General features: G+C 72.3%; 46 protein-coding genes and 1 pseudogene. 27 read left to right on the forward strand and 20 right to left on the reverse strand.

The features are described 5' to 3' along the window. Nucleotides 1-155 precede the first annotated feature (155 nt). Nucleotides 156-854, forward strand: coding sequence for a hypothetical protein (locus tag ACPCK6_RS18620; RefSeq protein WP_423481728.1), 699 nt, complete (start codon nt 156-158; stop codon nt 852-854). Between the two features lie 91 nt (nt 855-945). On the opposite strand, the gene ACPCK6_RS18625 is transcribed toward ACPCK6_RS18620, so the two are convergent. The 7 genes from ACPCK6_RS18625 to ACPCK6_RS18655 form a co-directional block, all read right to left on the reverse strand. After that, nucleotides 946-2,205 carry an MFS transporter gene (locus ACPCK6_RS18625; RefSeq protein WP_423481729.1) on the reverse strand — a complete coding sequence of 420 codons (1,260 nt, stop codon included), beginning with the start codon at nt 2,203-2,205 and terminating at the stop codon, nt 946-948. After that, the gene (locus ACPCK6_RS18630) at nt 2,205-3,623 is read right to left on the reverse strand and encodes an FAD-dependent oxidoreductase (protein WP_423481730.1); all 1,419 of its coding nucleotides are present in this window, start codon (nt 3,621-3,623) and stop codon (nt 2,205-2,207) included. Before ACPCK6_RS18630 ends, ACPCK6_RS18625 begins: the two co-directional genes overlap by 1 nt. Nucleotides 3,624-3,698: 75 nt before the next feature. Beyond that, nucleotides 3,699-4,193, reverse strand: coding sequence for a GNAT family N-acetyltransferase (locus ACPCK6_RS18635; RefSeq protein WP_423481731.1), 495 nt, complete (start codon nt 4,191-4,193; stop codon nt 3,699-3,701). Further along, nucleotides 4,193-4,519: an ArsR/SmtB family transcription factor gene (locus tag ACPCK6_RS18640; protein ID WP_423481732.1), complete on the reverse strand. Its 327-nt coding sequence runs from the start codon at nt 4,517-4,519 to the stop codon at nt 4,193-4,195. Before ACPCK6_RS18640 ends, ACPCK6_RS18635 begins: the two co-directional genes overlap by 1 nt. An 11-nt stretch (nt 4,520-4,530) precedes the next feature. Further along, complete coding sequence (locus tag ACPCK6_RS18645) at nt 4,531-5,775, reverse strand: M28 family metallopeptidase (RefSeq protein WP_423481733.1); 1,245 nt, start codon at nt 5,773-5,775, stop codon at nt 4,531-4,533. Next, entirely contained in the window at nt 5,772-6,020 is a 249-nt protein-coding gene (locus tag ACPCK6_RS18650) for a hypothetical protein (RefSeq protein ID WP_423481734.1), read from the reverse strand. The genes ACPCK6_RS18645 and ACPCK6_RS18650 overlap by 4 nt, the downstream gene beginning before the upstream one ends. Before the next feature lie 14 nt (nt 6,021-6,034). Next, nucleotides 6,035-6,184 (reverse strand): hypothetical protein, encoded by a 150-nt coding sequence (locus ACPCK6_RS18655; protein ID WP_423481735.1) that lies wholly within the window; start codon nt 6,182-6,184, stop codon nt 6,035-6,037. Nucleotides 6,185-6,273: 89 nt separating this feature from the next. On the opposite strand from ACPCK6_RS18655, the gene ACPCK6_RS18660 reads away from it, so the two are divergent. Further along, entirely contained in the window at nt 6,274-6,657 is a 384-nt protein-coding gene (locus ACPCK6_RS18660; protein ID WP_423481736.1) for an ArsR/SmtB family transcription factor, read from the forward strand. A gap of 46 nt (nt 6,658-6,703) precedes the next feature. On the opposite strand, the gene ACPCK6_RS18665 is transcribed toward ACPCK6_RS18660, so the two are convergent. Further along, on the reverse strand, nt 6,704-7,828 hold the full coding sequence (locus ACPCK6_RS18665) for a flavin-containing monooxygenase (protein ID WP_423481737.1): 1,125 nt from the start codon (nt 7,826-7,828) through the stop codon (nt 6,704-6,706). Between the two features lie 62 nt (nt 7,829-7,890). Between ACPCK6_RS18665 and ACPCK6_RS18670 the strand changes: the two genes are divergently transcribed. The 9 genes from ACPCK6_RS18670 to ACPCK6_RS18710 all read left to right on the forward strand — a co-directional run bounded on the left by ACPCK6_RS18670 (nt 7,891) and on the right by ACPCK6_RS18710 (nt 14,545). Next, complete coding sequence (locus ACPCK6_RS18670) at nt 7,891-8,241, forward strand: ArsR/SmtB family transcription factor (RefSeq protein WP_423481738.1); 351 nt, start codon at nt 7,891-7,893, stop codon at nt 8,239-8,241. 134 nt (nt 8,242-8,375) lie between these two features. Then, complete coding sequence (locus ACPCK6_RS18675; protein WP_423481739.1) at nt 8,376-9,086, forward strand: TSUP family transporter; 711 nt, start codon at nt 8,376-8,378, stop codon at nt 9,084-9,086. Between the two features lie 155 nt (nt 9,087-9,241). Then, nucleotides 9,242-9,928: an arsenate reductase/protein-tyrosine-phosphatase family protein gene (locus ACPCK6_RS18680; RefSeq protein WP_423481740.1), complete on the forward strand. Its 687-nt coding sequence runs from the start codon at nt 9,242-9,244 to the stop codon at nt 9,926-9,928. Next, nucleotides 9,925-10,587 (forward strand): arsenate reductase ArsC, encoded by a 663-nt coding sequence (locus tag ACPCK6_RS18685; protein WP_423481741.1) that lies wholly within the window; start codon nt 9,925-9,927, stop codon nt 10,585-10,587. The genes ACPCK6_RS18680 and ACPCK6_RS18685 overlap by 4 nt, the downstream gene beginning before the upstream one ends. Before the next feature lie 53 nt (nt 10,588-10,640). Beyond that, a complete protein-coding gene (locus ACPCK6_RS18690; protein WP_423481742.1) occupies nt 10,641-11,387 on the forward strand; it encodes an aquaporin in 747 nt (248 codons plus the stop codon). Next, a complete protein-coding gene (locus ACPCK6_RS18695) occupies nt 11,384-11,575 on the forward strand; it encodes a hypothetical protein (protein WP_423481743.1) in 192 nt (63 codons plus the stop codon). Before ACPCK6_RS18690 ends, ACPCK6_RS18695 begins: the two co-directional genes overlap by 4 nt. After that, complete coding sequence (locus ACPCK6_RS18700; protein WP_423481769.1) at nt 11,572-11,979, forward strand: arsenate reductase ArsC; 408 nt, start codon at nt 11,572-11,574, stop codon at nt 11,977-11,979. The genes ACPCK6_RS18695 and ACPCK6_RS18700 overlap by 4 nt, the downstream gene beginning before the upstream one ends. 65 nt (nt 11,980-12,044) lie before the next feature. Next, nucleotides 12,045-12,977, forward strand: a complete 933-nt coding sequence (gene trxB / locus ACPCK6_RS18705; RefSeq protein WP_423481744.1) for a thioredoxin-disulfide reductase — start codon at nt 12,045-12,047, stop codon at nt 12,975-12,977. A 170-nt stretch (nt 12,978-13,147) separates the two neighbouring features. Further along, the gene (locus tag ACPCK6_RS18710; RefSeq protein WP_423481745.1) at nt 13,148-14,545 is read left to right on the forward strand and encodes an FAD-dependent oxidoreductase; all 1,398 of its coding nucleotides are present in this window, start codon (nt 13,148-13,150) and stop codon (nt 14,543-14,545) included. A gap of 116 nt (nt 14,546-14,661) precedes the next feature. Here ACPCK6_RS18710 and ACPCK6_RS18715 read toward each other — a convergent pair whose 3' ends face one another. The 3 genes from ACPCK6_RS18715 to ACPCK6_RS18725 all read right to left on the reverse strand — a co-directional run bounded on the left by ACPCK6_RS18715 (nt 14,662) and on the right by ACPCK6_RS18725 (nt 17,738). After that, nucleotides 14,662-15,705 carry an ArsO family NAD(P)H-dependent flavin-containing monooxygenase gene (locus ACPCK6_RS18715; RefSeq protein WP_423481746.1) on the reverse strand — a complete coding sequence of 348 codons (1,044 nt, stop codon included), beginning with the start codon at nt 15,703-15,705 and terminating at the stop codon, nt 14,662-14,664. A gap of 952 nt (nt 15,706-16,657) precedes the next feature. Further along, nucleotides 16,658-17,086 (reverse strand): hypothetical protein, encoded by a 429-nt coding sequence (locus ACPCK6_RS18720; protein ID WP_423481747.1) that lies wholly within the window; start codon nt 17,084-17,086, stop codon nt 16,658-16,660. A 115-nt stretch (nt 17,087-17,201) separates the two neighbouring features. Then, nucleotides 17,202-17,738 (reverse strand): hypothetical protein, encoded by a 537-nt coding sequence (locus tag ACPCK6_RS18725; RefSeq protein ID WP_423481748.1) that lies wholly within the window; start codon nt 17,736-17,738, stop codon nt 17,202-17,204. Nucleotides 17,739-18,241: 503 nt separating this feature from the next. On the opposite strand from ACPCK6_RS18725, the gene ACPCK6_RS18730 reads away from it, so the two are divergent. From ACPCK6_RS18730 to ACPCK6_RS18750, 5 genes are all read left to right on the forward strand, one after another. Then, a complete protein-coding gene (locus tag ACPCK6_RS18730; protein WP_423481749.1) occupies nt 18,242-19,858 on the forward strand; it encodes a TnsB C-terminal domain-containing protein in 1,617 nt (538 codons plus the stop codon). After that, complete coding sequence (locus ACPCK6_RS18735; protein ID WP_423481750.1) at nt 19,837-20,631, forward strand: AAA family ATPase; 795 nt, start codon at nt 19,837-19,839, stop codon at nt 20,629-20,631. Before ACPCK6_RS18730 ends, ACPCK6_RS18735 begins: the two co-directional genes overlap by 22 nt. Continuing rightward, entirely contained in the window at nt 20,612-21,925 is a 1,314-nt protein-coding gene (locus ACPCK6_RS18740; RefSeq protein WP_423481751.1) for a P-loop NTPase family protein, read from the forward strand. The genes ACPCK6_RS18735 and ACPCK6_RS18740 overlap by 20 nt, the downstream gene beginning before the upstream one ends. Nucleotides 21,926-22,035: 110 nt before the next feature. Then, nucleotides 22,036-22,710: a hypothetical protein gene (locus ACPCK6_RS18745; protein ID WP_423481752.1), complete on the forward strand. Its 675-nt coding sequence runs from the start codon at nt 22,036-22,038 to the stop codon at nt 22,708-22,710. A 291-nt stretch (nt 22,711-23,001) separates the two neighbouring features. After that, entirely contained in the window at nt 23,002-23,562 is a 561-nt protein-coding gene (locus ACPCK6_RS18750) for a hypothetical protein (protein ID WP_423481753.1), read from the forward strand. Here the strand turns inward: ACPCK6_RS18750 and ACPCK6_RS18755 are convergent. Continuing rightward, on the reverse strand, nt 23,559-24,416 hold the full coding sequence (locus ACPCK6_RS18755; RefSeq protein ID WP_423481754.1) for an MBL fold metallo-hydrolase: 858 nt from the start codon (nt 24,414-24,416) through the stop codon (nt 23,559-23,561). The genes ACPCK6_RS18750 and ACPCK6_RS18755 overlap by 4 nt on opposite strands. Nucleotides 24,417-24,460: 44 nt before the next feature. Continuing rightward, nucleotides 24,461-25,414, reverse strand: coding sequence for a TerC family protein (locus ACPCK6_RS18760; protein ID WP_396882984.1), 954 nt, complete (start codon nt 25,412-25,414; stop codon nt 24,461-24,463). Between the two features lie 223 nt (nt 25,415-25,637). Here ACPCK6_RS18760 and ACPCK6_RS18765 point away from each other — a divergent pair, with 223 nt between their 5' ends. Both ACPCK6_RS18765 and ACPCK6_RS18770 read left to right on the forward strand, forming a co-directional pair. Beyond that, complete coding sequence (locus ACPCK6_RS18765) at nt 25,638-26,414, forward strand: class I SAM-dependent methyltransferase (protein WP_423481755.1); 777 nt, start codon at nt 25,638-25,640, stop codon at nt 26,412-26,414. Beyond that, on the forward strand, nt 26,411-26,977 hold the full coding sequence (locus ACPCK6_RS18770; protein ID WP_423481756.1) for a maleylpyruvate isomerase N-terminal domain-containing protein: 567 nt from the start codon (nt 26,411-26,413) through the stop codon (nt 26,975-26,977). Before ACPCK6_RS18765 ends, ACPCK6_RS18770 begins: the two co-directional genes overlap by 4 nt. Before the next feature lie 7 nt (nt 26,978-26,984). On the opposite strand, the gene ACPCK6_RS18775 is transcribed toward ACPCK6_RS18770, so the two are convergent. Further along, nucleotides 26,985-27,455 (reverse strand): DnaJ family domain-containing protein, encoded by a 471-nt coding sequence (locus ACPCK6_RS18775; RefSeq protein ID WP_423481757.1) that lies wholly within the window; start codon nt 27,453-27,455, stop codon nt 26,985-26,987. 134 nt (nt 27,456-27,589) lie between these two features. On the opposite strand from ACPCK6_RS18775, the gene ACPCK6_RS18780 reads away from it, so the two are divergent. Next, nucleotides 27,590-27,976, forward strand: a complete 387-nt coding sequence (locus ACPCK6_RS18780; RefSeq protein WP_318336359.1) for a YkvA family protein — start codon at nt 27,590-27,592, stop codon at nt 27,974-27,976. A 13-nt stretch (nt 27,977-27,989) separates the two neighbouring features. Here the strand turns inward: ACPCK6_RS18780 and ACPCK6_RS18785 are convergent, their stop codons facing one another. Next, the gene (locus tag ACPCK6_RS18785) at nt 27,990-28,526 is read right to left on the reverse strand and encodes a GNAT family N-acetyltransferase (protein WP_423481758.1); all 537 of its coding nucleotides are present in this window, start codon (nt 28,524-28,526) and stop codon (nt 27,990-27,992) included. A 187-nt stretch (nt 28,527-28,713) separates the two neighbouring features. On the opposite strand from ACPCK6_RS18785, the gene ACPCK6_RS18790 reads away from it, so the two are divergent. After that, nucleotides 28,714-29,364, forward strand: a complete 651-nt coding sequence (locus ACPCK6_RS18790; RefSeq protein WP_396882989.1) for a LysE family translocator — start codon at nt 28,714-28,716, stop codon at nt 29,362-29,364. Between the two features lie 49 nt (nt 29,365-29,413). Here the strand turns inward: ACPCK6_RS18790 and ACPCK6_RS18795 are convergent, their stop codons facing one another. Next, entirely contained in the window at nt 29,414-31,414 is a 2,001-nt protein-coding gene (locus ACPCK6_RS18795) for a beta-galactosidase (RefSeq protein WP_423481759.1), read from the reverse strand. Nucleotides 31,415-31,529: 115 nt separating this feature from the next. Here ACPCK6_RS18795 and ACPCK6_RS18800 point away from each other — a divergent pair, with 115 nt between their 5' ends. The 5 genes from ACPCK6_RS18800 to ACPCK6_RS18820 all read left to right on the forward strand — a co-directional run bounded on the left by ACPCK6_RS18800 (nt 31,530) and on the right by ACPCK6_RS18820 (nt 40,969). After that, nucleotides 31,530-33,893, forward strand: coding sequence for a TIM-barrel domain-containing protein (locus ACPCK6_RS18800; RefSeq protein ID WP_423481760.1), 2,364 nt, complete (start codon nt 31,530-31,532; stop codon nt 33,891-33,893). A 47-nt stretch (nt 33,894-33,940) separates the two neighbouring features. Next, nucleotides 33,941-35,137, forward strand: a complete 1,197-nt coding sequence (locus ACPCK6_RS18805) for an ROK family transcriptional regulator (protein ID WP_423481761.1) — start codon at nt 33,941-33,943, stop codon at nt 35,135-35,137. A 236-nt stretch (nt 35,138-35,373) separates the two neighbouring features. Then, the gene (locus ACPCK6_RS18810) at nt 35,374-37,779 is read left to right on the forward strand and encodes a beta-glucosidase family protein (protein ID WP_423481762.1); all 2,406 of its coding nucleotides are present in this window, start codon (nt 35,374-35,376) and stop codon (nt 37,777-37,779) included. Further along, a complete protein-coding gene (locus ACPCK6_RS18815; protein ID WP_423481763.1) occupies nt 37,776-38,795 on the forward strand; it encodes a LacI family DNA-binding transcriptional regulator in 1,020 nt (339 codons plus the stop codon). Before ACPCK6_RS18810 ends, ACPCK6_RS18815 begins: the two co-directional genes overlap by 4 nt. After that, on the forward strand, nt 38,792-40,969 hold the full coding sequence (locus ACPCK6_RS18820) for a glycoside hydrolase family 95 protein (protein WP_423481764.1): 2,178 nt from the start codon (nt 38,792-38,794) through the stop codon (nt 40,967-40,969). Before ACPCK6_RS18815 ends, ACPCK6_RS18820 begins: the two co-directional genes overlap by 4 nt. Here the strand turns inward: ACPCK6_RS18820 and ACPCK6_RS18825 are convergent. The 4 genes from ACPCK6_RS18825 to ACPCK6_RS18840 are packed head-to-tail and all read right to left on the reverse strand — an operon-like array spanning nt 40,966 to nt 44,382. Continuing rightward, nucleotides 40,966-41,475, reverse strand: coding sequence for an NUDIX hydrolase (locus ACPCK6_RS18825; RefSeq protein WP_423481765.1), 510 nt, complete (start codon nt 41,473-41,475; stop codon nt 40,966-40,968). The genes ACPCK6_RS18820 and ACPCK6_RS18825 overlap by 4 nt on opposite strands. Nucleotides 41,476-41,485: 10 nt before the next feature. Further along, nucleotides 41,486-42,361 (reverse strand): SDR family NAD(P)-dependent oxidoreductase, encoded by an 876-nt coding sequence (locus tag ACPCK6_RS18830; RefSeq protein WP_423481766.1) that lies wholly within the window; start codon nt 42,359-42,361, stop codon nt 41,486-41,488. Continuing rightward, the gene (locus ACPCK6_RS18835) at nt 42,358-43,665 is read right to left on the reverse strand and encodes a flavin-containing monooxygenase (RefSeq protein WP_423481767.1); all 1,308 of its coding nucleotides are present in this window, start codon (nt 43,663-43,665) and stop codon (nt 42,358-42,360) included. The genes ACPCK6_RS18830 and ACPCK6_RS18835 overlap by 4 nt, the downstream gene beginning before the upstream one ends. 54 nt (nt 43,666-43,719) lie before the next feature. Continuing rightward, on the reverse strand, nt 43,720-44,382 hold the full coding sequence (locus tag ACPCK6_RS18840) for a TetR/AcrR family transcriptional regulator (RefSeq protein WP_396883001.1): 663 nt from the start codon (nt 44,380-44,382) through the stop codon (nt 43,720-43,722). Nucleotides 44,383-44,456: 74 nt separating this feature from the next. On the opposite strand from ACPCK6_RS18840, the gene ACPCK6_RS18845 reads away from it, so the two are divergent. Both ACPCK6_RS18845 and ACPCK6_RS18850 read left to right on the forward strand, forming a co-directional pair. Then, nucleotides 44,457-45,809 (forward strand): MFS transporter, encoded by a 1,353-nt coding sequence (locus tag ACPCK6_RS18845; RefSeq protein ID WP_423481768.1) that lies wholly within the window; start codon nt 44,457-44,459, stop codon nt 45,807-45,809. A 12-nt stretch (nt 45,810-45,821) separates the two neighbouring features. Continuing rightward, a pseudogene (locus ACPCK6_RS18850) lies at nt 45,822-46,241 on the forward strand (hypothetical protein); the annotation flags it as partial.

The following is a 46,241-nucleotide window of genomic DNA, read 5'->3' on the forward strand; positions in this document are numbered from 1 at the left end:
AAGAAGGGTGTGACTCCCGGGGGCGCCGACCCCCGGCGCAGACCCGCGACCTGGCTTTCGGCATCGGCATCGCGATGCGAAGCCACTCCCCCATCGCGCCGTCCGAGGCTATGCGCCCGGGCCGTCCTGCGCCGTGGGGCGGGCATACTGCTGGGATGCGTGACGGCCTGGATGGACCGAACGTCATTAGCGCTGGGGAAGCCGTGCTGCTTCTCGTGGCGGTCAGCAACGGTGAGGCGGTGCACCTCGCGCGCCGGCACGAGCCGTCGGAGCCAGGCCGTGGTGCCGTACCTGACCACTACCTCACGGGCGGAGGCCGTGAGCGTGAGGCAGTCCAGCGGCGGTATGACGTCGAGGCGCTGCAGGAGCCGATCTGGGAGCCCACGACGATGTGCGGCCGGGAGTGGGCGCTGATGGTCGGCGGTCACGGCGGGACGCTGAGCATGTACCGGGAGCCGGCGTTCGCGCCGACGTGCCGACGTTGTCTGACGCTGATGGACCGCCTGTTCCCCGCGCCAGCGGTCGACCGCAGAGCCCCGGTCGTCGCGCAGGTGGTCGCCGACGTGGTGCGTGAGCACGGCTACGCGGAGGTCCGGGAGGTGCCCGGTGACCAGCTCGCCGCCCTCCGGAAAGAGATCCGGTCGCTGATCAGGCAGCAGACGGGCCACCCCGCCCAGACACTCGTTCACGACGATCTCCTGCTGGTGGTGTGCGATCCGCTGCGCGATACGGAGGCGGAGATGCGGGCAGCAGCCGAGGCGGTAGGTGCAGTGCTGTTCGGGGATCAGCCGCTTCCGGCCACGCAACCCGAGCGGCCATGGGTCGTCACGTGGACCGCGTGGGACCTGGGATAGGTGCCAGGTCGCACTCTGCGCGCTCGCCATTTGGCGGGTGCTTGAGTTGGATCTGCTCCTGAATCGCCTGTAGCGCGGCTCCTGGACACGGTTAGGCGGGGCTGGTTGCGGCGAGCCGCTGTCTGTCCTGCCCCTCCCCCACGGCCCGCATGCCGACGGCGGCGAGAAGGCATGCGGTGGTGACGGCGGCCAGCAAGAGGTGGTAGCCGCCGTGCGGTAACAGCGTGGCGGCGAGCAGGGGCGCGGCGGCTTTGGCCGTGGTTACAGGTGCGGTGAGTCGTCCGGCAATGGTGGCGTAGGCGGTGGTGCCGTAGCGGGCGGCGAGGAGTGCTGGGGTGGCGAGGCTGGCGATGCCGAAGCCGAGTCCGAATCCGGTAACGGTGATGACTGCTCCCACCCGGCTACCCGCGGCGAGGGGCATGGCGAGGACGGCGGCGGCCTGGATGGCGAAGACCGTGGCGACGATGGTGGTGACCGGGAGCCGGCGTCGGGCGCCGGTGAGGACGAGTCGTCCGGTGACGGACAGGACGCCGAGGAGGCCGGCGGCGGTGGCGGCGAAGGTTGCCGGGTGGCCGCGGCTGATGAGGTAGCCGACCAGGTGGACGCCTATGGTGCTGGTGGCGGCGCCGTGGGCGATCAGGGCGGCGGCGAGGATCCAGAACCGAGGGTCGTGCGTCGCAGCGCGGGCCGCCGCCCGCCGCCGGGTGTGGTCCGGTCGCGCGGTGGGGGCGGGTGCCGTGGCGTGCGGGGCTTTGCGGATGGTGAGAGTGTGCAGCGGCACGGTCACTACGCCGTGGATGGCCGCCAGTGTGAGCAGCGCGCCGCGCCAGCCGAGGTGGGCGACCAGGAGGCCGGTGAGGGGCATGAAGATGGTGCTGGCGAACCCGGCGACGACGGTGACCGCGAGCAGGGCGGTGGGGCGTCGGTCGGGGGTGAACCAGGAGACGATGACGGCGAAAGCGGGTTCGTAGAGGACCATGGCGCCGGTGATGCCGATGCCGATCATGACGGCGTAGAGCTGTCCGACGGTCTGGACCTGGGACCAGGAGATCAGCAGGCAGGTGGCGGTGATCGAGCCAGCGCTCATGAGGGCTCGTCCGCCGTGCCGGTCGAGCCACCTGCCGACCGGGATGGCCATGAGAGCGCCGGCGAGGACGCTGGCGGTCAGCGCGCCGGTGACGGCGGTGGTGGAGGCGTCGAGGCTGGCGGCCATTGGGCTTAGCAGGACGGAGTAGGCGTAGTAGAGGGTGCCGTAGCCCACGGTCGAGGTGATGGCGAGGGCGGCGACGATGCGCCACCCGTGGCGCCCGCCGACCGTGGGGTCGGCGGGCGCCATCGTGGAGGTTGTCATCAGCTGCCGCAGCAGCCGCCGGTCTGGCCGCCAGCAAGAGCGGCGTCGAGGCTGATGAGGTTCAGGGGCGCGGACAGCAGGCCGCCGGAGATGCCGGTGGCCAGGCCCTTGCCGGCCATCTCCGCGGCTGGGGCCGGTCCGCAGCAACTGTCGGTGCCGGTGGAGTCGGCGGGGTTGCTGTTGCAGACGCCGGTTTCGGGCAGGTCGAGCTGGACGTCGCGGGCGGCGTCCCAGTCGCCGGCGAGGGCGGCGACGACGGAGCGGACCTGCTCGTAGCCGGTGGCCATGAGGAACGTCGGCGCGCGGCCGTAGCTCTTCATGCCGACGGCGTAGTAGCCGACTTCGGGGTGTGCGAGCTCGTCGACGCCGTGCGGCGGCACGGTGCCGCAGGAGTGCTCGTTCGGGTCGATCAGCGGGGCGAGGGCGCGGGTAGCGCCCATGACCGGGTCGAGGTCCAGGCGCAGCTCGGCAGCGATGGAGTGGTCGGGGCGGAAGCCGGTGGCGGCCACGATCCGGTCAACGGTGACGGACTCGTCGGTGCCGTCGGCGTGGCGGACGACCACGGCGACCCGGCCGTCGGCCGGGGTGAGCGCGTGCACGGAGAAGCCGGTGAGCAGCCGGATCCGGCCGGCTTCCACGTGCTCGCGCAGCCGGGAGCCGAGCGCGCCGCGGGCGGGCAGCGCGTCGGCGTCGCCACCGCCGTAGGTGCGGGCCGGGGAGGCGGAGCGGATCGCCCAGGTCACCTCCGTGCCGGGCTCGGCGGCGGCCAGCTCAGCCAGGGAGAGCAGCGTGTTCGCCGCCGAGTGGCCGGCGCCGACGACGAGGGTGTGCCGGCCGGCGAAGCGGTCCCGGTCCGCGCCGAGCACGTCCGGCAGCGCATGCTCCAGGAACGCGGCGGCGTTCTTCTCGCCCCGGGCGGGCAGGCCCGAAGCGCCGAGCACGTTGGGAGTGCCCCAGGTGCCGGAGGCGTCGACGACCGCGCGGGCCAGCAGCTCGTCCCCGTCGGCGAGGCGGATCAGGAACGGCGTCTGCTCGCGGCCGGCGGTGCGCAGCCGGTCCAGGCCGAGGCGGCTCATCGCCTCCACCCGCGCCCCGTAGCGCAGGTGCGGCTTGACCTGCGGCAGCTCCGCGAGAGGCTGCAGGTAGTCGGCGACCAGCTCCGCGCCGGTGGGCAGCGCGTCCTCGGCCGGGGCGACCCAGCCGGCGTCGTCGAGCAGCCGGCGGGCAGCCGGGTCGACGTTGTACCGCCACGGCGAGAACACCCGCACGTGCCCCCACTGCCGCACCGCCGCGCCGGCGGTGTCACCGGCCTCCAGAACAAGGAAGGGCAGGCCACGCTCCTGCAGGTGGGCGGCGGCGGCCAGACCCACCGGGCCCGCGCCGATCACCACGACGGGCAGCTCGTCAAGGACACTCATCGGAAAACTCCTCTGTGTTGAAAACTGTCGAATCAAGAAGGTGCAGTTGTGCTGGGGCGTGCGGAGCCGAAGGGTTCAGATGGCGGGGCTGCGGCGCTCGAGCAGGATCACGTCGCGCCACCGGCCGTGGTGCCGGCCGACCCGCTCGCGAGTGCCGATGACGCGGAACCCGGCGCGCTCATGCAGGGCGAGACTGGCGGTGTTCTCGGGGAAGACGCCGGACTGGATGGTCCAGATGCCGACGGCCTCGGTGGAGGCGATCAGCGCGTCCAGCAGCAGCCGGGCCACGCCCCGCCCTTGGGCGGCGGGGTCGACGTAGACGGAGTGCTCCACCACGCCGGCGTAGACCGCCCGGGTCGACGTCGGCGACACCGCCACCCATCCGACCACGGTGTCGTCCGCGTCGACGGCCACGAGACGGTGGTCAGGCAGCTTGGTCGCATCTAATGCTGCCCAGGTCGGTGCGGTGGTCTCGAAGCTGGCGTTGCCGCCGTCGAGGCCAGCCTGGTAGATGGCGAGAACACGGTCGGCGTCGTCCGAGGTCATCGGGCGGACGGTGATGTCGGCCATCAGCAGGCTCCTTTCACGGTGGGGGCGGGTCGGCCCATGACGACGTCGGCGGCGGACGGGAAGCAGCCGACGCACGCGTCGTTGATGCGGTAGTGCCGGGCGGTGCCGACCGGTTCGACGAGCACGAACCGCACCTCGGTGAGGATCTTCAGGTGTTGGGAGACGGTGGACTGGGCGAGCCCGACGGCGGCGACGATCTCGCCGACGCTCATCGGCCGGTTGTGCCGGGCCAGGTACTCGACGATCTGCACCCGGGTCGGGTCCGCCAGGGCCCGGAACCACGAGGCGTAGGTCTGCGCGGTCGCCCGGTCGAGCAGGTCGCCCACCACCACTCCCTCTATCGTTTATCGCCGATCGACGATGAAAGCCTATCAGGTGCCGCCCCGGCGAGGTGGGCGGTCGCGACAACGAGCCGGGCGATCGCGGCCAGGGTGGCCGGGTCGACCTTGTCAGGGGTGTCGGCGGGGCTGTGGTAGCCGCCCATCCCGGCACCGATACCGACCGCGGCGAAACCGGCACCGCCGTAGCGGCGGTTGTCCGACGCCACCGGACCCGCCGCGAGGGGGACGCCGGTGTGCCGGCCGGCCTGGTCGAGCAGGGCAAGGAGGCGGTGGGCGGGGCCACCGGCCTCCACCGCCGCCGCTCCGTCGAGGCGACCGGCGCCGTCGACGTTGATGACCAGCGGCGCGGCCCCTTCGGCGCGGAGTTGGGTGGCGTGGTGGGCGGAACCGAGCGCGCCCACCTCCTCCCCGTCGAGCAGGGCGACAGACAGTCCCACCCCGGCGGGCAGTGCGGCAGTGAGGATGCGGGCGGCTTCGAGGACCACGGCGACGCCGGTGCCGTTGTCCGAGGCGCCGGGCAGGCGCAGCCCCGGATGGTCGCCGACACCGTCGTAGTGCGCGGTGAGCAGCAGGTCCGTGCCGCCGGGCGCAGGTTCGCGAAGCCGGGCGTGGATGTTGGTGCCGGTGACGTCGTCGCGGCGCAGCGGCGTGGCACCGGCCAGCCAGCCGTCGCCCGCGACCGCGGCGGCGAGGACGGCGTGGTGGGTGTCGGGGTCGAGGGTCAGCACCGGCAGCGGTCCCGGATCGGGGCCGGCGAGCATCGTGAACTGCCAGCCTTCGGCGTCAACCGGACGGCGGACCAGCAGCCCTGCGGCGCCGCGGGTGTCGCGGTAGGCGTCGAACAGGCTCATCTCGGCCGGCACGACGAGCCACCGCCCCGCCGGGTCATCGCTGCCCGCGATACCGAGGGCGCCACGCCGGGTGTCGGCGGTGTCGGCGGAGGCGGGGTGGATCGCGACCTGCCGGCCGAACACCAGCGGAGCGGAGCCGTTGTGGTCGCCCCAGGTAACCGTCGGCGCCTCGTACACCTGCGGCACGGCGCGGACCGCGAAGTCCTCGGTACGAACCTCCGCGCCGAGGGCGGTGAGCTGGTCGACGAGCCAGGCCCGGGCGGCAGCGCCGCCGGCCGAGCCGACGCGCCGTCCGGCTAGAGGATCGGAGGCGAGGGTGGCGATGGTGGCCGTCATCCGGTCGGCGCTTACGTCGCCGAGCAGATCTGGGAGTTCGTTCGGGGTGGTCACGAGCAGCACCCCTGTCCGGCGGTGACGGCGTCGGCCTTGGCCTGGGTGCCGCAGCACGAGTCGGCGGCCTGGGCGGCCTGCCGGGTGCCGCAGCACGAGTCGCCGCTCGTGGCCTCGCCGGCGGGCGGGAGGATCCCGCCGACGGCCTGGGCGGGGCTGCCGCAGCAGGCGCCGGAGCCGGTGACCTGCAGTGCGGCGACGGGGTCGCCGGAGAAACCGCCGGCCGTGGGGGTGTTCTCGCTCATCTCTGATCCTCTTCTCAGCGGGGGCTGGTCAGCGTGTAGACGGTGGTGCGGGCGCGGTCGAGACGGCGCTCGGCGCGCTGGGCGGCGGTGGACACCTGGGCGCAGGAGTCGCAGAACCGGACACCAGGCAGCGGTGTGCGAGGGCGGCGGGTGAAGCCGAACATGACGGAGCCTCTTTTCCTTCGGACGCCTGTCTTGACGCCCGTCGAATCAGAGAGTTGCACGTTGATTAGAGAGATGTCAACCTAGAGGCATGTCGAAGCAACAGGCGCCGCTCCCCCTCATCGACCTCAATGCCGATGCGCCGTGCTGTCCCCCGCTGGCGCAGAGCCAGGTTCCCGCCGAGACGGCCGCGGTGCTCGCGCCCGCGTTCAAGGCCCTCGGCGACCCGGTGCGGCTGCAGCTGATGTCGATGATCGCCTCCGCTGAGGGCGGGGAGGCGTGTGTGTGCGACATGACGCCGGCGTTCAACCTGAGCGGGCCGACCATCTCCCACCACCTCAAGACGCTGCGCGAGGCAGGCCTGGTCGACGCCGAGCGGCGCGGCACCTGGGTCTACTACCGGGCCCGCCCACAGATTCTGCGGCAGCTCGCCGCGCTGCTGTCGGTCGAGCCGGCCCCCTCGTCGCAGGCGTAAGCCGCCGGGCCGCCCCGGACTTACCAGCGCCCATCGCAGATCGCGATCAGCGTTGAGCGCCGGATCCCGTGTGCGAGGCGTCGTCCGCTTTCGGCTGCCGGCCTTGGTGAGGCCGTCCGGACACGTGAGCGGCGAGGGCAGTCACGACGTGCGCGGCGTCGCGGCCGACGCCGCGCAGGGTGTTCGAGGCGAAGGATCGCTGGAACTCCAACCCGAGATAGCCCAGCCCCGGATGAGTGGTGGAGATCCCGCCCACCTGCCGGGGCGCGCCATGGTCGAGGGCGCCCAGGGGCTTGAGATAGGCAAGGTCCGGGCGGTAGCCGGTGGCGAAGATGACCGCGTCGACCGGCTCCGACGTGCCGTCGGCCCAGATGACGCCCTCAGGCGTGAAGCCGGTGAGCATCTCCCGTCGCTGAAGCAGCCCGGCGGCGAGGGCGTTGCGGTAGACGCCGGTGTCGAGCACGGTCGCGTGTCGGACAAGACGGGTGAGGACGCGGCGTGGCAGGCGGTCCGCGCCGGTGACCCGCAGCCAATGGTGCAGGTCCCGCCCGCCGAGGCGTTGAGGCAGGAAACGCACGGATTCCCGGGTGGCGAGCGTGACCCGGGCGCGAGCCGCGATCTCGTAGGCAACCTGGACAGCGGAATTGCCGGCACCCACGACAACCACCCGCTTGCCCGCGTACACCTCCGGCCGCCGGTAGTGGGCGACGTGCCGGAGATCGCCGGCGTAGTCGTCCTGGCCAGGCAGCGTCGGCAGGTACGGGTTGCCGAAGGATCCGCTGGCGGCGACAACTCCCACCGCGGCCAACTCGTCCCCCGTGTCGGTGCGGACGAGGTATCCCCCGTCTTGGCGAGGGTGCACGGCCGTGACGCGGGTGCCGGCGCGGATGTCGACGTCCACGGTCTGCGCGTAGCGGCGCAGGTACGCCGTGACCTCGTCGCGGCGGGGGTAGCGGTCCGGGTCGCCGTCGAAGGGCATGCCGGGCAGGGCGCTGTAGCGGGCGGGCGAGAAGAGGGTGAGGCTGTCGTAGTAGTCGGGCCAGGAGCCAACGGGCTCACTGCCCGCCTGCAGGACGACGGGCCGCAGGCCCGCGGTCAGGGCGGCCCTTGCGGCGGCAAGGCCTGACTGGCCGCCGCCGATGATGATCACTGGCTCGGTTGGGGTGGTCATGGGACGATCATATCGTCGTTTTGTTGAATGACAATATGATGATGGTGAGGGAAGGTAGGGCCATGAGCGACGCCACAGCCGGACAGCCCACGGGGGCACCCTCGCCCCCGCGCGCCGCCGGAGTCTCGGAGGCCCTGGCGCCGCAGACGCAGGAGTTCCTCAAGGCCCTGGGCAGCCCCACCAGGCAGCGGATCATGATGCTGTTCGCGCAGGGCGCCGAGCTGTCGGTGGGCGAGGTGGCCGAGCGGACGGGCATCAGCCAGGCCACGGCGTCGCAGCAGTTGACCCTGCTGCGACGCGGACGGGTGGTCACCTCCCGTCGCGACGGGAAGACCGTGTACTACCGGGCGGATCGCGACGGCGCGCTCGCCGCCCTCGCCGAGCTGCAGTCCTACCTGGCGACCTGCTGCTGACCAGACCCTGTCGGCAACCCAACCGCACCCAGCACCAGTCCCGCACCCCAGACCAAAGGGCGTGGGGTTCTTAGCGAACAGGGCATGTCTGCCTGCATGTCGGCCGGCCGCTGCCGGCCCGTAGGGTCCGAGCCGTGCAGACACCCCCGGCCGCACGCCGTCCTGCCGTTCGTTCCTCGCTGCTGCTGGCGTTCACGGCCGGCGCGGCGGTCGGGGTGCTCGGCGGCATGATCGGCCTCGGGGGCGCCGAGTTCCGGCTCCCGCTACTGATCATGCTGTTCGGGTTCGCCGCCCTGCAGGCCGTTATCCTCAACAAGGCGCTCAGTCTGGTCGTGGTCCTCACCGCCCTGCCCGCCCGCCTCGCCGCCGTGCCCCTCTCGGCCCTGGCGCCGCACTGGACCGTGGTGGTCAACCTGCTGCTCGGCAGCATGGCCGGCGCCTGGGTCGGGGCGTCCTGGGCCACACGGATGCGCTCGTCCACCCTCTACCGGATCCTCGCCGCGCTCCTGGTGCTCATCGCTGTGGCGCTGATCGGCAACCACGCCGGCACCCTCGGTCACCTCACCCTGGCCCCGACAGCAGTCATCGCGGCCGGCGTCATCGCCGGATTCTTCATCGGCGTCGTCTCAGCGGTCATGGGCGTCGCCGGTGGAGAGCTGCTGATCCCCACGATCGTGCTGCGCCACGCCCGCCTCGCCACCGTCCTCGCCTTCGGCTCGATCGCCGGCACCGTGCTCGGCGGACTGCTGCTCGGCGTGGTTCCGGACGCCATCCTCGTACCCGGCCTGGCTGCGCTCCTGGCGCTCTCCTCAATCAAGGTGTGGCGTCACGCCAACGCGGAGTGAGCATCCCACGGAGTGGCCCGAAATCCGCCTCGATCAGATCAAGTGAGAGATCAGATCCAGTGAGAAGCGGATCAGCTCCAGGGAGAACCAGCACGAAGGCTGAGGCAGTCGCCACCGGCTTGACTTCACGGAATTACTCAGTGATAGTTGAGTCAATGGACGTTGAGCTTGCTTCCCTGGCCGGGCGCGCACGGATCCACGCCGCACTCGGCGACCCCGCGCGCCTGGCGATCGTGGACGCGCTCACCCTGGGCGACGCCTCCCCCGGGGAGATCGCCCACACCCTCGACATGCCGACCAATCTCGTCGCCCACCACGTCAAGGTGCTCACCGAAGCCGGCCTCGTCCTGCGCGGCCGGTCTGAGGGCGACCGGCGGCGCATCTACCTGCGACTCCAGCCGGCCGCCCTGGCGGCCCTCACCCCTCCCCCGCTGGCCGAGGTGGGACGGGTGGTCTTTGTCTGCACCCACAACTCCGCCCGTTCCCAGCTGGCCGCGGCGCTGTGGAAGCGACGCACCCATGGGGAAGCCGCCTCGGCCGGCACCAAGCCTGCGGCCCGAGTGCATCCCCGCGCGCTTGCCGTGGCCCACCGCCACTCCCTCGACCTCGACGCAACCGGCACCGCACACGTCAAGGACGTCGTCCGCGACGACGACCTGGTCATCGCCGTCTGCGACAACGCCCACGAAGAGCTCACCGGACCGGTCCGCCCCCGCTTGCACTGGTCCGTGCCGGACCCGGTCCGCGTCGACACCGACGAAGCGTTCGAGGCGGCCTACGCCGACCTCGCCGACCGCGTCGACCGCCTCGCCCCCACCACCATGTTGAGAGGCACCCGATGACCGACATCAGCGCCCGCATTCAACAGGAGATCACGCTCGACCAGCAGCTGGCCCTGCACACCGCCGCGACCCGGCTGGCCGAGGAGTTCGACGGCATCTACGGCACCGAGACCATCGAGCGGTTCCTGCACAGCAGCTACGACCAGTTCGCCACCGCCGCCAGCATCCCGAACTACCTGCCCCTGCTCGCCGAGCGGTTCGCCCGCCAGCGGTTGCGGGCCCTGGCACGGGTCGAGGGACACCACCGCGACGGCCGTCCTGTCGTGCTGTTCCTGTGCACCCACAACGCCGGCCGCTCCCAGATGGCCCTCGGCTTCTTCACCCACCTGGCGGGCGAGCACGCGATCGCCTGGTCCGGCGGCAGCGAACCCGGCATCGAGATCAACCCCTACGCGATCGCGGCGATGGCGGAGCGCGGCATCGACATCTCCGAGGAATTCCCCAAGCCGTGGACCGACGAGGTGGTTCGTGCCGCCGACGTGGTCGTCACGATGGGGTGCGGCGACGCGTGCCCGGTCTTCCCCGGTACCCGTTACGAGAACTGGGACATCGACGACCCAGGGGGCCTCAGCGTCGCCGATGTGCGGCCGATCCGGGACGAGATCGAGCGCCGAATCCGCCGGCTCCTCGACGACCTCGACGTTCCCGCCACCCGATAACCCGCTGTGCCCCGATGGTCGGGGGCAGTCAGATCATGGGAGAGAAAACACTGATGACCATCGCACTCCGGCGGCGCCTGCTGGCCGAGTTCATCGGCACTGCCCTGCTCGTCACCGCCGTCGTGGGCTCCGGCATCATGGCCGCCACGCTCTCTCCCGGCGACGTCGGGCTCCAACTGCTGGAGAACTCGGTCGCCACCGCTCTCGCGCTGGGCGCACTGATCCTGGTCTTCGGCCCGGTCTCCGGCGCCCACTTCAACCCCGTCGTCTCCGCCGCCGACTGGTTCCTCGGCCGTCGCGCCGGAACCGGACTGACCCTGCGCGAACTCGGCGGGTATGTCATCGCCCAGGTCCTCGGCGCGATCGGCGGGTCGATCCTGGCGAACCTGATGTTCGACCTGTCCGCCGTGGCCTGGTCCAGCAAGGACCGGGCCGCCGGGCACCTCTGGCTCGGTGAGGTCGTCGCCACCACCGGCCTGATCCTGCTGATCTTCGCCCTCGCCCGCTCCGGCCGCGCCCCGGTCGCCCCCGCCGCGGTCGGCGCCTACATCGGGGCGGCGTACTGGTTCACCTCGTCGACCTCGTTCGCCAATCCCGCGGTGACGATCGGCCGTGCGTTCACCGACACGTTCGCCGGTATCGCCCCCGCTTCCGTTCCCGGGTTCGTCGTCGCCCAGCTGGTCGGTCTGGCGGTCGGCGTCGGTTTGCTCGCCGCGCTCTACCCCGACGCCGGGCAGGCCGCCGACCAGGTCGTCGTCCCTGCCGAGGAACGCGACCCGGCACTGGACCACCGCCGATGACCAACCACGACCCGGAGCACGGTGAGGCAGAGGTGCGTTACCGTCGCCTGCTCAACCCGCCGCGTCCCGCCGGCCGCTACCGCCTGCTCGACCGCAACAGCGCCCCAGACCGGTCCCTGCCTGAACCCCGCGCCGAGACGCCCGTGAATCGGCCCTATGACCACGTGTACTCCAAGGAAGGCATCTGATGTCCAAGCCCAGCGTCCTGTTCGTCTGCGTGCACAACGCCGGCCGTTCCCAGATGGCCGCCGGCTGGCTGCGCCACCTCGGCGGCGACGCCGTCGAGGTCCGCTCCGCCGGCTCAGAGCCCGCCGACCAGATCAACCCGGTGGCCGTCGAGGCGATGCGGGAAGTCGGCATCGACATCACCGCCAACAAGCCGAAGATCCTTGACTACGCCACCGCCGAAGCCTCCGACGTGCTCATCACGATGGGCTGCGGCGACGTCTGCCCGGTCTTCCCCGGCAAGCGGTACGAGGACTGGAAGCTCGAGGATCCGGCCGGCCAGGGCCTGGACATGGTCCGTCGCGTCCGTGACGAGATCCGCACCCGGGTGGAGGACCTCCTCGCCGACCTCACCCCCACCGCCTGACGAGCCCACCCCACCGCCCGCCGCCCCTAGACCGGGTGGCGGGCGGACCGAATGAGGAGCCCCTCGTGCCCGACCCCCACCGTCTGATCATCATCGGTTCCGGACCCGCCGGATACACCGCCGCCCTCTACGCCGCCCGCGCCAACCTCGCACCCCTCGTCATCGAGGGCGTCCAGTCCGGCGGCGCGCTGATGACCACCACCGAGGTGGAGAACTTCCCCGGCTTCCCTGGCGGCATCATGGGCCCGGAGCTGATGGACAATCTCCGCAAGCAGGCCGACCGCTTCGGCGCCCAGTTCATCACCGACGACGTCACCGGAGTCGACCTCACCGGCCCCGGCCTGAAGACCGTGTACGTGGGCGAGCAGGCCTACCAGGCCGACGCTGTCATCCTCGCCACCGGCTCGGCATGGCGCCCCCTCGGCGTCCCCGGCGAACAGGAACTCCTCGGGCACGGCGTCTCCTCCTGCGCCACCTGCGACGGGTTCTTCTTCCGCGACCAGGACATCGCGGTCATCGGCGGCGGCGACTCGGCCATGGAAGAAGCCACCTTCCTCACCCGCTTCGCCCGCAGCGTCACCATCGTGCACCGCCGCGACACCTTCCGCGCCAGCAGCATCATGGCCGACCGCGCCCTCACCAACGACAAGGTCCGAATCGTGTGGAACAGCGTCGTCGAGGAGATCATCGGCAGCGACGGCGTCGTGGTCGGGGCGCGCCTGCGCAACGTCCACACCGGCGAGATCACGGTCCTCGACGTCACCGGCGTGTTCGTGGCCATCGGCCACGACCCGCGCAGCGAACTGTTCCGCGGCCAGGTCGACCTCGACAATGAGGGATACGTCCGCGTGCAGTCCCCAAGCACCCGCACCAACATCCCCGGCGTCTTCGCCGCCGGGGACCTCGTCGACCACACCTACCGGCAAGCCATCACCGCCGCCGGCACCGGCTGCGCCGCCGCCCTCGACGCCGAGCGGTACCTCGCCGCCAAGTCCTGAATCTCGGTCAGTCCTGCCGGTCGGATGTCCGCAGGACTGACACGGCAGAGTCAAGCCCCAGCGCCCCGGGGGCAGCGCACCCGACCCGCTGGCCGCTCTTGGGCAGGGAGTCATGCGCGCAACCTACGCTGCGAAAATGCCCGTCCACGGCCGCCGATGGGAGAAGCATCATGACCCACATCCTGATCATCGGTGGCAGCGACGCCGGCATCAGCGCCGGGCTACGCGCCCAGCAGGTCGACCCGTCCGTCGAGACCACCGTGGTCGCCGCCGACGCCTTCCCCAACTACTCGATCTGCGGCATCCCATACCACATCTCCGGCGACGTGCCCGACTGGCGGAACCTGGCCCACCGCACACGCGACGACCTCGAACGAGCCGGGTTGCGGCTGCTCCTGGACACCCGCGCCCGGCACATCGATCCCACGTCCCGCATGGTCACGGTCAGCGGACCAAGCGGGCGGGACGAAGAGCTGCGCTACGACCGGCTCGTCATCGGAACCGGCGCCGTCCCGGTCCGCCCGCCGATCGCCGGCCTGCACGAGCTCACACCTGCCGACGGGGTCCATCTGCTGCACACCATGGACGACACCCTCTCCCTCGCCGAGACGCTGCGGAGGGGACCGGAATCCGCGCTGATCGTGGGAGCGGGCTACATCGGGCTGGAGATGGCCGAAGCCCTGCACGCCCGAGGCCTGCAGGTCACCGTGGTCGAGCAGATCCCGCAGGTGCTGGGCACCGTCGACCCGCAACTCGCGACGCTGGTCGCCGACGAACTGACACAGCACGGCGTACGCGTCGTCACCAACACCACCGTCACCGAGGTGGCACGCGAGGGCGGCCGGCTGAAGGTCACCGGGCATTCCACCGACCAGTCCGACGACACAGGCAGCTTCAGCCAGGTCACAGACCTGGTGCTCGTCGTCGTCGGTGTCCGTCCCGACACCGCGCTCGCGCAGACCGCCGGGGTCCGGCTGGGAGTGCGCGGGGCGATCGCCGTGGACCGGCACATGCGCACCAGCGTGCCGGACGTCTACGCCGCCGGGGACTGCGTGCACACCTACCACCGGCTCCTGGACACCAACACCTACCTGCCCCTCGGCAGCACCTCGCACAAACAGGGCCGCGTGGCGGGAGAAAACGCCGCCGGAGGCGACCGGCAGTTCGCCGGCTCGCTGGGCACCCAGGTGGTCAAAGTCTTCGACCTCGTAGCCGCCCGCACCGGCCTGCGCGACGTCGACGCCCGGGAGCACGGATTCGATCCCGCCACGCACGTGGCCCGCGTCGACGACCACAAGGCCTACTACCCAGGCGCCAAGCCGATCACGATCGCGATCACCGGCGACCAGCGCAGCGGACAGCTGCTCGGCGCCCAGCTCATCGGCCACCGCGACACCGCGGTCGCCACCCGCGTGGACATCTACGCCGGCGCCCTGCACCACCGCATGACTGTCGACGCCGTCACTGACCTCGACCTGTCCTACACCCCGCCGCTGGGCAGCCCCTGGGACGCCGTACAGATGGCCGCGCAGCTCTGGGTCAGCGCCCACAGCGCCGACCTTCCCTGACGGTCAGAATTTCGGCTGCTCCCCGTGGACCCTGTTCGTCGCGCCGCCTCATTGCTCCCTTCGGTACCGCTGCGGTGGCACCAGGGCGACGCTTCGTCAGACCCGACCGCAAGCGTTCAGGCGCGCAGCAGCTCGCTGATCTCCGCGACCGTGGCCTTGGCGGTGCGGCCCGCGCCGACCAGCGTCGCCGACGCGGGGCCGGTCCAGTCGCCGTAGCCAAGTAGGTAAAGGCGGGGCTCGTCGACCGACCGGGTGCCCACGGTCGGCACCCGGTCGTCGGCGACGGACAGGCTGAGAGGTGCCAGGTGCGTGAGGTTCGGTTGGAAGCCGGTGCACCAGATGACGGCATCGCAGTCCTGCTCCGTGCCGTCGGCCCAGGCGACGCCGCGGGGGGTCAGCCGCTGGAACATCGGCTGCGCGATGAGGACGCCGCGGTCACGAGCGGCGCGGACGCTGGGAACCATGACGATGTCACCGACGTCGGACACGCCCTGCGGGGATCCCTGCTGGGCGTGGCGTGTGGCCACGCCGAACAGGACCCGCCCGTCGACGTCGTCGGGCATGAAACGCGGCGGGCGCAGCGCCACCCAGGTGGTGTCGGCGACCTGTGACACCTCGGCGAGGATCTGGGCCGCCGAGTTGCCCCCACCGACGACTACCACCCGCTGCCCCCGGAACGGCTCCGATGAGTCGTAGTTGACGGTGTGCAGCTGGCGGCCCGTGAACTGGTCGCGCCCCGGCAAGTCGGGGAGGTAGGGGCGTTCCCAGGTGCCGGTCGCGGAGATCACGTATCGGGCCCGCCAGGTGCCAACCGATGTCTCGACCTGCAGCTCGTCGCCGACAGAGCGGACGGCGTGCGCTCGCACGGGCCGGTGCACCCTCAGGTCGTAACGGTGCTCGTAGGCGCGCAGGTAGTTCACGACATGCTCGGCGGTCGGGAACTCCTCACCCTCCTGCCGGGGCATCCCCCATCCGGGCAGCGGACTGTACTCGGCCGGGGAGAACAGTCGCAGCGACGCCCAACCGTGCCGCCAGGCCCCGCCCGATTGGGACTGGGCGTCGAGGATGCTGTAATCCAGCCCGGCGCGGCGAAGGTAGTAGCCCGCCGCCAGTCCCGCTTGCCCTCCGCCGATGACCAGCACCTCGCGCGCCTCAGACATGCCCGGCATCCCTCCTCGTCAGAACTGATCATGCCGAGGGGGCGCTGCGGCTGTGTCGGGGGCCCACAGCCGGCTAGTTCGCGCGGTGTGCAGGGGCGTCTGCGGTAGTGCTGAGCGTCTGCGCCGCCTGGGCGCGGCAGGCGGGGCAGGACGGGCTTATCCGCGCTGGACCGGGAAGCCCAACAGGCAGGGCGGTATCCGTCGGGGTCGCCGTAGGAGCGTCAGCACGTCCTGCGGCCGGGTTCACAGCGAGGGCCCGGGTTCAACGGCCAGAGCTAGCGCAGGTCATGCCTTAATTCGATACAGGGGAATGCGTCCGCCACGAGCTTGATCCGTTAGCTGAGCGGCGACACTCCATCGCAGGACTTTGGCAACTGTCTCGTCGGCGATGTCGACGCCCAGCTTGTCGCTGGCTGCGTCGGCAAGCTTTGCTATATCGCCCGCGAAACGGCCTTCTGAGTCGGCCGCCGCCAGGACGGCCCGCCACACAGCCCGCCAGGTGCGGCGTCTTTGTGGGCTCCATGCAATGGCTCGGCTGTCAAAGGCTCGGAGCCGTTGATCTCGCGCGGGCCCCTGGGTTCGGGCCGCTGGTTTGGGCTTGGGAATGCGGAGCTGGTAGGTGTTGGCTTGCTGCCCCTTTCCGGCGTCGATGGTCTTCAGCAGTCCAGCCTCCCGAAGCCAACTCAGTGCGTGCTGGATGTTTGCCCTGCTCGCTGGACGTCGCCCGGATGCGATAGCGATGGCTGCTGCGATCTGCGTCGCTGAGAGTGTCGCATGCATGGTCTCGTCGGCGGCGTCGACGAGTGCCCGCCAGACCTCGCGACGAAGACTCGCCTTACGGCCGGCGACGGTTTGTGCACTGATCCATGGAGCGGGTGGGTGGCGGTCGTCGAAGAGACGGTAGGCCGCTGCTCGCTCCCCCGTCTGATCGGCCTCTCGATGGCCAGGTGAGCTAGCGGCCCGAATTTCGGTCACGGCCGTGCGGCCTGGTCGTCTTTGTGGCGTCCGGTTTCTTCAGGGGGCGGCAGCGTGCGAGCGCTTGACGGGAACATGCCCCCATATTCAGGGCAGTATCCTGCACTGACAAGAGGTCGAGCGGCGGCTTGCCTGAACTCTTGTGATCGAGCCGCCGCCCCCCGTGGACCTCCCGGCGCTCGGCCATGCGATAGCGAGGGCCAGACAAGCAGCCAATCTCACCCTCGACGGTCTTGCCGAACGCAGCGGCGTCTCGCGCCGGATGCTGATCGAGGTCGAACAAGGCCGCATCAACTGCACTATTGGCGTCCTCCATGCCATTGCGCATGCCGTCGATGTCCCGCTGGGTGCCCTTGCGCAGGCTGCTTGCACGGACCGCCGCACCGGCTGACCACGTCGCGGCCATTCACCGAGGCGGCCTTCGGCGAGGCCGACCGAGCGAGCGATCAGCCAGGCGAAGGTCTTGGACCTGGGCCCTGTCTGGAGGCGTAGGGAATCCGCATGACCTCAAGCACGCCCACCTAACCCGCGTTTTCGCCGGGCCGCTCGCTCCAGCGTGCGTCTGGACCGTGCCTTGCGTTCCTTGGTCTCGTGTGAAGGTTCGGACAACCCGAAAGCCAGTCGATCAGTTCAGGTATGACGGGCAAGCCAGCATTGCGCAAGCGCGCCTCGATCTCCGCCTGCTTCACCAACTGCTCTTCCGCGAACTCCGCCGATCGCCGGTCGAGCTCGCGCCTGTGCTCATTGCGCCGCTCGACCGCAGCGGGGTCGTCGGAATTGAGCCAGCGGAACCGCTCCTCAATCCGCCGCTTCAGCGCTTGCTGCTCCGGGCTGGGCTGCCAGGCGATGACCTTCTCCAGCGGCGGGTTGACTATCCGAAGATATTGGCGGCGCATACCAGGAGGCAGGCTGTCCCAGATCGCCCGCGGCGCTTCCGATCTCGCTTCATCCGCATCCAGGCGCTCCGCGTGCTCCAACGCCGCGACTGTGTCAGCCACGAATCGCTGCGGATCACGCAACCTGCCCACCCGGTCTGCGAAGCCTGCTGGGAGCTCCATGTCAGCATCGTACTCGAACATGAGTACGAAGGGGTGTGGATGCCGTCTCTGAAGTTTCGCTTGGCAGCCCCGTGACCGGCGCGCCCGCGCGCCGGGACAAGGCGGCCGCCGGCGAGGTACCGCATGGTCGTCTTGACGGGTGCCGAAGGGATCCGGGGCGGAGGGATGAAAGCTGTCTTCGGCCTTGGCCCGCTCCGACGCTTGTCGCATTCGGCCCGTACAGCGACGTGCCGGTCGCTAACGGCGAGCCGGGCCCGCAGTTTGGCGTGTGACGCAGAATCGGGTCGAGCAGGTCGCGTCATTAGTGGGTAGCACGCGTGTCGCCGGGTTCGCGAACCCCGTACGAGACGGTCGAGGCAGTCGATGCTGTCACGGTCGGCAGCAGGAGGGTTCCTCTGCGGACGCGGTGCTGCGAGGAGGGTGCCACCGCCGCGAACGGTAGTAGCCTCAAATTCCAAGTGGGCGCCTACGGAGCCTGCCTGAACAGCGGTGGAGGTTCCGCTGTGCCACGACCGACAACCGACGAGTGGGCCGCCGCGCTCGCCCAGCTCGGCCATCAGCAGCCGACCGTCGCGATGGTCCGCACGGTCGCGGCTGGGCTAGCTGTCTCGGAGCGCAGCGTGTGGCGACGCCTGCGCGATGGCCCACCGAGCAAGCGACCGGTGTTCGAGCTGTCCGAGACAGACATCGCCGCGTTTGCCGACTTCCGCGGAAACATCGCTGCGGTGCACCGCGCACGGTGCGCCGCCATCGCAGGCAGGACCATCGTCGCCGGCGTCCCCATCTCCCCCGACCTGTTGAGCGGGTGGACTGGAGCCAGACCCGTGACCGTACGAACCCTTTACCGGGCCTTCGAGGCGCAGATGACACCGGCGGCGCAAGCGGCCGCTCGGCACGGCGAGCGGGCCCGGCGCGCCAAACAGGTGTATCTGCGCCGTCCCGGCACCCGGCGCAACCAGGTTTGGGAAGGAGATCATAAGAACCTCCCCCTCCTCGTCCTGCCACCGCGCGGCCGGGCGATCAAGCCGTGGATCACGATGTTCATCGACGACAGCACCAGAGTGATCACCGGTTGGGCTCTCTCGCCAACGCCGCACACCGGCACAGTGCTGACCGCGCTGCGAATGGGCATGCTTGCCGACCCCTGCGGCCCCGCCATCGGTGTGCCCGAAGCGCTGCGTCTAGACCAGGGCCTGGAGTTCGCTGCGGGCGCTGTCACAGCAGCCGCGCAGATGCTCGCGATCGACGTACGGCGGTTGCCTGGCTACCAGCCGCATCTCAAAGGCAAGATCGAACGGTCGTTCCGCACCCTCGAGCAGATGCTGCTCACCGCCCTACCCGGTTTCACCGACGGTCCCCGCAAGATCGACGGCACTCTCGAGGGACCGCTGCGCGACGACCCGTCCGCGTGCATCGCCTACGGCGAGGAAACAACGCGCCGCGATAGGGCGCTGCCACTTTCCTGGGAGGTGTTCACCGAGCACATCAGGCAGTTCGTCACGTGGTACAACACCGAGCACATCCACTCGCAGCTGCGGCGCAGCCCCGCAGCCGCCTGGCACGATGATCCGACTCCCCTCCGGACGGTCGACGAGACCGAGCTGCGGCATCTCATGCTCGCCGGTGAGCGGCGCACCATCGGGGGGACCGGCATCCGGTTCAGGAATTTCACTTACGCCGACCCGGCGGGTTCTTTGCGTGAAATGAAGGGGAAGCGGGTCGACATCCGTTACATGCCCCACGACGACACGTTCATCCACGTGTACAGCGATGGGAAATACCTCGCCACCTGCTACCCCGACGATGCGCTGGCCGACGAGCAGGTCCAGCAGTATTACGCCGAGGTCCGTGAGCAGGGCCGCCGGGCAGCAGCCGCCAAACGCGCCGCCGGCCGCCGGGCCCGCAAGCAGCTGAGTGTGCTGTCGACAGCCCAGCAGACCGTGAGCGACATCCGACTGGTTAGCCCAGCCGAAGCGGCGGCGGTCACGCGGGCATCACGGGCGGGTGACCTACGGCGAATCGCACGCACGAGCTTGCTGGACCTGCAGCCCGTCGCCCCGCTGGTCGAGCCCATCGACCTCGAAGCCGAGGAGGAACGGTGGCGAAACCGTCCGTTATGAACCCGCAGGACGGGCCGCCCGGAGCCCGCCCGATCCTCACCGCGCAACTGCAGATCGCTCAGCACGTTGTCAAAGACACCGCAACTTATCGATCCGTCGGAGTCATTCACGGCCCTGCCGGCCTGGGCAAGACCTTCGCCATGCGCGTTGCCACCAAGCGCCTCGACATCGAGGGGAGCAGGAAGTCGATGCCGGTCTGCCGCATCTCATTCCCGTCCGGGCCCACCATGCGGCTGGTCGCCGAACTTCTCCTGCACGCATTGACCGGCAACGCCCCCATCACCTCCACCAACCGCTTCTGGATCACCGCCGAACTGGTCCGCGAACTGACACGCCTACCCCGCCTCGTCGTGGTCGACGAAGCTCAACGGCTCTCCGGGGACTGCATCGAACTGCTGCGCTACCTGCACGACCACGACGACACGTCCTTCGGGCTGCTCTACGTCGGCGGCGACGGCTGCTGGGAAGTCCTGTCCCGAGAACCCATGCTCCGCTCACGGGTCTGGCGGCGGCTCACCTTCACGGCACTTGCTCGCAACGAAGTGCCGAAGATCATGCGCGGCTACCATCCGCTGTACGCCGAGGTGGAAGACGACCTGCTGTACTACGTCGACGACCGGTTCGCACGCGGCATCTGGCGCAACTGGGCGCTGTTCTCCGCCACGGCGGAACTACTTGCCCGCCGGGCCGGCCGCAGCCGGCTCGATGAAGAACTCGTCGCCAACGTGTTTGCGCTGCACGGCGGTGGGATCGATGGCCCGGCAGAGCCTTAAGTCATCCGCGTCCCCGCCGCCGGTAGCCATCGTCCGCGACCCCGAGGACGGCATCGCAACCCGAACCGTGCTCAGATTCATCGACCAGCTCGACGCCGGCGTTCTCGTCGTGAGGCCACAACCCTTCGTCCAGAATCCCGGCCAGCTCGCGATCGCCATCCTTGAGGCCCTTGGCAAACACAACACCGCAAAACTGCCCACCAACCAGCACACCCGCCGCTTGGCGGCCGCGTGGATCATTGGTCACCGGCCCCGCCACATCGTCGTCGACCGCGCCCACACCCTCGGTCAGCCCGCTGTGGAGGAACTGGTCGCCACCTCCCGTGCCAGCCAGGCACGACTGTGGCTGCTCGACGCTTCCCCAACCGGAGCGCTTCAAGCCCGGCTCGCCCCTTTGCACGTCAGCAGCGCTTCAGTCGACACGCTCGCCTCCCTTCCCCAACCACCACCGCCCCCGACCCAGGCCGAACCTCGACTTCCCGAAGAACTTCCTGAGGCAGGTTTCCTCACCTTCCTGGCGGTGTGCGCCCGTCGACTGCCTCCTGACGACTTCGCAGCCGTCCGCGCGGTCTACAAACGCAGCTTCTCCGAGGTCCTCTCCTACGGCTTTCCGCGCGACAGACGCGTGCGCCCTCTCTACGAGGTAGACAATTTCGCCGAAATATTGACCCTGAAGCTCGCATCCCTCTTCTACTCCAGCGACAGCGAGGCCACTCGACTCGTTCAGCTTCGCGCAGTACAAGCCGCCCTCCTGCGCTCCGGACTTCTTCTTGACCACAAAATCGGCATGGCGCAACTAGGATGCGCGGTAGGGCTGGGTTGCCGCCTCACGCCCGCGGCCGCGGACGCCCTCCGCGCCCAAACCGCCACCGCCCGGGCCGCAGCTGTGCTGCTCAACGTCCTCATGCCCCCGTTCAACCGGCCGGGTCTGAGCTGGACAATCGCCTCGGTGTCAGATGACGCGAGCGCTCTGCGAACCGGCGTCGCTTCCATTCCCGTTCCCACCCACGGACAACCGATCCTGCGCGCACACATCGCTTGGCGGCGCATGACCGGCGCCAACGACCACGACCCGCTGATCGTCCGCACAAGCAGCAAGGCCGAGGATGAGATCGCCGCTCTCGAACGACGACTCCCCATGTCCAGCACCAGGTACGGTCCGTACCTCAACAGCCAATCTACGTTTTCCGGATACGCCACCAGGTGGATGCGTCAACGCCTACTCACGGTCGAACACGTCACCGCCTTCACCCCGTCGCGTTGGACGGACGTCAGCCTGCTGGTCGAATCGTGATGGGCCACCACAACGGCCCGCCGGATAGACCGGCCGCGTTCGGTCACGACCTCATCCGGCGAGCACGCGCACACGGAATCACCTCAACGGATCTAGCGAACCTCCTCGGCGTGACCATCGACCGCATCGAGAAGTTCACCTCGGCTACCGACCTCTACGACCTGCCGGTACGCACCATCCAGAAACTCGCCACGCTGCTGCAACTGCCATGGCCTCGATGGCTGATGAGAACCACCAACGCTGAGATCCTTGAGGCAAGGAAGCCGCCGTCAACGAACGGCCGGGACGTCATGCAGCTGCAGGCAGTCCTCGCTCTGACCATCGGCCAACCTGTCAGCACCGACGACCTGGCCGAAGTCCTCGGGTGGCCACTGCCACACGTCCACGACACCATTGACGCACTGACCGCGATGCTTCAGCGCCGGGGCAGCCCTCTACGCCTGAGCCGTAACACCACCCACGTCAAGCTCAGCGTCCGGCCCGGCGTGCTCGACGGCACTGCCGAACACCGGCTCGCCCAGCTTCACCACATCCGCCAGCCCGACCCGATGGTCTTCCATTTGGTCTACCGCGTCCTCCGCGGCGACAACCAACGCGCGCACGACCTCAGCAGGGTTGCCCCCGGCGTACTCAGAGAGGCAATGGAGGCGGGCATCCTGATTGCACGACCACCGCTCCAGCCGGCAGGCAACCGGGAGGATGACCCTCCAGAGCGCTACTTCCCGTTCGGCCTCGCGCCAGACGTGGCTTACAGCTTGGGCTTCGTCGACGACCTGCACGACTGACACTTCGGGTCAGTTGCTCACTGACACTCCATGTCAAGTTCGCTGACGTCCAGTGTCAGAACCCGGGACGCCGAGATGTCACTCAACATCTCGGATGCGTCCACCTCACCGTAGTCGGCAAGACCGGCCGAGGCGCTCCCGCGGCGGCTGCGCGCACATAACTGTCATTATGGTGTGGTGGTGATTCGTCCTATTTGACCACATGGATTAACGGATTGTTGTTACCGGTAATCCATCAACCATGTCCCCGAGCGGGCTTGCCTCGGTGGCGACGTTTGGCAGGATCGAGGCATGCGGGCGGCGAACCGGAGATGGGGGCACGTCGCCCTGACCACCTGCCTGCTGCTGGCGGCGGCCGGGTGCACGAGCGAGGATGCGGAGCGACCTGAGCCGGCCGCGTCGCTGCCACCACTGCCCGAGGGCGGGCAGCGCCTGCGGTGCGCCGATTCGGTTGCCACGACACCGGCTCCGGGTGAGGGATACCGCGTCGTGGCCGACGCCGTGGCGGTGTCGTCGACTGTGGTGCAACCGAACGAGTCATCCGGTGAACCAGGGCCGACACGTCTGTTCGCCAAATGGGGCCTGCTAGTACGGGTCGGCGCGGCCGTGGAGGTGCGGGTGGCGCCCGGCTGGGAGGAACGCGCCCGCATCGGGTGGGGCCCGGGCGTCGTCCCGGCGATCACGGTGCAGGTCGAGGCGTGCCCGGCCGCGAGCGCGTCGACCGCATGGTCGGTCTACACCGGTGGCACCTGGGTGGCGGGCCCGGCGTGCGTACCGCTGGTGATCCAGTCCCACGGACGGCAGGTCGAGGTGCGCCTCGCGATCGGCGCCGCGTGCGACGAGAGCACCTAACGCACGAACGGCCTGACGACCTCGAAGGGCTCCGGGAACCGTACGGCGATGCCGCTCTCCCGGCTCTTTCGGTCGAGGAACGCCCTGGCCCCGGCGAACCTGTCGAAGAGCCTCGGCAGCGGGCGCAGCCCGCGGTCCAGGGAGATGAAGAAGTCGTCCCAGTGGATCGGCACGATCAGGCCGGGCCGGGTCGCGTCCACCACGTGCCGCCAGTAGTCGCTCTGGAACTGCTGCGACTGCACCCCCAGGGCGCCGATCGCGAGGTAGAGGACGTCGACGTCGAGCCCGTCGAACCGGTGCGGCACGTAGTTGGCGCTCGGGTGGATCAGCAGCGAACCGCCGGGGTGGGTGATGAGGAACGAGAAGCACCCGCCGTCGCGGTACCTGCTCGCCCTGACCGGCGGGACGAGCGGTTCCTCGATCACGCCGGGGAACCTGTTGCCCGGGCTGTGGTCGCCGGTGAGCACACGCACGGTGAGCGCACCGATCGTCCACTCGTCGCCGTCCGCGATGCGCGTCATCGACTCCTCGGCGAGCCCCGCACCGCGCCCCACGTTCAGAGTGGACTCGGAGCCGAACAGCCGTCCGCCGAGAAGCTTGACGACCTCGGGGGCGTCCATGGCGTGGTCGTAGTGGGAGTGGGCGACGAAGAGCGCGTCGATGCGGGTCAGGCCGACGCGCGCGAGAGCACCGGTGATCCGGGCGAGGTCGGGGGCGATGCGACCGAACGCGACGCGGAGCAGCGAGGGCCTGCTCAGGAAGCCGTCGATGAGGATGCCGGACGTCCCGTCGGACAGGTAGACGGTCGTGGTGCCGAAGAAGACGGCTTCGACGGACGCCCCGCTGGAGCCCATGCGCAGATGGTAGTGGGCATGGGCTCCAGCGGCGGCGGTGCGGATCAGCGCGTCGAGGAGTCGGCCGCGGCGTCGAGCGTCTCGGCGGCGCGGGTGCTGCGCAGGCTCCACACGATCGACACCGCGATCGTCACCACGATCACGCCGAGGGTGACCGGGATGGGCAGCTTGCCGACCGGCGTCTCCGACAGGATCAACTTCACGCCGGCGAAGGCGAGCAGGACGGCCAGGCCGTAGTGCAGGTGCACGAAGCGGCGCAGCAGCCCGGCAAGGCAGAAGTAGAGGCTGCGCAGGCCGAGGATGGCGAAGGCGTTGGCGGTCCAGACGATGAACGTGCTGGTGGTGATCGCCAGGATCGCGGCGACGCTGTCGACGGCGAAGATCAGATCGGTGGCCTCCACCGCGATCAGGACCACGAACAGCAGAGTCGCGACCCGCTTGCCGTCGATCCGGGTGAAGAACCTGTCACCGTGGAAGGCCGGGTCGGTCGGAACGATCCGCCGGACCAGCCGGACGACCGGGTTGCGCTCCGGCGGAGTCTGCTCGCCGTGGCGGAACGCCATCTTGTAGCCGGTCCAGACGAGGAACGCGCCGAACACGTACGCGGTCCAGAAGAAGGTCTCGAGCAGCTCGGCACCGACGAAGATGAACACCAGCCGGAACACCAGTGCGCCGATGACACCCCAGAACAGCACCTTGTGCTGGAACGCGGCGGGCACGGCGAAGGACGTGAAGATCAGCGCGAAGACGAAGACGTTGTCGATCGACAGCGCCTTCTCGATCAGATAGCCGGCGTAGTAGGTGCCTGCCACGTCGCCGCCCTGCCAGACCCACAGGACGACGCCGAAGAGCAGGCCGGCCGCGATCCAGACGCCGGACCAGACCGCCGCCTCGCGGAAGCCGATGACGTGGTTGTCGCGGTGCAGGAACAGGTCGACGGCGAGCATCGCCGCGATCGCCAGCATGAGGACGGCCCAGATCCACCAGGACACGGACATACCGAAGGAGACCTCTCGCCCGGGCCGGCGGGTGCCGGCGCTGCTGGACGAAGGTCTCCCCGGGCCACCCGTGACGGTGGCTGCACCGCCGGGATCCGGATGGGCCGGGCCCGTACTGACGGCGATGCGTGGAACGTCGGGTACTCCCCCTCGAACTACGACCCATTATTCACGAAGCGCTGTTCGTACGTCAAGGCGTCCGGGCCGTCGCTAGGGTGACCGGATGGACGAAGACGCACGACGCCGGCACTCGTCGTCGTTCGGCGCGGCGGCCACCGCGTACGCCGAACACCGCCCGGACTACGCGCGGGCCGCCCTGCGGTGGGCGCTCGAACCCGCGCCCGGTGCGCGGGTGCTCGACCTCGGCGCGGGCACCGGCAAGCTCACCGCCACGCTGGCCGAGGTGCGCGACGACGTCACGGCCGTCGAGCCGGACCCGGCGATGCTCGCCGAACTCCGCCGCACCCTGCCTGGCGTACGCGCACTGTCCGGCAGCGCCGAGGCGATCCCGCTGCCGGACGCCTCCGTCGATGCCGTGGTCGCCGGCAACGCGATACACTGGTTCGACATGGCGGTGGCCGGGCCGGAGATCGCCCGCGTCCTCTCCCCCGGCGGTGTCCTGGCCGGGCTGTGGAACGTCGTGGACGACCGGGTCGACTGGGTCGCCGGGCTCGCGGCGGTCAGCGGAAGCGCCGCCATCGGCCCCCGGGACACGCCCGCGAGCTGGCGCGCCGCGACGGCGGCCATGCACCTGCCGAAGACCGGCGAGGCTCGGTTCGGCTCGCCCGAGCAGGCGGAGTTCCCGCACGGGCAGCGCCGCAGCGCCGACTCGCTCGTGGCGACGCTCGCCACCCGGGCCGGGATGCTCGTCATGCCGGACCAGGAGCGCACGGAAGTGCTCGACCGCATCCGCGCGTACCTGGCGAGCCGGCCGGAGACCGCCGACGGGGAGTTCACGCTGCCGATGCTGACCTGCGTGCTGCGGGTACGGCGCAGGTGAACGGTGGCGACGTCCGGTCCGCCGCCGACGCGATGACCGCCGTGCTGCGGCCCGCCGCCGGGCGCGACTGGACGGTACGCGCGGGAGAGCTGGACTGGTCCTGCTGGACCACAGCCGCGCACATCGCGCACGACCTGGTCGCGTACGCCGGTCAGGTGTCCGGCCGGCCCGACAGCGGCTATCTCCCGTTCGACCTGCGGGTACGCGCCGACGCCACGCCGGCCGAGGTGCTCACCGTCGCGGCGGCCGCGGCCGGGATGCTCGCCGCCACCATCGACGCGGCGAGCCCGGACGACCGGGCGTGGCACTTCGGACCGTGCGATCCGGGCGGGTTCGCCGCGATGGGCGTCGCCGAGATCCTGCTGCACACACACGACCTGACCCGAGGGCTCGACCTGGACTGGTCGCCACCAGCCGGGCTGTGTGCAGGGGTGGTTTGCCGGTTGTTCCCCGACGCCCCGGACGGCGACCCGGCGCCGGTGCTGCTGTGGCTGACCGGCCGCGCGCCGCTCGGCGGCAGGCCGCGGCGGACCGCGTGGACCTGGCAGGCTGCGCGTCGCTGACGCGGTCTCAGCGGCGCCACCAGCGCCACCGACGGCGCGGGCGGGTCGAGGTGGCGTGCGGCGGCTGCGGTGCCGTGACGACCGGCGCGGCGCGTTCCCGATCAGTGCGCCAGCGGTGTACCGCCGCCTCGACGTTCACCGGGCGGACCACCACGCGTGGCCCGGTCGGGGTACGCAGCCAGGCCACCACCTCGGTGTTGAGCGCCGCCACGTACGACCGGACGGCCTCCTCGGTCGGCAGGTCACGCAGCTCGGCCGGAAGCTGTTCGATGCGGCGGCGCAACTGCAGCGGCGTGGGCAGCAGCAGGTCGGACGGGATCTGCTCGCGCTCCATGAAGCTGCGGATCCACCAGCCCTCGTCGTAGGGCATGTCGCGCCCCGGGATGGGCTTGCCGGCACCCGGCAGGTTGTCGAACTCGCCACGCTCCTGGGCCGAGCGGATCTGCGCCTCGACCGCGGCCTCCCAGCCTGTCGTCACCGCCGTCACCTCCCGTACCCACGGTAACCGCCGCCGTCCGACAAGGGTCAGCGTCGCGCGGGGCCGGGCTGTTCCCGGGCGCCGGGCGTGGTCGCCGCGTAGCGTGCCCCGGGACATTGGAGAGGGGTGATGGCGTGCGCGACTGGCTCATCGGACTCGCGGTGGCGGCGGCCTGCCTGGTCGGGAGCTGGGCGGTGCTGGTGCTGCTGGCCCGGCGCCTGCCGGCGGGGATCCTGCGTGATCTGGCCGCGTTCGTGCCCGACTGCGTGACAGCGGTACGACGGCTGCGCCGCGACCCGCGGGTGCCCCGCCGCGCCCGCGTCGCGATCGTGGTCGCCGGAATCTGGGTGGCCAGCCCGATCGACCTGATCCCGGAGTTCCTGCCGGTGATCGGCCCGCTCGACGACATCGTGGTGGTGGCGCTCGCGTTGCGCTACGCCGCCCGGCAGATGCCCCGGCAGGTGCTGCTCGACGCGTGGCCGGGCGAGCCACGGCTGCTGCTGCGCCTGCTCGGCCGCTGAGACCGGGCCGACGTCAGGGCAGGCGGCGGACGTGGCGGTGGCCGTCCCGGGGGAACGGCGCGCGGGCCGGCAGCACCTCGGTGAAGACGTACCCGCTCTTCTCCGCCACCCGGCACGACGCCGGGTTGTCGACCTGGTGCAGCAACTCCATCCGGGTCAGGCCGGCGGCGGCGAACCGGGCGTGCGCCCACGCGGTGACCGCTTCCACCGCGCGTGGCGCGACGCCCCGGCCGCGTGCCGGCGCGGCCGTCCAGTAGCCGATCTCGGCGGCCGGACGTCCCGGCCGGACGTCCTTGAGCACCACGCAGGCCACCACCTGCTCCCCCTCCAGCACCGCGAACATGAACCGGTGCCCGGCGGCCCAGCCCTGGTGGCTGCGGCGCAGGAACACCTGCGCCTGCGCCGGGCCGGTCACCGGATGTCTGGTCCAGGCGCGCAGCACCGGATCCCGGTACGCCTCGATCAGCGCGTCGGCGTCACCGTCGCGCCACGGGCGCAGCAGCAGGGCGGGAGCGGTCGGGGTGGCCGGCGCGGACAGCACGATCGACATGCGGCAAGTATCACCGCCGCAGCACCGGCACCACCGCCCCCTGCCCCGGCGATCATGAGGTTGACGGCGACAAATCGGGCACGGACGGCAGTCAACTTCATGATCGACGCAGTGAGGGCGGGAGGGGACAGTGCGGGGCGGCGGGTGGGCGTAGGGTCCGGTTCACGGTCGGCAACGGGGAGGCGACGTGGTCACTGTCGGCGCGGTCATGGGAATCGGTCTGGTGGCGCTCGGTCTGGTGCTCACACCCGGGCCGAACATGGTCTACCTGGTGTCCCGGTCGGTGACGCAGGGGCGGCGGGCCGGGCTGGTGTCGCTGCTCGGCGTGGCGGTCGGCTTCCTGGTCTACCTGGCCGCCGCAGTGGCCGGCATCGCCACCGTGTTCGTGCTGGTCCCGCCGCTGTACACGGCGGTGAAGCTGGCCGGCGCGGCGTACCTGCTGTGGCTGGCCTGGCGGACGTTGCGCCCCGGTGGCGCGTCGGCGTTCACCCCGGCGCCGCTGCCGCCGGACCGGCCCCGGCGCCTGTTCACCATGGGCCTGGTCACCAACCTGCTCAACCCGAAGATCGCCATCCTGTACGTGTCGCTGCTGCCGCAGTTCGTCGACCCGGCGCGCGGGCACGTGGCGGTGCAGAGCCTGCTGCTCGGCCTGACCCAGATCGTCGTGGCGCTGACCGTGAACGCGCTCATCGTGCTGAGCGCCGGTTCGGTGTCGGCGTTCCTGACCCGCCGTCCGGGCTGGGCGCGCGTGCAGCGGTGGGTGATGGGCACGGTGCTTGCCGCGCTCGCGGTGCGGATCGCCGCCGACCGCTCCCGCGCCGCCGTCGCCACCCCCTGACCGGGGTACGCGTCTCAGCGCCCGCCGCCGTCCCACCACCAGTGTCTCGTCACGGGGTCTCCTCGCGTACCACCGCCACGCCGCCCGGCGCCACCGTCCACTCGCCGTCGACAGTCGCGCCGGTGAGCAGCTCGAACCCGGCGGCCGGCACCCGCTGCGGCCGGTCGGTGTGGTTGAGCAGGTAGAGCAGGCCGTCGTGGCGGCGTACCGCCTCGACCCCCTCGGGCGCGCCGGGACAGGCCGGGGTCACGCCGGCGAGCCCTGCTGCCTCGGTGAGCAGCCGCCGGTAGGTGTCGTCGTCGGGGCGGGTGGAGACGTACCAGGCGTACGCGTCGCCGACCCGGTTCCGGGTGATCGCAGGACAGCCGGCCGGCACTCCCCCGGCGTACGCGCTGACCGTCTCCGCGCCGGCCGGGTGCACCGTCTCGGACCAGATCCGGCCGGTCCCGCCGCCGGTCAGCGGCACGTGTTCGTCGTCGGCGAGGGGGTGGAACTCCTCCACCCGCACCCCGAGCAGATCCCGGTACGCGCCCGGGTAGCCGCCGAGGCGTATCCGGGCGTGTTCGTCGGCGACGCCGCTGAGCCAGGTCACCAGCAGGTGCCCGCCGCCGTGGACGTGCCGGCGGACCCAGTCGACTGTGGCGTCGGAGGCCAGGTACAAAGCGGGGAGCACGAGGAGCCGGCAACCGTCGAGCGGGGCGCCGGGTGGCACCACGTCGGCGGTGACGCCCGCGTGCCACAGGGCCCGGTGCGCGGCGGCCGCCTCGCCGGGGTGGTCGAGTGCGTCGCGGGGCATCCCCGGGTGCCGCAGCGCCCAGCCGCTCGCCGCGTCGTACGCGATGGCCACCGCCGCCTGGACGCGGCCCGGCGCGGTCCCGGCGAGCCGGCCCAGCGCGGCGCCCAGGTCGCTGGCCTCGCGGAACACGCGGGTGCCGGCGCCGGCGTGCGACACCACAGCGGAGTGGAAGCGTTCGGCGCCGCCGGCCGGGGCGCGCCACTGGAAGAACATCACGCCGGCGGAGCCGCGCGCGACGTGGGCGAGGCTGTGCCGGGTCATCCGGCCGGGTTCCTTGGTGTGCATGCGCCCGGCGGTGTGGATCTGGTTGGGGGCGCTCTCCATCAGCAGCCACGGCACCGGGCGGCCGGCGCCGTGGCGGGCCCAGCCGCGGGCCAGGTCGGCGGCGAACGCGGACTCCTCCTCGGCGCCCATGCCGGTCGCGGACGGGTAGTGGTCGATCGCGACCAGGTCGACCTCGCGCGCCCAGCGGGCGTGGTCGACCGGCACCCAGTCGCCGAGCACGTAGTTGGTGGTGACCGGCACCGCCGGGTTCGCCGCGCGCAGCAGGTCACGCTGCTCGGTGTACGCGGACAGCAGCGTGTCGGACCAGAAGCGGCGGAAGTCGAGCAGCTGGCCGGGGTTGGCGAGATACTGCGTGGCGCGGGGCGTGCCGACCTGCGCCCAGTCGGAGTAGTGCTGGCTCCAGAAGCTGGTGACCCAGGCGTCGTTCAGCGCGTCGAGGCCGCTGTAGCGGGTGGTGAGCCAGCGGCGGAACGCCGCCTCGGTGTGCGGGCAGTGGCAGGTGGTGCCGTACTCGTTGTGCACGTGCCACAGCGCGAGCGCCGGGTGGTGTGCGTACCGGGCGGCGAGCACCTCGGCGATGCTCCGGGCGGCGTCCCGGTACGCGGGCGCGGCGGCGCAGTAGGTGTCCCGGCTGCCGTGGCTCAGGCGGACGCCGTCGGCGGTGACCGGCAGCGCGTCCGGGTGGCGCAGCGAGAACCACGGCGGCGGCGACGCGGTGGGGGTGGCCAGGGCGGCCCGGATGCCGGCGGTGTGCAGCAGGTCCAGGACGTCGTCGAGCCAGTCGAGCGTGTAGCGGCCGGGTGCGGGTTCCAGCCGGGACCAGGCGAACACGCCGACGGTGACCAGGCCGACCCCGGCGGCGCGCATCAGGGCGACGTCCTCGCGCCACACGTCGGGCGGCCACTGCTCCGGGTTCCAGTCCCCGCCGTAGCAGAGCCGGCCGTCGTCCCACAGCGCTTTAGTTGGCATCCCGGCCAAAATAGGAACAGGTGAGACGGAAAGTCAATGCCGTCGATCATTGACAGTTAGTTGGGCTTCCAAAGAAACTGGCGGGACCGCCCGTGGACGCCGCGAGGAGACGCCCATGCCGTACCGCCCGCCGCTGGTCCCGTACGAGACGTTCGTGGCCGACCCGCCCGACCTGCCGGTCCGCGCCCCCGGCGAGGAGGGCGCCGACGACGTGCTGCGGGCCGCTGTGGCCGCGACCGACGCGCACGGCGTCACGCTCACCGCGACCTGCGCGTCCGGTCGCACGCTGGCCGCGCGCGTCGAGGCGGCCGGGGACGGGATCGTCCGGGTACGCCTCGCCGACGACCTCTCCGTCCGCAGCCGGTCCGCTGCCGCGCTGACGCTGGTCCACCCGCAGCCCCACCCGGCCACCGTGACCGTGGCCGACGGGCACGTCCGGGTGGACGCCGGCGGCGTGGTCGCCGAGGTGCGCCTGGACCCGTGGGGCCTGCGCTTCCTCACCCCCGACGGGCGGCTGCTGCTTGCGTCCGACAGCGGTACGCGGGACATCAGCGGCCGGCGCCGCACGCTGCCGCTCGGCCGCTCCACAGTCGACGGCGAGCCGGCCGCCTGGCACGAGAGCTTCGTGGCGCCAGGCGACGAACGGTTCGTCGGCTTCGGCGAGAAGTTCACGCCGCTGGACAAGCGCGGCCAGCGACCGCTGATGTGGAACTTCGACGCGTTCGGCGGCGAGTCCGACCGCTCACACAAGAACGTGCCGTTCTACCTGTCCGACCGCGGCTACGGCGTCCTCGTCGACAGCGGGCTGCCGGTGCAGTTCGACGTGTGCGCGAGCACCCACAGCAGCGTGCAGATCCTCGTCCCGGACGACCTGCTCGACTACTACGTACTGGCCGGACCCACACCGGAGCGGGTGCTCGACCGGCTCGACGCGCTGACCGGCCGGCCGTACCTGCCGCCGAGGTGGGCGTTCGGCGCCTGGATCTCCTCCGGCTTCTTCCCGGACAGCCAGCAGCGCGTGCGGGAACGGGCCCGGCGCCTGCGTGAGCGGGACATCCCCTGCGACGTGCTGCACCTGGACTGCTACTGGCAGGTCGCCGGGCACTGGTCGGACCTGCGCTGGGACGCCGACGCGTTCCCCGACCCGGACGGGATGCTCAAGGAACTCACCGAGCAGGGCTTCCGGGTGTGCCTGTGGATGAACCCGTACCTGATGACCGGCAGCCCGCTCTACGCCGACGCGGAGGCCGCCGGGTACTTCCTGCGCCGCCCGGACGGCGGCACGTACGTCGCCGACACCTGGCACGGCAGCTACCCGGAATGCGCCATCGTGGACCTCACCAACCCCGCAGCGGTGCGCTGGTTCCAGGGCCTGCTGCGGCCGCTGCTGGCGCAGGGCGTCGCGGCCTTCAAGACCGACTTCGCCGAGGGCGTACCGGCGGACGCGGTCGCGCACAACGGCATGACCGGCGTGGAACTGCACAACGTGTACGCGCTGCTGTTCAACGACGCGGTCGCCGACGTCACCGAGGAGGTCGCCGGGCACCGTACGGTGTGGGCGCGCTCGTCGTACCTGGGCGGGCAGCGGCACAGCGCCCAGTGGAGCGGCGACGTCAACGCCACCTGGCCCGGCATGGCCAGCACGCTGCGCGGCGGCCTGTCGCACGGGCTGTCCGGGGTGCCGTTCTGGAGCCACGACACCGGCGGCTTCCACGGCACCCCCGAACCGGACCTGTACGTACGCTGGACCCAGTTCGGCGCGCTCTCCCCGCTGGTACGGCTGCACGGCACCACCAGCCGGCTGCCGTGGGAGTTCCCGGCCGAGGCGGAACGGCACGCGGTGGACGCGCTGCGGCTGCGCTACCGGCTGCTGCCGTACCTCTGGTCGGCGGCGGTGGCGAGCGCCCGCACCGGCGGCCCGATGATGCGGGCGCTGCTCGTCGACACCCCGGACGACCCGGCCGCCTGGACCGCCGACCTCCAGTACCGCCTCGGCCCCGACCTGCTGGTGGCGCCGGTGCTCGACCCGTCCGGCGAACGCGCCGTCTACCTGCCGGCGGGCGACGACTGGCTCGACGCGTACACCGGGCAGCGGCACCCCGGCGGCCGGCACCTGCGGGTGCGCGTGCCGCTGGACCGGCTGCCGCTGTACGTGCGGCACGGCGCGCTGATCCCCACGGTGGCGCCCGCGCCGACGGCCGGGACCGGCCCGTTCCGGGACGTCACGCTGGTGGCCTGGGGCGGCGTCGACGCCGTGAGCGTGGTGCGGGACCCCGACGGCGACACCACGATCACCGCCGTCCGCGACGGCGACACGCTACGCGTACGCGTGGACGGCCCGCTCGACGTCCGGCGGGTCAGCGTGGTCGGGGAGGATCCGCCGCGCCGGGTGGTGCTCGACGGCGAGCCGGTCCCGGTGACACCGTTCGCGCCGTGGTTCGGCGGCCCGGCCCGGCCGGCCGGAATCTCGCCCATTTAGTTTAAGCTGTAGCCGAACTCGGGCCGGGCGCAGGAGGCGGGCAGTACGTGATCAGCATCGACCGGCCGACGGCCGACCTCGGCGACGTGCGGGTGACCAACCGCGCCGCCGTACTCCGGCACGTCCGCCGCCACGCCCCCTGCTCCCGGGCCGACGTCGCCGCGCGCACCGGGCTGAACAAGGCCACCGTCTCCAGCCTGGTCGCCGAACTGATCGAGCACGGCCTGCTGCGCGAGACCGGGCTGACCGAGAACCGGGTGGGCCGCCCGGCCACCATGCTCGTGCTCGACGGCTCCCGCTACGCCGGGCTCGGCCTGCGCGTCGGCGCGGACGAACTGGTGGCGGTCGCCGCCGGGCTGGGCGGCGACCCGGTGCTCACCTGGCGGCGCGCGTTCCCCGCCGCCACCGCCGGTCCCGACGAGACGGTGAAGGCGCTCGCCGCGCTGGTCCGGCGGGCCGTCACCCGCATCGGCGCCGAGCGCACCGTGCTCGGCCTGACCGTCGCCGTGCCGGGGCTGGTCGACCCGGACGGCGACGTGCCGGCCGCCCCGGCGCTCGGCTGGCGCGGCGTGCCGCTTGCCGCGTCGATGCGCCGCGCGCTACGCGACAGGGGTTTCCCCGTCACCGTCGACACCGAGGCCAACCTCGCCGTGCTGGCCGAGCGGCGGCACGGCCCGTACGCCGCCACCACCGACCTGGTGCACCTCACCGGCGGCCCGGCGATCGGCGCGGGCCTGATCAGCGGCGGCCGGCTGCTGCGCGGCGGCCGCGGCTTCGCCGGCGACGTCGGGCACCTGCCGCTGGCCGCTGACGGCCCGCCCTGCGACTGCGGGCGGCGCGGCTGCCTCACCGCGCTCCTCGGCGTGGACGCGGTGATCGGCCGGCTGCTGCCGGACGCCGGGCCGGTCACCGACCACCTGCCGGAGATCGAACGGATCCAGGCCCTGGCCCGCGCCGGGGACGAGCCGGTACGGACCGGGCTCACCGAGATCGGCCGGCTGCTCGGGCAGGCGGCGTCGGTGCTGTCCGGGCTGCTCGACCCGGAGGTGGTGGTGGTCGGTGGCCACCTGGCGGCGCTCGCGCCGTGGATGCTGCCGGCCGCCCACGCCGAACTGGCCGCCCGCACACCCGTCCCGCCCGGCGTACGGCTGGAGGCCAGCACGCTCGGGTCCGCGGCCGGCGCGCTGGGCGGGGCCACCGCCGCACTGGCCACAGTGGAGGCGGGACGCCTGCCCGCCGGATGACCCCTTGACCGCACCGGCCGGAAGGTGTCAACCTCGGTAGCGCCGCGTTCCGGGACCGGGCAACCTGCGAAGCGGCGTGTTTCTCGGCGGTTGTCGAAGCGCTTCACCACCGCTCCGGGCCGACATCGCCGCCCCCACCACCACCCCTTTTCGCGTACGCGCCGCATCACCGGCCCGTTCGTCGAAGCGCTTCGACGAACGGGTGGCGGCCCGGACGCCGACCGGAGGCGCCCACCATGACCGACCCCGTCCCCCACCGTCTCGACGACCTGCTGGCCCGGCTCACCCTGCCGGAGAAGCTCGGCCTGCTGCACCAGTGGCAGGCGCCGGTGCCCCGGCTCGGCCTGCGCGCGTTCCGCACCGGCACCGAGGCGCTGCACGGCGTCGCGTGGCTCGGCACCGCCACCGTCTTCCCGCAGGCGATCGGCCTGGCCGCGAGCTGGAACCCGGACCTGATCCGGGCGGTCGGGGCCGCCGTCGGCGACGAGGTACGCGTCAAGCACCGGGCCGACCCGGACCGCGTCGGCCTCAACGTGTGGGCGCCGGTGGTCAACCCGCTGCGCGACCCCCGATGGGGGCGCAACGAGGAGGGCTGGTCCGAGGATCCGTGGCTGACCGGCCGGCTCGCCACCGCGTACGCGCTGGGGCTGCGCGGTGACCACCCGATCCGGCTGCGGACCGCGCCGACGCTCAAGCACTTCCTCGGCTACAACAACGAGACCGACCGGGCCACCACCTCCAGCGACCTGCCGCCGCGCGTGCTGCACGAGTACGAGCTGCCGGCGTTCCGTGCTCCCCTGGCGGCAGGCGCGGCGGTGGCGGTGATGGCGTCGTACAACCTGGTCGACGGCGTACCGGCGCACCTGAGCCCACTGATCGAGGGTGAGCTGCGCGGCTACGCCGACGACGAGATCATGGTGGTCGGTGACGCCGGGGCGGTCGGCAACATCGCCGGCGTGCAGGAGTACCTGCCCGACCACGTGGCCGGCTTCGCCGCCGCGCTGCGCGCCGGGATCGACAGCTTCACCGAGGACGACGAGGACAGCAGCCCCACAGTGGAACGTCTCACCGAGGCGCTGGCGCGCGGGCTGATCGAGCCCTCCCACGTGGACCGGGCGGTGCGGCGGATCCTGTCCGTGCGGTCGCGGCTGGGCGACCTGGCCCCGGACCCCCACGACGACGTGCCGCCGGACACGCTCGACAGCCTCGCCCACCGGGAACTCGCCCGGGAGGCCGCCCGCCAGTCGGTGGTGCTGCTGCGCAACGACGGTCTGCTGCCGCTGCGCCCCGGCACCCGGGTCGCGGTGCTCGGCCCGCTCGCCGACACCGTGCTCACCGACTGGTACAGCGGCACCCCGCCGTACGCGATCAGCCCGTACGCCGGGGTGCTCGGACGGCTGCCCGCGGTGACCACCCACCCCGGCACCGACCGGATCACCCTGCACGTCGGTGACCGGGCGGTACGCCTCGACGACGGCCCGCTGGCGCTCGGCGGCACGGCGGCCGAGTTCGACGTGGTCGACTGGGGGCAGGACGTGGTGGCGCTGCGCGCCGTGGACACCGGCCGGTACGTCGGCGCCGACGACACCGGGGCGCTCGTCGCCGACCGCGACGGACCGGGCGGCTGGGTGGTACGCGAGACGTTCCGCCTGCACCACCGGCCCGACGGCACCGCGCTGCTGCACCACCTCGCCACCGGCCGGCACGTCGGCGTCACATCTGACGGACGGCTGAGCGTCGCCACCGGCGACCCGGCCGTGTTCACCGTGACGCTGCTCGTCGACGGTGCCGCCGCTGCCGCCGCGCTCGCGGCCGCCGCCGACGTGGCGGTGGTGGTGCTCGGCAACCACCCGATGGTCAACGGCCGGGAGACCGAGGACCGCGCCGACCTGGCGCTGCCCACCGGCCAGGCGGAACTGCTGCGGGCCGTGCACGCCGCGAACCCGCGTACCGTGCTGGCGCTGACCAGCAGCTACCCGTACGCGGTGGGCTGGGCGCAGGAGCACGTGCCGGCCGTGCTGTGGAGCGCCCACGGTGGACAGGAGCACGGCAACGGGCTGGCGGACGTGCTGCTCGGCGCCGCCGACCCGGGCGGGCGGCTCACCCAGACCTGGTACGCCGACGCCGCCGAACTGCCCGACCTGCTCGACTACGACGTCATCGGCGCCGACGCCACCTACCTGTACCACCGGGGTGAGCCGCTGTACCCGTTCGGGCACGGGCTCAGCTACGCCACGTTCGACTACGCTGACCTCCGGTTGAGCACCACCACGGCGCACGCCGGCGAGGAGGTGGAGGTGAGCGTCGAGGTCACCAACACGGGCCGCCGCCCGGGCACCGAGGTCGTGCAGCTCTACACCCGGCAGCGGCGCTCCCGGGTCAAGCAGCCGCTGCGGCAGTTGCGCGACTTCGCCCGCGTCACGCTCGACCCCGGCTGCGCCACCCGCGTGACGCTGCGCCTGCGTACCGCCGATCTGGCCTGGTGGGACGAGACCCGCGCCGCGATGGTGGTGGAGGACGCCGTCCACTCCGTGCTCGTCGGCCGGTCCGCGCGCGACATCCGGCTCGCCGGCACGCTGACCGTGACCGGCGGCGACGCCACCGCCGAGCCGGCGGACTCCCGCATCGGAGCGGCCCGGTGAGCGGGCGCACCCCGGGTGAGCAGGTCACCATCGCCGACGTGGCCCGCCACGCCGGGGTGGCCGCCAGCACCGTGTCGTACGTGCTCAGCGGCAAACGCACCATCTCGGCCACCACCCGCGGACGGGTGCTCGCCAGCGTCCGCGCGCTGGGCTACCACCCGCACGCCGGGGCCCGCGCGCTGGCCAGCCGCAAGGCGAACGTGATCGCGCTGGTGCTGCCGCTGCGTACCGGCATGCAGGTACCCGTGGTGATGCGCTTCGCCACCGCAGTGGTCACCACCGCCCGCCGCCACGACCACGACGTGCTGCTGGTCACCGCCGACGAGGGACCGGCCGGGCTGCACCGCATCGCCGGCAGCGCGCTCGTCGACGGCGTGCTGCTGATGGACGTGGAGCTGGAGGACTCCCGGGTGCCGCTACTGCGGGAGCTGGCGCTGCCGGGTGTCCTGATCGGGCACCCCGCCGACAGCACCGGGCTGGCCTGCGTGGACCTCGACTTCCGGCGCGCCGGTGAGCTGTGCGTGGAACACCTGGCCGCCGCCGGGCACCGGCGGATCGCGCTGCTCGGCGCCCCGGCGGCGGTCTACGACCGGGGCACCGGGTTCGCCCACCGCACCCGCTCCGGGGTACGCGCCGCCGCCGAGCGGCTCGGCGTCGACGCGGTGACCCGCCCCTGCGAGGAGGGACCGGCCGCGGTACGCCGCGATCTGGAGGCGCTGCTCGCCGACCACCCGGACGTCACCGGGCTGGTGGTGCAGAACGAATCGGCCGTCGGGCCGGTGCTCGCCACGCTGCCGCTGCTGGGCCGCCGGGTGCCGCGCGACGTGTCGGTGGTCGCGATCTGCCCGGACGAGCTGGCCGAACAATCAGGGCTCACCTGCGTACCGGTGCCCGCCGAGGAGGTCGGCCGGCAGGCGGTGGCGTTGCTGATGCGGCGGTTGAGCGGCGAGGGAGTGCCGGAGGTGACGTTGCTGGAACCGCACCTGACCGTGCGGGACACCAGCGCCCCCCGGTGACGGCGCACCGCATCCACGACACCGCACCGGCCGGCGACTGGACGGACGCGTTCCTCACCGGCAACGGCGAGCTGGGACTGATGGTCCACGGGCGGCCGCACGCGGAACGGATCGTGGTGAACCACCACCGGCTCGTCCTGCCGAACGGCACCCGGGACGCCCGCGCGCCCGAGCTGGCCGGCCGGATGCCGCACATCCGCGCGCTGGTGCTCGCCGGACGCCGGGCCGAGGCCGCCCGGCTGCTCACCGGCGGCCGGGAACTGGAGTGGACCCAGTCGTTCCACCCCGGGTACGCGCTCACCGTCGACGCCGCGCCCGGACCGGTACGCGACTACCGGCGCGATACCGACTTCACCACCGGGGAGGTGACCGTCGAATGGTCGGGCGGGCGGCGGCGCTGCTTCGCGTCCCGCGCCGACGGTGTCGCGGTGCTGCACCTCGACCAGGGCGACTGCGTGGTGGGGGCGACGGGTGAGCTGCCCGGCAAGCCGGCCGACGTGCTGTACGAGCACGCCGCGTACCGCCGCGACGGGCTGGTGTTCCTGCGCGTACGCGCCCGCTACCCCGACGCCGGCGGCGCGTGGGGGTTCGAGGGGCTGACGCTGCTGCGCGGCGACGTGACCGTCGACGGCGACCGGGTGCGGGTACGCGGACCGGCGCTGCTCAGCACGCTCGTGGACCGGCCGGACGCGCCGCCGTGGCGTACCCGGGCGTCGGAACGACGGCTCGCCGCGCTCGCCGGGGACTACGGCACGCTGCTGGCGCGGCACGTGCCGCGTCATCGCGGCCCGTACACCCGGGTCGGCCTGGACCTCGGCGTGGCCGCCGCCGACCGGGCGCTACCAGTCGGTGAGCTGCTGGCCCGGCAGGCCGCCGCGCCGGACCGGCTGGACCCGGTGCTGCTGGAACGGCTGTTCCACTCCGGCCGGTACCTGCTGTTCAGCGCGGCCGGGGTGCTGCCGCCCCGGCTGACCGGGCTGTGGCTGGGCTCCTGGGACGCGGCGTGGGCCGGTGACTTCACCACCGACGCGAACCTGAACCTGCAACTGGCGGGTGCGAACGTGGGCGCGCTGCCGGAGGTGACAGCGGCGCACGCCCGGCTGGTCGCCGCCCAGGTGGACCACTGGCGCGCCAACGCCCGCGCCGTGTACGGGGCACGCGGCCTGCTGGCGCCCAGCCGCACCGACGGCGAGCACGGGCACCTGTTCCACGTCCACCCCGACTGGCCGTTCACCGCGTGGCTCGCCGGGGCGGACTGGCTGCTGCACCCGCTGCACGAACACCACCTGGTCACCGGTGAGCCGCTGGGCGAGGTGGCCGGCTGGCTGGCCGAGGTGGCGGACTTCTTCGCCGACGTGCTGACCGCAGTGGACGGGCGGCCGGCGCTGGTGCCGTCGTACTCGCCGGAGACCGGCCCGTACGACGGCACCGGCCGGACCGCGCCGGTCGCAATCAACGCCACCATGGACGTCGCGGCGGCCCGGCACGCGCTGCGGCTGGCCGCCGAGGTGACCGGCGAGGACCGGTGGGCCGAGGTGCGGCCGCCGGACTACCTGGTAGACGGGCGCGGCGCGCTCGCCGAGTGGGCGTGGCCCGGCAGCACCGGCGACGAGGACCACAGGCATGTCAGCCACCTGTATCCGGTGTGGCCGCTGCACGACATCGACAGGGACGACACCCCGGAGCTGGCCGTCGCCGCCCATCGGGCGCTGACGCTGCGCGGCGACGAGAACCGGTCCGCGCACGGCAGCCTGCACCGGGCGCTGGCGGCGGCACGGCTGCGCGACGGCGACCTGGTCGCGGCGAACCTGCGCAAGATCCTCGGCGCGGACATGTTCTTCCGGTCGCTGATGAGCGCGCACAACCCGGGCCGGACCACGTACAACGCCGACGCCGCGCACGCGCTCCCGGCGGTGCTGATCGAGTCGCTGGTGCAGTCGCGCCCGGGGACGCTGCGGCTGCTCCCCGCGCCGTTACCGGGCCTGCCCTCGGGCACGCTGCGCGGCGTCACCTGCCGGGGCCGGGTCGTCGTCGAGGAGCTGACCTGGGCGCCGGGCCGGGTGCGGGCGCGACTGGCGTCGCCGGTGGCGCAGCGCGTCGTCGTGCACGCGCCCGGCGGCCACCGTGCGGTGGATCTGGCCCCGGACCGGCCGTACGAGGTGGCGTTCGGCTAGAGGTTGTCGGGCTGGTGCAGCGCCGGGTGACTCTCGCCCGGTGCGGCGTACCAGGGCGGGGCGTCGTCGGTGAGCGCGGTGCCGATCCGCAGCCGCGCCCAGTCGTCCAGGTCGGGCAGCGCATCCGGGGCGAACCAGGCCACCGCCAGCGACTCGTCGCCGTCGGCGGTCGGCGCCCCGCCGACCGCCCGGCAGCGGAACCAGATGTTCAGGTATTCGCAGGCGTCGCCGTTGGGGTACACCACCGGGTGGGTGGCGACACCGGCGAGCCGGTCGATCGCCACCTTGACGCCGGTCTCCTCGTGGACCTCCCGCACCAGCGCGTCGGCCGGCTGCTCGCCCGGGTCGACGGTGCCGGCCGGGACCGACCAGCGGCCGTTGTCGCCCCGGCGGGCCAGCAGCACGCGTCCCGCGTCGTCGGTGACCACGCCGCTGACGCCGTACAGCATGAGCAGGTCGTGGCCGACGTGGCGGCGCAGCCGGGTGATGTAGGGCGAGACGGCCATGCCGAGCAGGCTACCGGCGGTCCTGCCGGTGCCGCCGGACCATGCCCTCGGCCAGCGCCGCACCGTCGAGGTCACCGGCGGCCAGCCTTGTGGCGACGGTACGGCGCACCATCCGGTCGGCCAGCGCGGGTGCGTGCCGGGCCAGCGCCAGTTCGATCCGGCCGCGCCGGGTGGTGGCCACGTCCCGTGGCGCGCGCCGGGCGGTGGCGGCGCGCAGGATCGCCGACACCACCCCCTCGACCGGCTCCGGGCGGGACACCCCGCTCAGCGACAGCCCGGCCGCCACAGTGCTGTCGTGGATCGGGGAGGCGACCATGCTCGGGTAGACGACGCTGACGCCCACGTGGGTGCCTACTTCGTGGCGCAGCGCGTCGGCGTACGCGACGAGCGCCCGCTTGCTGACCCCGTACGCGGCTGCGAGGGGCAGCGGCAGCACCGCCATCCGGCTGGCCACGAAGATCACCCGGCCCCGGGACGCCTCCAGGGCCGGCATCGCGGCGGCGGTGGTGCGCCAGGCGGCGAGCAGGTTCACCTCGATCTGGCGGCGTACCACCTCGTCCGGGGGCAGCTCGGCGGGCGCGGGCCCGCCCACACCGGCGTTGTTGATCAGCAGGTCCAGCCCGCCGAGCCGCTCGACCGCGGCGGCCACCGCCGGTGGCGTCGCGGCCGGGTCGGTCAGGTCGACGCCGAGTACCGGCGGTGTGGCGTCGGGGTCGGCGTGCAGGTCCAGCCCGACCACGTGGGCGCCGGCGGCGGTGAGCGCGGCGCCCAGGTGCTGCCCGAACGTGCCCCGGGCGCCGGTGACCAGCACCCGACGCCCGGCCAGCCCGCTCACCGGGTCGGTCCGCTGCGGGCCGGCGGCCGGTTCCCGGCCTGCCGCGCTCATCGTCCCGCTCCCGCGCGGCGCCGGCCGGCGGCCAGTTCGCGGCCCAGTTCGGCCAGGTAGACGTCGAAGTCGACGCGCATGTGCGGGCGGCGCTGCCCCCATCGGGCGGTGGCGGCGCGCAGTTCCTCGCGGCAGGCGGCGGCCTGCCGGGCCGGTTCCGGTGGCGTCCAGGTGCCGGCCAGTCGCGCGGCCACCAGGCGGGCCTGCGCCTCGACCAGGGGGAAGGCCGCGCCGGTGGACTGCATGAGCCCGACGAACGCCAGACCGGGGGCGTCCAGGTGGAACACGTGCCGGTACAGCGGCAGCCGGTCGGCGCCGTCGCCGAGCAGCGCCGGGTCGAGGAACGGCATCTCGACCCGGTAGCCGGTGCACCAGACGACCAGGTCGACATCGTCGTGGCGGCCGTCGGTGAACTCGACCCGGTCGCCGTCGAAGCGGGCGATGCCGGGCCGGGCCTGGATGTCGCCGTGGGTGAGCCGGGACAGCAGCGCGTCGGACAGCGTCGGGTGGTCCTGGAGGAAGCCGTGCGCCGGTGCTGGTAGCCCGTACCGGGTGGGCGGCCCGACCGCAGTGGTGATCATGGTCTGGCTGATCCGCTGGCGCAGCCGCCAGGGCAGCCGGCGGGCCAGTGCGCCGTTGAGCGTGTCCGACGGGCGGCCGAGCAGGTACTTGGGCACCACCCAGACGCCGCGGCGCAGCGACAGCAGCGTCCGTTCGGCGGCGTACGAGGCGTCGACGGCGATGTCCATGGCGGAGTTTCCGCCGCCGACCACCAGGACACGGCGGCCGGCGAGCTGCTCCGGGCCGCGGTAGTCGTGGCTGTGCATCTGCTCGGCGGTGCACTCGCCCGGGTACGGCTCGGGCCGCTTCGGCACCCGGTTGTGCCCGTTGGCGACCACCACCGCCTCGACGTCGACAGCGACCGGGCCGTCCGGTCCGGTGGCGCGCACCCGCCAGCCGTCGGCGGTGCGGGTGACCCGCTCGACGGTGTGCCGCAGCCGTACCGCCTCGCGCAGCCCGAACCGGTCCGCGTAGTCGCCGAGGTAGCCGGCGACGCGGGTGTGGTCGGGGTAGTCGGGCCAGTCGGCGGGCATCGGGTGGTCGGCGAACTCGGTGCGCCCCTTGCTGGTGTTCAGGTGCAGCGTGCGGTACGCGGGCGAGCCGGGTGCGCCGTACACCCAGAGGCCGCCGAGCGTGTCCGCCGCCTCGAACGCCACCGCCGGGACACCGGCGTCGGCGAGCGCCTTGAGCGTGGCCAGCCCGGCGGCTCCGGCGCCGACGACAGCGACCCTGGGTGTGGCCATACCCGCCTCCTTAATCCAACGACCGATGGATAATCCCCGGAGCGCGGGCCGGCGTCAAGGGCGGGTGCCTCCCGGGCCGCCGGCGTACAGCGCGTCGAGGAACCGGTGCACGAACGCCCGGAACTCCCGGCGCTCCCGCGCCCCCGAACCGGTCCCGGCGGCGATCGCCACCACGTGCCCGTGCACCGCCCAGACCAGGGAACGCACCGTCACGTGCGGGGTCGGCTCGGTCAGCGCGCCGGCTCCGGACGCCGCCACCAGCAGTTCCTCGACCAGCCCGTACAGCGGGGCGGCGTAGCGGCGGTCCAGTTCGCCGTGCCGCTGCGGCTCCAGCCAGCGGCGCAGCCACAGCGCTGTCGTCTCCGGCCGGTCCTCCAGGAAGTCGACGAACACGTCGACCAGGTCGTGCAGCGCGCGCAGCGCATCCTGCGGACCCGCTGCCAGGGCCGCCCGGGCACGTTCCCCGGCCGCCTCGATCACCTCCCGCTCGGCGCTGAACACCCGGGCGAAGCAGGCGTCGTAGAGCTGCGCCTTGGTGCCCGTGTGATGCACGACGGTGGCCGCGTCCACGCCCGCCGCGGCGGCGACGTCGCGGACGCTCACCGCGTCGAAGCCCCGTTCGGCGAACAACGCGGTGGCGGCGGCGAGCACCAGGTCACGGGTCGGCCGCTGGTCGTCGCGGCGGGGCCGGCCCGGACGGCGGCGGGGCGTGGTCATCCGGCCATTGTTACCCCTACAATCCAGCAACCGTTGGATTGGGGGGCGGCGCGCCCCGAGGACAGGAGACCGCCATGACCGGGCTGGATCAGCGCTCCGACGCGGTCACCCTGCCGCGCGGCCCGCTCGCCGGGTTCGCCACCGGCTCGCTCGGCATGGGCGTGTGGGTCACCGTGCCCGGGCTGCTGCTGCTCTACTTCCTGACCGACGTGCTGGCCGTCGCGCCGTGGCTCGCCGGGCTCACGCTGCTGCTGCCGAAGATCGCCGACGTGCTGCTGCACCCGTGGATCGGGCACCGCTGCGACGTGGAGCAGGCCCGCCGGGGCCACCGCCGCCGGCTGCTGCTGGCCGGATGCGCGCTGCCGCTGGCGTTCGCCGCCCTGTTCGCGGTGCCCGGCGGCCTCACCGGCGCCGCCGCGGCCGGCTGGGTGGCGGTGTTCTTCGTCGTCGGCAACCTGCTGTTCGCCGCGTACCAGGTGCCCTACCTGGCGACCCCGGCGGACCTGCGGATCGGCTACCACGAGCGGACCCGCCTGATGGCGTTCCGGATGGTGGTGCTGACGCTCGGCATCCTGGTCTCCGGGCTGCTCGCGCCGCTGCTGGCCGGCGGTGACGACGCCACCCGCGACGGTTATCTGCGGATGGGGGTGGTGCTGGCGGCCGGGATGCTCGCCGCGATGCTGGTCGGTGTCGCCGGGATCGGCCGGCTGCGCCGCACCGCCGCCGACACGGCCCCGCCGCACGGCCCGGGCGGGTGGCGGGCGCTGGCGGCGAGCCTGCGGGACCGGCAGTTCCGCTGGCTGGTCGGCGCGTACCTGGCCATGTCCACCACCACCCACCTGGTACTCGCCGGGGTGCCCTACTACGCCGAGTACGAGCTGGGCCGTCCCGGTCTCACCACGGTGCTGGTGGCCGCGTTCGTCGCACCGGCGCTGCTGGTCACCCCCGGCTGGCTGGCGGTGGCGCGGCGGATCGGCAAGCAACGTGCCCTGCTCGCCGGGCAGGCCGCGTTCGCCGCCGGGTCGCTGGTGCTGGCGATCGGCCGTCCCGCCGGGCTGCCGGTGCTGGTGGCAGCCGTGGCGGTGCTGGGGGTGGCGTTCGCCGGCATGCAGCTGCTGCCGTTCTCGATGCTGCCCGACGTGATCCGCGCGGCCGGCGGCACCGAGCGGGCCGGCACGTACACCGGGGTGTGGACCGCCACCGAGGCCACCGGCGCCGCGCTGGGCCCCTACGCGTACGCGCTGTGCCTCGCCGCAGGCGGGTTCGTGGCCTCGACCGCCGGGCAGACCGTGACCCAGTCCCCGGCCGCGCTGGACGCGCTGCGCTACGGCTTCGGGCTGCTGCCCGCCGCCGTGATGGTGGTCGCGGTGCTGCTGCAACGCCGCTACACCCTCGACGGCACGGCCCGCGCGGACGCGGCCCACTAGACTTCGCCCCCGATGGACGCCGAGCCCGCCACCGACACCCGACCCTGCGCCCACTGCGGACGCGACGTGCCGCAGCGCGTCGGCGCGGGCCGCCCGTTCCGCTACTGCCGGGACAACGACGGCGCCTGCCAGCGGGCCGCCCGCAACTCGCGGATGCGTCACCGCAACTCCCCCGGCCTGCCCGGGCAGGTGGCGCGCACCTGGGAGGCGGTGGACCGGCTCGACCAGATCGTGGAGACGCTCACCGAGGCGCTGCACGCCGAGCTGTCCCCTGCGGGTGTGGAGCGGCAGCTCGCCGAGCTGCGCGCGGAAACCGCCGCGCAGGTGGCCGCGGCGCACGCCGAACGCGACGAGGCCCGCCGCGAGGCCGAGGACGCGACCGCGGCGTCGGCCCGCGACCGGCAGCAGGCCCGCGCCGCGTACGCCGACCGC

The sequence above is a fragment of the Micromonospora sp. AB353 genome, from assembly GCF_049538395.1.
Taxonomy (GTDB): Bacteria; Actinomycetota; Actinomycetes; order Mycobacteriales; family Micromonosporaceae; genus Micromonospora; species Micromonospora aurantiaca.

Bases quoted from the DNA above. Each gene is read 5' to 3' on its own strand.
- ACPCK6_RS18670 (WP_423481738.1), top strand. From the start codon at position 7,891: ATGAGCGACGCCACAGCCGGACAGCCCACGGGGGCACCCTCGCCCCCG.
- ACPCK6_RS18630 (WP_423481730.1), bottom strand. From the start codon at position 3,623: ATGAGTGTCCTTGACGAGCTGCCCGTCGTGGTGATCGGCGCGGGCCCG.
- ACPCK6_RS18845 (WP_423481768.1), top strand. From the start codon at position 44,457: ATGACCGGGCTGGATCAGCGCTCCGACGCGGTCACCCTGCCGCGCGGC.
- ACPCK6_RS18765 (WP_423481755.1), top strand. From the start codon at position 25,638: ATGGACGAAGACGCACGACGCCGGCACTCGTCGTCGTTCGGCGCGGCG.
- ACPCK6_RS18795 (WP_423481759.1), bottom strand. From the start codon at position 31,414: ATGCCAACTAAAGCGCTGTGGGACGACGGCCGGCTCTGCTACGGCGGG.
- ACPCK6_RS18725 (WP_423481748.1), bottom strand. From the start codon at position 17,738: ATGGAGCTCCCAGCAGGCTTCGCAGACCGGGTGGGCAGGTTGCGTGAT.
- ACPCK6_RS18810 (WP_423481762.1), top strand. From the start codon at position 35,374: ATGACCGACCCCGTCCCCCACCGTCTCGACGACCTGCTGGCCCGGCTC.
- ACPCK6_RS18830 (WP_423481766.1), bottom strand. From the start codon at position 42,361: ATGAGCGCGGCAGGCCGGGAACCGGCCGCCGGCCCGCAGCGGACCGAC.
- ACPCK6_RS18650 (WP_423481734.1), bottom strand. From the start codon at position 6,020: ATGAGCGAGAACACCCCCACGGCCGGCGGTTTCTCCGGCGACCCCGTC.
- ACPCK6_RS18785 (WP_423481758.1), bottom strand. From the start codon at position 28,526: ATGTCGATCGTGCTGTCCGCGCCGGCCACCCCGACCGCTCCCGCCCTG.
- ACPCK6_RS18720 (WP_423481747.1), bottom strand. From the start codon at position 17,086: ATGGCCGCGACGTGGTCAGCCGGTGCGGCGGTCCGTGCAAGCAGCCTG.
- ACPCK6_RS18660 (WP_423481736.1), top strand. From the start codon at position 6,274: ATGTCGAAGCAACAGGCGCCGCTCCCCCTCATCGACCTCAATGCCGAT.
- ACPCK6_RS18680 (WP_423481740.1), top strand. From the start codon at position 9,242: ATGGACGTTGAGCTTGCTTCCCTGGCCGGGCGCGCACGGATCCACGCC.
- ACPCK6_RS18625 (WP_423481729.1), bottom strand. From the start codon at position 2,205: ATGACAACCTCCACGATGGCGCCCGCCGACCCCACGGTCGGCGGGCGC.
- ACPCK6_RS18755 (WP_423481754.1), bottom strand. From the start codon at position 24,416: ATGGGCTCCAGCGGGGCGTCCGTCGAAGCCGTCTTCTTCGGCACCACG.
- ACPCK6_RS18800 (WP_423481760.1), top strand. From the start codon at position 31,530: ATGCCGTACCGCCCGCCGCTGGTCCCGTACGAGACGTTCGTGGCCGAC.
- ACPCK6_RS18665 (WP_423481737.1), bottom strand. From the start codon at position 7,828: ATGACCACCCCAACCGAGCCAGTGATCATCATCGGCGGCGGCCAGTCA.
- ACPCK6_RS18750 (WP_423481753.1), top strand. From the start codon at position 23,002: ATGCGGGCGGCGAACCGGAGATGGGGGCACGTCGCCCTGACCACCTGC.
- ACPCK6_RS18710 (WP_423481745.1), top strand. From the start codon at position 13,148: ATGACCCACATCCTGATCATCGGTGGCAGCGACGCCGGCATCAGCGCC.
- ACPCK6_RS18715 (WP_423481746.1), bottom strand. From the start codon at position 15,705: ATGTCTGAGGCGCGCGAGGTGCTGGTCATCGGCGGAGGGCAAGCGGGA.
- ACPCK6_RS18825 (WP_423481765.1), bottom strand. From the start codon at position 41,475: ATGGCCGTCTCGCCCTACATCACCCGGCTGCGCCGCCACGTCGGCCAC.
- ACPCK6_RS18740 (WP_423481751.1), top strand. From the start codon at position 20,612: ATGGCCCGGCAGAGCCTTAAGTCATCCGCGTCCCCGCCGCCGGTAGCC.
- ACPCK6_RS18695 (WP_423481743.1), top strand. From the start codon at position 11,384: ATGACCAACCACGACCCGGAGCACGGTGAGGCAGAGGTGCGTTACCGT.
- ACPCK6_RS18840 (WP_396883001.1), bottom strand. From the start codon at position 44,382: ATGACCACGCCCCGCCGCCGTCCGGGCCGGCCCCGCCGCGACGACCAG.
- ACPCK6_RS18655 (WP_423481735.1), bottom strand. From the start codon at position 6,184: ATGTTCGGCTTCACCCGCCGCCCTCGCACACCGCTGCCTGGTGTCCGG.
- ACPCK6_RS18620 (WP_423481728.1), top strand. From the start codon at position 156: ATGCGTGACGGCCTGGATGGACCGAACGTCATTAGCGCTGGGGAAGCC.
- ACPCK6_RS18635 (WP_423481731.1), bottom strand. From the start codon at position 4,193: ATGGCCGACATCACCGTCCGCCCGATGACCTCGGACGACGCCGACCGT.
- ACPCK6_RS18690 (WP_423481742.1), top strand. From the start codon at position 10,641: ATGACCATCGCACTCCGGCGGCGCCTGCTGGCCGAGTTCATCGGCACT.
- ACPCK6_RS18685 (WP_423481741.1), top strand. From the start codon at position 9,925: ATGACCGACATCAGCGCCCGCATTCAACAGGAGATCACGCTCGACCAG.
- ACPCK6_RS18835 (WP_423481767.1), bottom strand. From the start codon at position 43,665: ATGGCCACACCCAGGGTCGCTGTCGTCGGCGCCGGAGCCGCCGGGCTG.
- ACPCK6_RS18760 (WP_396882984.1), bottom strand. From the start codon at position 25,414: ATGTCCGTGTCCTGGTGGATCTGGGCCGTCCTCATGCTGGCGATCGCG.